This is a genomic window from Sphingobacterium alkalisoli, from assembly GCF_005049105.1.
GTDB lineage: Bacteria > Bacteroidota > Bacteroidia > Sphingobacteriales > Sphingobacteriaceae > Sphingobacterium > Sphingobacterium alkalisoli.
Genome location: NZ_SUKA01000004.1, coordinates 57,672 through 115,342, shown reverse-complemented (window position 1 = coordinate 115,342; position 57,671 = coordinate 57,672). Strand labels below are relative to the sequence as shown.

At 39.9% G+C, this 57,671-nt stretch carries 49 protein-coding genes (2 of these 49 cut by a window edge); 20 read left to right on the top strand and 29 right to left on the bottom strand.

Going from position 1 to position 57,671, the window contains the following annotated elements:
- The 3 genes in view from FAZ19_RS13715 to miaA are tightly spaced (at most 52 nt apart) and all read left to right on the top strand, a layout consistent with a single transcriptional unit that may run on beyond the window.
- Positions 1-1,243: the 3' portion of a CCA tRNA nucleotidyltransferase gene (locus FAZ19_RS13715; RefSeq protein WP_136821323.1), read on the top strand. 188 nt of this gene lie to the left of the window's left edge; the window shows 1,243 of its 1,431 coding nt (coding positions 189-1,431); its start codon lies beyond the left edge, outside the window; it ends in the stop codon at positions 1,241-1,243.
- Between the two features lie 52 nt (positions 1,244-1,295).
- Positions 1,296-1,880, top strand: a complete 585-nt coding sequence (locus FAZ19_RS13710; RefSeq protein WP_136821322.1) for an IS1096 element passenger TnpR family protein — start codon at positions 1,296-1,298, stop codon at positions 1,878-1,880.
- Positions 1,819-2,820 carry a tRNA (adenosine(37)-N6)-dimethylallyltransferase MiaA gene (gene miaA, locus FAZ19_RS13705; RefSeq protein ID WP_136821321.1) on the top strand — a complete coding sequence of 334 codons (1,002 nt, stop codon included), beginning with the start codon at positions 1,819-1,821 and terminating at the stop codon, positions 2,818-2,820. The genes FAZ19_RS13710 and miaA overlap by 62 nt, the downstream gene beginning before the upstream one ends.
- A 36-nt stretch (positions 2,821-2,856) precedes the next feature.
- Here the strand turns inward: miaA and FAZ19_RS13700 are convergent, their stop codons facing one another.
- Positions 2,857-3,924, bottom strand: a complete 1,068-nt coding sequence (locus tag FAZ19_RS13700; RefSeq protein WP_136821320.1) for a branched-chain amino acid aminotransferase — start codon at positions 3,922-3,924, stop codon at positions 2,857-2,859.
- A 313-nt stretch (positions 3,925-4,237) separates the two neighbouring features.
- Here FAZ19_RS13700 and FAZ19_RS13695 point away from each other — a divergent pair, with 313 nt between their 5' ends.
- Positions 4,238-5,986: an OmpA family protein gene (locus FAZ19_RS13695; RefSeq protein WP_136821319.1), complete on the top strand. Its 1,749-nt coding sequence runs from the start codon at positions 4,238-4,240 to the stop codon at positions 5,984-5,986.
- A gap of 156 nt (positions 5,987-6,142) precedes the next feature.
- Here FAZ19_RS13695 and FAZ19_RS13690 read toward each other — a convergent pair whose 3' ends face one another.
- The gene (locus FAZ19_RS13690; protein WP_136821318.1) at positions 6,143-8,746 is read right to left on the bottom strand and encodes a CHAT domain-containing protein; all 2,604 of its coding nucleotides are present in this window, start codon (positions 8,744-8,746) and stop codon (positions 6,143-6,145) included.
- The gene (locus FAZ19_RS13685) at positions 8,747-10,750 is read right to left on the bottom strand and encodes a PKD domain-containing protein (protein ID WP_136821317.1); all 2,004 of its coding nucleotides are present in this window, start codon (positions 10,748-10,750) and stop codon (positions 8,747-8,749) included.
- Positions 10,751-10,832: 82 nt separating this feature from the next.
- On the opposite strand from FAZ19_RS13685, the gene FAZ19_RS13680 reads away from it, so the two are divergent.
- Together FAZ19_RS13680 and FAZ19_RS13675 are read left to right on the top strand one after the other, a co-directional pair.
- On the top strand, positions 10,833-11,405 hold the full coding sequence (locus FAZ19_RS13680) for an RNA polymerase sigma factor (RefSeq protein WP_136821316.1): 573 nt from the start codon (positions 10,833-10,835) through the stop codon (positions 11,403-11,405).
- A 26-nt stretch (positions 11,406-11,431) separates the two neighbouring features.
- Positions 11,432-12,151, top strand: a complete 720-nt coding sequence (locus FAZ19_RS13675; protein ID WP_136821315.1) for a hypothetical protein — start codon at positions 11,432-11,434, stop codon at positions 12,149-12,151.
- A 7-nt stretch (positions 12,152-12,158) separates the two neighbouring features.
- Here the strand turns inward: FAZ19_RS13675 and FAZ19_RS13670 are convergent, their stop codons facing one another.
- From FAZ19_RS13670 to recJ, 3 genes are all read right to left on the bottom strand, one after another.
- Complete coding sequence (locus FAZ19_RS13670; RefSeq protein WP_136821314.1) at positions 12,159-13,676, bottom strand: GH3 auxin-responsive promoter family protein; 1,518 nt, start codon at positions 13,674-13,676, stop codon at positions 12,159-12,161.
- A 23-nt stretch (positions 13,677-13,699) separates the two neighbouring features.
- Positions 13,700-14,434 (bottom strand): LPS export ABC transporter ATP-binding protein, encoded by a 735-nt coding sequence (gene lptB, locus FAZ19_RS13665; RefSeq protein ID WP_136821313.1) that lies wholly within the window; start codon positions 14,432-14,434, stop codon positions 13,700-13,702.
- A gap of 68 nt (positions 14,435-14,502) precedes the next feature.
- Positions 14,503-16,203, bottom strand: coding sequence for a single-stranded-DNA-specific exonuclease RecJ (gene recJ, locus FAZ19_RS13660; protein WP_136821312.1), 1,701 nt, complete (start codon positions 16,201-16,203; stop codon positions 14,503-14,505).
- Positions 16,204-16,318: 115 nt separating this feature from the next.
- On the opposite strand from recJ, the gene FAZ19_RS13655 reads away from it, so the two are divergent.
- The 3 genes from FAZ19_RS13655 to FAZ19_RS13645 all read left to right on the top strand — a co-directional run bounded on the left by FAZ19_RS13655 (position 16,319) and on the right by FAZ19_RS13645 (position 19,041).
- The gene (locus FAZ19_RS13655) at positions 16,319-17,101 is read left to right on the top strand and encodes an MBL fold metallo-hydrolase (protein WP_136821311.1); all 783 of its coding nucleotides are present in this window, start codon (positions 16,319-16,321) and stop codon (positions 17,099-17,101) included.
- 154 nt (positions 17,102-17,255) lie between these two features.
- Positions 17,256-17,735 carry a cation:proton antiporter regulatory subunit gene (locus FAZ19_RS13650; protein ID WP_136821310.1) on the top strand — a complete coding sequence of 160 codons (480 nt, stop codon included), beginning with the start codon at positions 17,256-17,258 and terminating at the stop codon, positions 17,733-17,735.
- A gap of 1 nt (position 17,736) precedes the next feature.
- Positions 17,737-19,041: a cation:proton antiporter gene (locus FAZ19_RS13645; protein WP_136821309.1), complete on the top strand. Its 1,305-nt coding sequence runs from the start codon at positions 17,737-17,739 to the stop codon at positions 19,039-19,041.
- Here the strand turns inward: FAZ19_RS13645 and FAZ19_RS13640 are convergent.
- Positions 19,038-19,367, bottom strand: a complete 330-nt coding sequence (locus FAZ19_RS13640) for a metal-sulfur cluster assembly factor (RefSeq protein ID WP_136821308.1) — start codon at positions 19,365-19,367, stop codon at positions 19,038-19,040. The genes FAZ19_RS13645 and FAZ19_RS13640 overlap by 4 nt on opposite strands.
- Positions 19,364-20,530 carry a glycosyltransferase family 4 protein gene (locus FAZ19_RS13635; RefSeq protein WP_136821307.1) on the bottom strand — a complete coding sequence of 389 codons (1,167 nt, stop codon included), beginning with the start codon at positions 20,528-20,530 and terminating at the stop codon, positions 19,364-19,366. Before FAZ19_RS13635 ends, FAZ19_RS13640 begins: the two co-directional genes overlap by 4 nt.
- Positions 20,531-20,621: 91 nt before the next feature.
- Here FAZ19_RS13635 and FAZ19_RS13630 point away from each other — a divergent pair, with 91 nt between their 5' ends.
- The gene (locus FAZ19_RS13630; protein WP_136821306.1) at positions 20,622-21,602 is read left to right on the top strand and encodes a polyprenyl synthetase family protein; all 981 of its coding nucleotides are present in this window, start codon (positions 20,622-20,624) and stop codon (positions 21,600-21,602) included.
- Between the two features lie 78 nt (positions 21,603-21,680).
- Complete coding sequence (locus FAZ19_RS13625) at positions 21,681-22,457, top strand: amidohydrolase (RefSeq protein ID WP_136821305.1); 777 nt, start codon at positions 21,681-21,683, stop codon at positions 22,455-22,457.
- A 16-nt stretch (positions 22,458-22,473) separates the two neighbouring features.
- On the opposite strand, the gene FAZ19_RS13620 is transcribed toward FAZ19_RS13625, so the two are convergent.
- Entirely contained in the window at positions 22,474-22,746 is a 273-nt protein-coding gene (locus FAZ19_RS13620; RefSeq protein ID WP_136821304.1) for a hypothetical protein, read from the bottom strand.
- A gap of 187 nt (positions 22,747-22,933) precedes the next feature.
- On the opposite strand from FAZ19_RS13620, the gene FAZ19_RS13615 reads away from it, so the two are divergent.
- Complete coding sequence (locus tag FAZ19_RS13615; protein WP_136821303.1) at positions 22,934-23,374, top strand: MarR family winged helix-turn-helix transcriptional regulator; 441 nt, start codon at positions 22,934-22,936, stop codon at positions 23,372-23,374.
- Positions 23,375-23,422: 48 nt separating this feature from the next.
- Here FAZ19_RS13615 and FAZ19_RS13610 read toward each other — a convergent pair whose 3' ends face one another.
- From FAZ19_RS13610 to FAZ19_RS13590, 5 genes are all read right to left on the bottom strand, one after another.
- Positions 23,423-24,979: an FMN-binding glutamate synthase family protein gene (locus FAZ19_RS13610; protein WP_136821302.1), complete on the bottom strand. Its 1,557-nt coding sequence runs from the start codon at positions 24,977-24,979 to the stop codon at positions 23,423-23,425.
- Between the two features lie 136 nt (positions 24,980-25,115).
- Positions 25,116-25,877 carry a Rossmann-like and DUF2520 domain-containing protein gene (locus tag FAZ19_RS13605; RefSeq protein ID WP_136821301.1) on the bottom strand — a complete coding sequence of 254 codons (762 nt, stop codon included), beginning with the start codon at positions 25,875-25,877 and terminating at the stop codon, positions 25,116-25,118.
- Entirely contained in the window at positions 25,877-28,381 is a 2,505-nt protein-coding gene (ccsA, locus tag FAZ19_RS13600; protein ID WP_136821300.1) for a cytochrome c biogenesis protein CcsA, read from the bottom strand. Before ccsA ends, FAZ19_RS13605 begins: the two co-directional genes overlap by 1 nt.
- A 126-nt stretch (positions 28,382-28,507) precedes the next feature.
- On the bottom strand, positions 28,508-28,915 hold the full coding sequence (locus FAZ19_RS13595; protein WP_136821299.1) for a cytochrome c maturation protein CcmE domain-containing protein: 408 nt from the start codon (positions 28,913-28,915) through the stop codon (positions 28,508-28,510).
- Positions 28,916-29,637: 722 nt separating this feature from the next.
- Positions 29,638-30,870: a dicarboxylate/amino acid:cation symporter gene (locus tag FAZ19_RS13590; RefSeq protein ID WP_229707605.1), complete on the bottom strand. Its 1,233-nt coding sequence runs from the start codon at positions 30,868-30,870 to the stop codon at positions 29,638-29,640.
- 61 nt (positions 30,871-30,931) lie between these two features.
- Here FAZ19_RS13590 and mnmD point away from each other — a divergent pair, with 61 nt between their 5' ends.
- On the top strand, positions 30,932-31,600 hold the full coding sequence (mnmD, locus tag FAZ19_RS13585) for a tRNA (5-methylaminomethyl-2-thiouridine)(34)-methyltransferase MnmD (RefSeq protein WP_136821298.1): 669 nt from the start codon (positions 30,932-30,934) through the stop codon (positions 31,598-31,600).
- Between the two features lie 101 nt (positions 31,601-31,701).
- Here the strand turns inward: mnmD and FAZ19_RS13580 are convergent, their stop codons facing one another.
- From FAZ19_RS13580 to FAZ19_RS13560, 5 genes are all read right to left on the bottom strand, one after another.
- Positions 31,702-32,202: an FKBP-type peptidyl-prolyl cis-trans isomerase gene (locus tag FAZ19_RS13580; protein ID WP_136821297.1), complete on the bottom strand. Its 501-nt coding sequence runs from the start codon at positions 32,200-32,202 to the stop codon at positions 31,702-31,704.
- Positions 32,203-32,207: 5 nt separating this feature from the next.
- On the bottom strand, positions 32,208-34,232 hold the full coding sequence (locus FAZ19_RS13575; protein ID WP_136821296.1) for a thioredoxin domain-containing protein: 2,025 nt from the start codon (positions 34,230-34,232) through the stop codon (positions 32,208-32,210).
- Positions 34,233-34,371: 139 nt separating this feature from the next.
- Complete coding sequence (locus FAZ19_RS13570; protein ID WP_136821295.1) at positions 34,372-34,869, bottom strand: SixA phosphatase family protein; 498 nt, start codon at positions 34,867-34,869, stop codon at positions 34,372-34,374.
- Positions 34,870-34,899: 30 nt separating this feature from the next.
- The gene (locus FAZ19_RS13565; protein WP_136821294.1) at positions 34,900-35,352 is read right to left on the bottom strand and encodes a GNAT family N-acetyltransferase; all 453 of its coding nucleotides are present in this window, start codon (positions 35,350-35,352) and stop codon (positions 34,900-34,902) included.
- Positions 35,353-35,429: 77 nt separating this feature from the next.
- Positions 35,430-36,533, bottom strand: coding sequence for a hypothetical protein (locus FAZ19_RS13560; RefSeq protein ID WP_136821293.1), 1,104 nt, complete (start codon positions 36,531-36,533; stop codon positions 35,430-35,432).
- A 124-nt stretch (positions 36,534-36,657) separates the two neighbouring features.
- On the opposite strand from FAZ19_RS13560, the gene FAZ19_RS13555 reads away from it, so the two are divergent.
- The 3 genes from FAZ19_RS13555 to FAZ19_RS13545 all read left to right on the top strand — a co-directional run bounded on the left by FAZ19_RS13555 (position 36,658) and on the right by FAZ19_RS13545 (position 40,574).
- The gene (locus FAZ19_RS13555; protein WP_136821292.1) at positions 36,658-39,048 is read left to right on the top strand and encodes a TonB-dependent receptor; all 2,391 of its coding nucleotides are present in this window, start codon (positions 36,658-36,660) and stop codon (positions 39,046-39,048) included.
- Between the two features lie 141 nt (positions 39,049-39,189).
- Entirely contained in the window at positions 39,190-39,600 is a 411-nt protein-coding gene (locus FAZ19_RS13550) for an Rrf2 family transcriptional regulator (RefSeq protein WP_136821291.1), read from the top strand.
- Between the two features lie 128 nt (positions 39,601-39,728).
- Positions 39,729-40,574, top strand: coding sequence for an SDR family oxidoreductase (locus FAZ19_RS13545; protein WP_136821290.1), 846 nt, complete (start codon positions 39,729-39,731; stop codon positions 40,572-40,574).
- Positions 40,575-41,895: 1,321 nt separating this feature from the next.
- Here the strand turns inward: FAZ19_RS13545 and FAZ19_RS13540 are convergent.
- The 3 genes from FAZ19_RS13540 to FAZ19_RS13530 are packed head-to-tail and all read right to left on the bottom strand — an operon-like array spanning position 41,896 to position 44,717.
- Positions 41,896-42,855, bottom strand: a complete 960-nt coding sequence (locus FAZ19_RS13540) for a DUF6492 family protein (protein ID WP_136821289.1) — start codon at positions 42,853-42,855, stop codon at positions 41,896-41,898.
- Positions 42,856-42,876: 21 nt separating this feature from the next.
- A complete protein-coding gene (locus FAZ19_RS13535; RefSeq protein WP_136821288.1) occupies positions 42,877-43,737 on the bottom strand; it encodes an alpha-1,2-fucosyltransferase in 861 nt (286 codons plus the stop codon).
- Positions 43,734-44,717 carry a glycosyltransferase family 2 protein gene (locus FAZ19_RS13530; RefSeq protein ID WP_136821287.1) on the bottom strand — a complete coding sequence of 328 codons (984 nt, stop codon included), beginning with the start codon at positions 44,715-44,717 and terminating at the stop codon, positions 43,734-43,736. The genes FAZ19_RS13535 and FAZ19_RS13530 overlap by 4 nt, the downstream gene beginning before the upstream one ends.
- Positions 44,718-44,927: 210 nt before the next feature.
- On the opposite strand from FAZ19_RS13530, the gene FAZ19_RS13525 reads away from it, so the two are divergent.
- Together FAZ19_RS13525 and FAZ19_RS13520 are read left to right on the top strand one after the other, a co-directional pair.
- Positions 44,928-45,962 (top strand): glycosyltransferase family 2 protein, encoded by a 1,035-nt coding sequence (locus FAZ19_RS13525; RefSeq protein WP_136821286.1) that lies wholly within the window; start codon positions 44,928-44,930, stop codon positions 45,960-45,962.
- A gap of 4 nt (positions 45,963-45,966) precedes the next feature.
- Positions 45,967-47,211: a glycosyltransferase gene (locus FAZ19_RS13520; protein WP_136821285.1), complete on the top strand. Its 1,245-nt coding sequence runs from the start codon at positions 45,967-45,969 to the stop codon at positions 47,209-47,211.
- A gap of 9 nt (positions 47,212-47,220) precedes the next feature.
- Here the strand turns inward: FAZ19_RS13520 and FAZ19_RS13515 are convergent, their stop codons facing one another.
- Together FAZ19_RS13515 and FAZ19_RS13510 are read right to left on the bottom strand one after the other, a co-directional pair.
- Positions 47,221-48,021 carry a glycosyltransferase family 2 protein gene (locus tag FAZ19_RS13515; protein WP_136821284.1) on the bottom strand — a complete coding sequence of 267 codons (801 nt, stop codon included), beginning with the start codon at positions 48,019-48,021 and terminating at the stop codon, positions 47,221-47,223.
- Positions 48,018-48,839 carry a glycosyltransferase family 2 protein gene (locus tag FAZ19_RS13510; protein WP_136821283.1) on the bottom strand — a complete coding sequence of 274 codons (822 nt, stop codon included), beginning with the start codon at positions 48,837-48,839 and terminating at the stop codon, positions 48,018-48,020. The genes FAZ19_RS13515 and FAZ19_RS13510 overlap by 4 nt, the downstream gene beginning before the upstream one ends.
- A gap of 428 nt (positions 48,840-49,267) precedes the next feature.
- Between FAZ19_RS13510 and FAZ19_RS13505 the strand changes: the two genes are divergently transcribed.
- Complete coding sequence (locus tag FAZ19_RS13505) at positions 49,268-50,386, top strand: glycosyltransferase (protein WP_229707606.1); 1,119 nt, start codon at positions 49,268-49,270, stop codon at positions 50,384-50,386.
- A 16-nt stretch (positions 50,387-50,402) separates the two neighbouring features.
- Here the strand turns inward: FAZ19_RS13505 and FAZ19_RS13500 are convergent, their stop codons facing one another.
- Complete coding sequence (locus tag FAZ19_RS13500; RefSeq protein WP_136821281.1) at positions 50,403-52,418, bottom strand: glycosyltransferase; 2,016 nt, start codon at positions 52,416-52,418, stop codon at positions 50,403-50,405.
- 231 nt (positions 52,419-52,649) lie between these two features.
- Between FAZ19_RS13500 and FAZ19_RS13495 the strand changes: the two genes are divergently transcribed.
- Entirely contained in the window at positions 52,650-53,678 is a 1,029-nt protein-coding gene (locus tag FAZ19_RS13495) for a CgeB family protein (RefSeq protein WP_136821280.1), read from the top strand.
- Positions 53,679-53,762: 84 nt separating this feature from the next.
- On the opposite strand, the gene FAZ19_RS13490 is transcribed toward FAZ19_RS13495, so the two are convergent.
- The 4 genes in view from FAZ19_RS13490 to FAZ19_RS13475 are tightly spaced (at most 37 nt apart) and all read right to left on the bottom strand, a layout consistent with a single transcriptional unit that may run on beyond the window.
- Complete coding sequence (locus FAZ19_RS13490; RefSeq protein WP_136821279.1) at positions 53,763-54,575, bottom strand: glycosyltransferase family 2 protein; 813 nt, start codon at positions 54,573-54,575, stop codon at positions 53,763-53,765.
- Complete coding sequence (locus FAZ19_RS13485; RefSeq protein ID WP_136821278.1) at positions 54,576-55,583, bottom strand: glycosyltransferase family 9 protein; 1,008 nt, start codon at positions 55,581-55,583, stop codon at positions 54,576-54,578. It abuts the gene before it with no gap.
- Between the two features lie 6 nt (positions 55,584-55,589).
- A complete protein-coding gene (locus tag FAZ19_RS13480; protein ID WP_136821277.1) occupies positions 55,590-56,195 on the bottom strand; it encodes a DUF4254 domain-containing protein in 606 nt (201 codons plus the stop codon).
- Positions 56,196-56,232: 37 nt separating this feature from the next.
- On the bottom strand, positions 56,233-57,671 hold the 3' portion of the coding sequence (locus FAZ19_RS13475) for an NADH-quinone oxidoreductase subunit N (protein WP_136821276.1). It continues 52 nt past the right edge of the window; only the last 1,439 of its 1,491 coding nucleotides appear in the window; its start codon lies beyond the right edge, outside the window — the gene reads right to left on this strand; it ends in the stop codon at positions 56,233-56,235.

Genomic DNA, 57,671 nt, shown 5'->3' with positions numbered 1-57,671 from the left:
ACGCACTAAAGTAGCTGTATATAAATCTTTTGGGACGGCCATGTTGGTTTATGATGGTTTGGATGTCGAATTTGTAGGGGCAAGAAAAGAATCCTATCGACGCGAATCACGTAAGCCTATTGTGGAAGACGGTACCTTGCCCGATGATCAGAATAGACGTGATTTCACCATTAACGCTATGGCCTATTCGCTCAATGCAGAGAACTATGGAGAACTGTTGGATCCGTTTAATGGTGTGGAAGATATTAAAAACCGCATTGTTCGGACCCCTGTAGCGCCCGCGGAAACATTTTCAGATGATCCATTGCGTATGATGCGGGCTATCCGCTTTGCGACGCAATTGAACTTTAAAATTGACATCCATGCGGTTCAATCCATTTCGGATACAAAAGATAGGATTAAAATCATTTCTAAGGAACGTATTACCGATGAATTAAACAAGATCATCTTGTCGGATAAGCCATCAGTGGGTTTTAAATACCTTTTTGATACAGGATTATTGGAGTTGATATTTCCAGCCATGTACAATCTACATGGTGTCGATGTAATTGATGGGAAAGGGCACAAGGATAATTTTTACCATACGTTGGAAGTGTTGGACAACGTTGCCGAGATGTCTACCGATCTATGGTTGAGATGGGCGGCTATTATGCATGATATTGCGAAGCCAGCCACCAAACGATTTGATAAGCGAATCGGATGGACATTCCACGGGCACGAAGACAAAGGAGCTAGGATGGTACCCAAACTTTTTGCCGAACTGAAATTGCCCCTTAACGACAAAATGAAATTCGTGCAAAAATTGGTACAGCTGCATCTTCGCCCAATTGTATTGGCACAAGAGATTGTAACCGATTCGGCTGTTAGACGTTTACTTTTTGAAGCTGGCGATGATATAGAGGCATTAATGTTGCTATGTCATGCAGATGTGACGACCAAAAATGAATTTAAGAAGAAAAAGTATAGAGATAATTTTGAGCTTGTAAAGCAGAAGCTCAAAGATGTAGAAGAGCGTGATCAGATTCGCAACTGGCAGCCCCCTGTTACTGGAGAAGATATCATGGAAGTTTTTGGATTGGGTCCAGGCAAGTTGGTCGGAATTATTAAGAACGCAATTCGCGAGGCAATTTTGGAAGGAGAGATTCCAAATAGCCGTGAGGCTGCGTATTATTTTATGGTGAAACGGGGGAAAGAAATAAATTTAGAACCAAAACGTACTTTGTCTTTAGAGACTTTAAAATAATTTTTATTTTTATACAGCGATTGGGCGTGAGCTTAAAAACGAAACTTATAATATGGCAATTTATAGATTTAGAGTAACTTTTGAAGATTATGAAGATATATATCGTGATATTGATATGCCTTCAAGAAGCACCTTCTTAGAATTACACCAGGAAATTCACAAAAGCACAGGTTATCCTGAAGACGCGTCTTCTTCATTCTACGTAAGCAATGACCAGTGGAAGAAGGGGACAGAAGTGGCGTTACAACCTTCTGCCCGAAAAATAGGCGAGGGCATATTACTTATGGAAAATATCCGTTTGAGTAAATTTATAGATGATCCCCATCAAAAATTCTACTACATCTATAATTTTGACCGTCCATATGATTTTCATGTCGAACTTATTAAGATTTTGAAAGAAGAGGATGGTAAGGTGTATCCAGCGTTATTTAAAGTTGTAGGTCAGGCTCCTAGACATCTGGCGGCGGCAAGTTTTCCAGCGGCGGATGTGGTTGATGATGACGAGGAGGATGATTTCGTCGATGCGGTTACCGAAGAGTATGGTGTGGATGAAGAGGATGATTTTGATACGGTGGATGAAGAAGAGGAAGGTGGAGAAGAGGAATCACAAAAATTCGGAGGAGAAGAAGGTTATTAGTACGCCCAATCCAGCAGCTAACAAGACGCTAGTGGTGGTGGTTGGCCCTACTGCGGTAGGTAAAACAGCTACAGCTATTTCTTTGGCGCAACATTTCAGTACGGAAATTATTTCTGCGGATTCGCGTCAGTTTTATCGCGAGATGAATATCGGTACGGCGAAACCCAGTGCAGAAGAATTAGCAGCAGCTCCGCATCATTTTATAGATTCCCACTCCATAGAGGAAGCGTATTCTGCGGGAGATTTCGAACGCGATGTATTAGATCTGTTAAAGCAGTTATTCCAAAAGCATGATACAGTTATCATGGTAGGAGGTTCGGGCTTATTTGTGCGGGCCGTTTGTGAAGGCCTGGATAATTTTCCCAAAGCTCCTCAAGGGGTGCGCGATCGATTAAATCAGGATCTAACACAGCAGGGTATTGAACCGTTGCAACAGCGCTTACTTCAAGTCGATCCTGCATATTATGCAAGTATCGATAGCTCCAATCCGCAACGGGTTGTCCGTGCTTTGGAAGTGTACGAAGCGACCGGTAATCCCATATCTTACTACCAAAAAAATAATACGGTTAAGCGACCCTTCAACATCATAACGATTGGGCTTAACACAGGTAGGGAGAAATTATACGAACGCATTAATATTCGTGTGGACCATATGATGGCAATGGGTTTGTTAGAAGAAGTAAAATCACTAAGGACCCACCGGGATAAACCTGCTTTACTGACTGTGGGCTATGCCGAATTGTTCGACTATTTGGATGGGAATATTTCTGTTCTGGAAGCGGTAGATAAAATTAAACAAAATTCTCGTCGCTATGCCAAGCGGCAGATTACCTGGTTTAAGAAATATGGTGATACCAAATGGTTTGAGCCAGATGAAATAGAGGAGATCGTTGCCTATCTTAATCTTTCTGTTTACAACAAAAAATCCCAAACAGAATAACTGCTTGGGATTTACTATAGTAGTCAATTTGAACAACTAGACAATATAATTCCAACCGAAAGGATCTTCGATTTCGCCGTAGCGTAGCGCATTTAAATAGCTCAGTACCTTGTTAGCAAACTCGCGACCTTCTACCGGAGGTAGATGATAGTCATTTCCTTCAAATCCGATACTTGAAATATGGGTGATGGTAGCTGCGGTCCCGGCAGCAAATGCTTCGGATACCGTTCCGTTTTCGATACCTTCAATTAATTCTTGCACCGACACCTTGCGCTGTTCCGCCTTATAGCCCCATTTTTCCGCTAATTCCATAATCGTGCGACGGGTCACACCATGTAGTATTGTATCACCATGCGGGGTGATAATGGAATCCCCGATGCGGAAAATCAGGTTCGCTGTGCCCGCCTCCTCAATGTACCTATGCTCTTTTGCGTCGGTCCACATAATTTGGTCGTATCCAGCATCGTTGGCCAGTTGGGTAGGGTACAAGGATAGGGCGTAATTACCAGCATTTTTAGAAAACCCTACGCCGCCTTCTGCTGCACGTGTATAATGGGTTTCTACCTTTAAACTGATTGGTTTGCTATAATAGGCTCCTACCGGGCACGTAATGATAATGAATTTATATGAAATAGAAGGATGGACACCCAGTGCCGCTTCCGTAGCAAACATAAACGGACGGATATACAACGAAGTTCCTTCTTTAGAAGGGACCCAATTTCTGTCTACATCTAATAATTTTTTTAATCCACCCAAGAAAATTTCTTCAGGCACTTCAGGCATTTGTAGGCGTGAAGCTGATTTGTTGAAGCGTTCCCAGTTTTTTTCGGGACGGAAAATACTCACGGTACCATCAGCAAATTTGTATCCTTTAACCCCTTCAAAGATGGCCTGCCCGTAGTGCAGTGCCGACATGGATGGGCTAACAGTCAAATCACCATAAGGTAGAATGCTGACGTCAGTCCATTCACCATCATTGTATTCAGCGACCAGCATGTGGTCTGACATGATTTGTCCGAATGTTAAATTGTTAAAGTCTACCTGCGAGAGTCGTGATTGTTGCGTTGGCTCTACGCGAATTGAAAGTTGTTCTGTCGCGCTCATTTCTATTCTAGTTATAAAGTACGCAATTTATGAAAAAGATTATGAGTTGACACATTCTAATTGCTGATTTTTTTTTGAAAGTGTCTGTATTCCATATTCAGTGGATATCAACAAGCTTCATAGTCGTTGGTAATATACCTAAACAAGAAGTTTTTTTTATTTCTAGGGGTAACAATTCCGAACTGTCCTTGATATATCAATAAGTCTGATAGGATGAAAAACTACAGCCTCCTTATCTAGATCGGGCAGGCATCTGTTTAGAGAAGTTGACATATGCAGATGGACGGTAATTAAAAACTTAAAACTAAAAGGTATGAAGAAAATTTTACTTGCTTTAATGTTAATTGGAATTACAATTTTAGCACAGGCACAGGTAAATTCCTCTAAGGGAGATTTGCAAATCGGTGTACAAGGGGGTGTGAGTATTCCCATTGGAACGTACAAATCAGTAGGTGAAACCAAAATAGGCTACTTTTCTGGTTTTTTTCTCGATAAATATTTTAAGAGCAACACGTTCGGTTTAGGTGTGGATGCACGCTATCTATCACATGGTGCTGCTAAGCAAGATACCCTCTTTTTCACAAATGGTTATCTGAGTACAAACTACCAAAAAAGTAAATTTGTGAATTATTTCATCGGAATAGGACCTACCTATAAATATGAGAAAAACCACTTCCAACTTGAAATTTATGTAAAAGGAGGCGTCATGCAGCAGCAGTTTCCAGAATATGCCAGATCACTCTACTACGAGGATAATATGCTATTCCCCTTTACAATGGATGTGAAAAATACAGCTAATGATTCGACCAATAAAGCAATAACTTGGGCTGGCGTTGGGGGGATGCGGTTTAATTATAAATTGAACCCACATCTTGCACTCTTTGCGAACGTGGATTATTTACAGTCTTTCGGTTCTAACTTCAGTGGTAAAAATAGCCAGTTCACCGTAGAAGAACATGTAGAGCACAATCCGATCGCCTCAGATACGGAGGTGAAAAGTTTCCTAGATCATTACGAAGAGCGGAAAATGATGACTTCCACGCTTCATCAAAGTGTGAATATTGGTATTGGTGTGAAATATATCTTTGGGATAAAAGCTACACCAAAAGCTAATGTAGAACCCGCTGCGCATTACGACGATATGGTAAAGAGAGCGGACAAAGGACTACAGATAGTCGTGAAAGATAAGCAGACGAATTTAGCATTAAGCGGTGTGACGGTCTCCGTGAGAGGGCTCAATGTGGAAGAAACTTCAGTAAGTGATGCGAATGGCCAAGCAGCGCGAATTTCGGAAGTAATTCCCGGAAAATATGAGGTAGTAGGGGAGAAAAACGGAATAAAGACACCGTTGCTCATCTTGACAGAGGAAGATTTTAAATCACCCTCCAGTATACTATTTAAAGAAATCTATCATGATGATCCACGCTTCACATTAATCGGCGAAACCTTTGACTGTACGCTCGAAAAAAATACGGCAGGAGTCAATACCGTATTAACCAATAACAACTCAAAATCTAATGTATCCCAGATATCGGATGGGGAGGGTAAATTTATTTACCAGTTAGAACAAAATGGAGAGTTCTCTGTTGTAGCTAATCAGGCAGGTAAATACTCACAGACGGAAATAGTGAGTACCAAGGGGCTGGATCGTAGTCAAACACTGTATGTGACATTGAAGTTGGGTGTCTGCGATCTGATAGCAGGGGAAGAGTGGGTGTTGAAGAATATTCATTATGATTTTGATAAGAGTACTATTCGGTTGGATGCAGCAATTATACTCGATAACGTCGTTTCCATACTTCAACAAAATCCCACACTGCAGATTGAATTATCATCACATACCGACAGTAGAGGTAACGATGACTACAATCAGAAGCTATCGCAAAGAAGAGCTGACGCGGCTGTACACTATTTAATTAGTCGTGGTATCGCGAAAGACAGATTGATCGCAAAAGGGTACGGAGAGGGTAAGTTGATGAATCATTGCGAGAATAATATCAATTGCTCTGAAGCAATGCATGAACAGAACAGGAGAACTGAAATTAAAATATTAGCGCTGTAGTCGCGAATTTCAACTGTGGACGTATACATTAAAAAGCTAACTAACATACACTGTTATGAATAATCAGAAAAATAAAGGGAGATCGCCCAAAAGACCACAAGGACTCTTCAGGTTTATTATCGGATATTTTGTTTTTCTTTATAAAATATCCCGTCCCTAACGCTTCGATCGTGTATATAAAAAGAGCGCTGGGATAAGTAGCAAGACTACTAACAAACTACAGTAAAAGAATAGGTTTGAAGATTTCTTCAGACCTATTTCGTTGTTTACCCCCGCATAGTTGATGTTTGCCCAATACCATGGATTTCCTTCTCTGTCAGAGGCTGTCGCTAAGAAGGTTCTCTTTGCTTTTCCTAATGCCTCCATAGGATAACCTGTTGCAGATAACTGTTCATAGAAAGAAGCCGTAAGGGATAGCATCATTTCATCATTTGCAAACCAATAGGTGGAAATAACAGAAGGAACTCCTCTACTCAAAAATACCCGATGTATACTTTCTGTCCCTTCAGAGGGTAACGGTTTTCCCGTCCCGGTATTACAGGCGGAGAGAAAGACAAGAGGTGTATTCATTTCATAGTAAGCTAGTTGATTGGTCGATATCCTGTTTTTAAGGTAGATGCAGGGTTCTTTGTCTTCTTCCAATATAGCATGTGCAGCAATATGAATGATATGCTGAGAAGAAAACTTCTCGGATAGCACCGAATCATGTTGCTCTTCAGGATCTATTATTTGAGATAGAAATTTATTGGCTATATTCTTTACCTCTTCTTTTACAAAATGAAGGTTCGGTAGCGGAGGTTGGTATTCCGACCGGTGTAAAATGGAAACAGAAGTAGCGGATACCTTATTATTTGACAGAATATCGAATAGTAAGAAGGAATTGAGGTAAGAAAAGTTGTGTTTCTCGACGAGGAAGCCCGAATTCCACAAAGCATCAAAGGGCAGTCCGTGAAATAAACCATCTAAGGACAGAAAAATGTTGGGTTTTGTTCGTGCAATAGCAGGGAGTAGGATTTCCGTTATTTTATTGGCCTCTTTTTTGTAACTGGCCGGAGACAGATTGTAGCTGTTTGGTGTATCTCCAAAATATGTTTTCTTAAATTTTTCAATTTGGGTAAGGAGATCTTTATCGCTCACTTTTTTATAGACAATTTGCTGGTTAACGACACCGAGAACCGTTAGGGTGCTGTCTTGGTGAATAAAATAACTATAGCAATCGTAATTTTCGTTTTTAAGTGTTTTAATAAATTCTTTTTGTGTTATGGGGGAGCTGATTTTTTCGAAGTATTTTTCGGACAACTGAAATTCAAGCAGCGATTTTTTGATGTTTTGCTGTAGCTGAACCCGACGTTCATAATTATCTACCTCACCTAACTCTTGGTACGATGTTCGAATAGACTGAATAGCATTTCTCAAATCTCCATCCTGTGAAGACCATTTTTCCGACCGATTAATTTCAGTGATCAACATTCTGGCTTTGCCTAATTCTATACACCACAACATGGTTTCAAGTGTCATGTTATCATTTGGCTCTATTTCTAATTTTTGCTCACAAAGCGTTATCGCGCTCTCAATGAGATTTTTATGCCAGATGTTATTTTTTAGTTGATTTTCTTTGCTGACAATAAGCTGTTGTGTACGATAGTCATTTTCGATCGCCCATTGATAATAAGCGATAGCTGAATCTAGCCTATGGAGCAACGCATAACAATCCCCGATTTTAGCTAAGGCTTGGGTATAGGTGTAATCTAACTGATACTTATCGGTAGCAGAAAAATAAATTAATACTTGCTTGTACTTACTGAGGGCTTTCTCGGGCTCGCTATTGGAGTAGTAAACAGTTGCGAGCTCAAGTTGCAGCTTGGCTTTCTCTCGTAATTTGTGGACGGGAAAGGTTTCTTCCAGTATTTTTAGGGACGTTTCTAGAGGTCGCTTACTCGATGATAAACGGCCTGCCATACTGAGAGCGTTGGTATACCATAAAATGGTATCTCCTGTCAATGTTATTTTCTCAAATTCTTCTAGGGCTTTTCGATTATATATTTTACAGCTATCGATCTTATCCTCGCTCCAATAGATCGAAGTCAATGTATTGTAAAGTAGAGGTTTTAACGGCGGGTTGGTTCGGAGTATGGCTAAAATAACTGATTTTGCTTTCGATGGATGGTTGTCATAAATGTACGCATTGGCTAGATTGTTAGTGAAAGAACTTAAGTTTTGCGAAGTTTTCACTGTCCTGATCGACTGCTCTAGGAGAGAAATAGCCTTTTTGTTGTCATCAATACGTATATAGAGGTTTGCTAGGGGCATAACGATATCATTGTCTATATCGGTATCTGGCAATGTATAGATCTTCGTCGCTTGAAATGCTTTTTCATAATACTTAATACTCTGCATGATATCCGCATGTTCACGCAGCAGATACCCCATACTGGAAAGTATATATACGTACAATTCCTGTTGGTAGGTAGTCTCGGGGGTGTTTGGAATGATGTTGTAAAACGAATCCGGATTAGCGATAAGTTTTTCGGGTTGTCCTTCGACGATATCTGCTATTTGTTCGTATAGTTTATCCGTAGGTACTATATTGCCAGTATCAGCAGTTGTTTTGTGATACGCAACATTCTCCAGACTATCCGCGTTAGGAGCGATATCGCTAGAGGTCTGACGAGGTGAACAGGCTACGGCCGACAATAGCACCGTTACGATTACCGAGAGCATCAACAGCCATGCGTGTTTTACAACAATTCCTGCAACCATCTAAAATCTCCAAATACCATAAATACCGGCATTTGCCTTTTGATGGGTATCGTATGCTATCCGAATTCCCAGCGCCGGCCCCAGATACACACGTCCAACGTTTATGTCCCAAAATGGATTGATCTTAATCGGGCTCATTTTATCCTTTTCGACGTCACTTGGTAGTACAACCTGACTAATTTCCCCGTTAGCGGTTACCGTATTATAGCTGACCGATTCTTCATTCTTTAGGTTGAGGTCGGTGCGAAGGCTAACACCTGCCCCTGTAGACAAGAAGCTGTTGATATTGATTCGGATTTGCACGGGTACCTGTATTGTCATAAAACTCTTGTTGCTATTTCGTTCATAGGACGTATATTTGGCCTCCGTATTTCTTCCATTTTCATCGAGGTACTGCACTACGCCTTCTTCAACTATTGATTGTGCAGCTTCTTCTTTATAATAAGAGGTGTAAACCTCTGCCTGCCAGTACGGCTTTCTGTATGGAGCTATGGGAGCTATACCTAAACCGATCTGAATCCCAGGTTTAAATTTGTATTGAATATCGTTTTTCGTAGGTGTGCCGAAAGTTCTACTCGCGCCAACGGTTACTAAAGGGGAATATATCCTTCTGAATCGAGAAGTCGCATTATTCGTTTTTATCGGTGGATTTTTATCAAAGTAGATATTTGTATAGGATTTGAAGGCTTTATTTTTTAGTTTTTTATCTGTTTGCACGGTAAACAGGATGAAACCTTTTGTGCTATCTTGGTCAGTAATATCTGCCGCGCCTGTTCCGGGTAGCGAAATATCTTTAAAATGAAAGGTCAGTGTTCCGTCCTCTTTAATGTCGTATTGATAGCATCCGCGTGCATTTGTTGTTAAACAAGAATCACATTTTGGATAAAGGGACTGCAATTTAAAGGTTTTTAAATCCACCTCTGCGGGTAAAAACATTTCCAGACGTATGTTTTTCGCATCACCTTCACCATCGTTTTGAAACTGCACTTTATAGGTTAATTCCTTGTTCTTTTTTTGAAAGCGATAATTCATACGCGCGGGACGAATGGACATTTTGTTCGGATCATGTGATTTTACGACGGGTACATCCAGCTGATGCACGTTGGCAATCCCATCTTCCGGTATAAAAACACCGGTAATTGTCACGATGGCGTTGGTATCCACAAGCATATCCTCGGTAATATCCAGGTTTATGAGTGAGAATTGTGTTTCACTTTGGCTTCCGTCAATTTCATAGGTCGCTAGGCTATTATAGGCCATATGCAACTCCGAAAAATAGGCTATGGCTTCACTGGACGACGAAAACGTCTTCTGCTCTTTGATTCCGTAATCCGGACTCCCCGTTTTGGTAAATGTCGACTGCTTCACGTTCGCCCAAAGGCTGTTTATTTCCTTGTTGTGTAATATACTATCTACTCTTTCATTATAATACTTGCTCTGGCCCGCTAACATAAAGCCATCCAAACCCGCTGCTTTTTCGTTCGTGAGAAGGAGCACTTTGCCTTTTTTACCGTTTGTATTTACACCGACTACGAGCGCCATGTCCTCCCCGGGCTTCGCATCCGAATTCTTAAACAGTTGGAATATGCCATTTGACGTAAAGAAACTTTCTTCAAATGGGGACGATGAAGTATCGCGCGATGCAATAGCAGAACTAACAGTTACTTTTTTCTTCGGTCTCTTCGGTTTTCTCCCGTCATCGTAGTTGTTTACCGCATATACGGTAACTTCATAATCCCCGACTTTTTGATATTGGTGGATTGGCTCTGCTGCCGTGCTGAAATGTCCGTCTCCGAAATCCCAAAGATAAGTGTAGAACGGAGCTCTGCCTCCCGGTACCTGTACGAGCGGCCTTAGTGCCGATTTAAAAGCTATTTTGTTGCCTATTATATCGGTGTGAATAACGCTAACAAAGGTGTCTTGTTCTATTAGCGAAGAGTCAACCTGAGCCACAGATAGGTGTGGGATTAATAATAAATATAAGGCAGTAAACCAATAGTTCATAATCTGTAAGGTTAATTATCTATCTAAAATAATTAAAATAATCTAATTATGCGTATTTTTACTAAAGATAAGCCAATTAACAATGCATTTAGATCAACGATATCTTGCCTACTTAAAACATAATGATAGAACGGGCATCGATAAAATATATAAAAATTATGCAAAGAAAGTCGTCGCTATGATTAGCTACAATAGTGGCAGCGAGGACGATGGCTACGATATTTTTCAAGAGGCGTTGGTCGATATCTATTATATGGCCAAAGACAAAGATTTCCAGCTCACCACTTCTTTTGAAAATTTCTTGTTGATGGTTTGTAAGCGCAAATGGCTGAATGTCTTGAAAAAAAGTCAGCAGATGCAGGTAACAAAGTCAACGGAAGATTTATTTCATATTGAGGATGAATCAGCAAAGCAAATAGCAGAGTCGGTTCAACAGGTTGAAAGGGAAAATATGGTGATGCACTTGTTAGACACCCTTGGTGAGCGTTGTCAAGAGATTATTCGACGTTGTATGAAGGAAAAACATCAGGAGCAGATTGCTGAATCTCTAGGTATTACGTATGCCTATCTCCGAAAGAAGAAAAGTGAATGCATGGCAAGCTTGATAGCCAAGGTTAAGGCGCATCCCTATTTTAATGGGAAGGAAGATTTTTAAGTAATTGATTGAGTTTAATGAACTAGATGATGAAAACCCGAGAAGAGAATATTCAGGATTATATCGACGGACTTTTAAAAGGGGAAGAGTTGATCGCTTTTGAGACCCAACTTGCTATTGATGGGCAATTGAGAGAAGATCTCAGTCTGCAGCAGGAAATTCAATCGATTCTTGCCCAAAGAATAAACAATAGTGAGCATGAATTACGAGATAGTCTTCGTAAGGCTGAGCAGACCGTTAGAAGTCCGAAAGGAAAAAATAAGAGTAAACCTCTATATCGAGTTCTTATTCCTTTGTTAGCTGCCGCCTGCATCCTCATTGTTTTCAAACTGTTTTACAACCCCTCTGCTGGATTTTATCAACTACCCATAATGGAATCAGAAATCGTTAGAGGAGCAGCGGAGAATGGAAAATATGAGGATGCGGTGAACGCGTTTAATAGTCAGTCTTTTGGACAAGCGCGAGAAATTTTGGAACAACTTCTGCATAGTGATTCGTTAAATGTACAATATAAGTACTACCATGCACTCACCTATTATGGTGAAGAGAACTGGGCTGAATCGATTGCTAAATTAGAACCTATTGCGAAAGGCGAATCGGTATTCGCAAGAGAATCGTCTTATTATTTAGCGATAGCATACACGAAAGAAAATAAAAATGAGGAGGCCATCTCCTTACTTCAACAAATTGAGGAAGATGATGAATTGGGAAGAAAAGCTGGCAAATTGTTGAAGGAGCTGCAGTAGAAGAACATTAAACGGTTTTTATAATCTGGAGCAAAGGCTCTAGATATTCTCTACTGTTGGCTAGACGGGGAACTTTATTTTGTCCGCCTAATTTACCGCGGGATTTCATCCAGGTGTAGAAGGTATCAACGGGAGCATTATGTACCAGTGGCGGATTTAATGCCATGTTTTTATACCTCTTAGCGTCATAATCCGAATTTATCTCCCTTAGGGTATTGTCCAGAATTTTGCAAAATTGATTAAAATCATTCGGTTGTTTGTCAAACTCGACTACCCACTCATGTGCGCCGGCTTCGGCCTCCCTAAAATAAATAGGTCCAGCAGTATAATCTTTTACACAAGCCCCTGTTGCTGCACATGCGGCTTCCAGAGCCTTTTCGGCATTGTCAACTATTACCTCTTCTCCAAATGTGTTGATGTATTGTTTGGTACGACCTGATACTTGAATGCGATACGGAGATAAGGAAGTGAATTTAATGGTATCCCCAATTTTGTAGCGCCATAGTCCGGCATTTGTTGAAATAATGAGTGCGTATTGTTTCCCTAATTCGACTTCACTGAGTTGTAACGTTTGGGGATCTTCCTCTTCCAAATGCTCTACAGGAAGGAACTCATAGTAAATACCATAATCGAGCATCAACAGCAGATCTTCCGAATCAGATTGGTCCTGAATACCGAAATAACCCTCTGATGCATTGTAATTTTCGAGATAATACATGTCAGGAGAGGGGATGAGTGTTTTAAACTGTTCTCGATAAGGTTTGAAACTCACACCGCCATGTCCGTAGAACTCCAGGTTAGGCCATACTTCCAACAGGTTGCTTTTTCCGGTAATCTCCAGGATACGCTTCGCCATAACAATATTCCAAGTAGGAACACCGGCTAAACTCGTAACATCTTCTTGACTAGTAATCTGTGCAATTTGTTCGATTTTTTCTTCGAAATTGGGGTTTAACGTTACTTCCAATTGCGGTGTGCGTCTGAATTCTACCCAAGATGGTAGGTTACGGAGCAGGATAGAAGATAAGTCGCCAGAATAGGAGTCTGGACTAAAATTGCTAATTTGCGAGGATCCCCCGATAACGACCGTCTTTCCGGTAAAGAGTTTGTTTTCTGGTCTGTTGTGGCAATATATAGACAGCATATCTTTCCCCCCTTGGTAATGACATTCTTCCAGGGCTTCCATACTCACTGGAATAAATTTACTTCGATCTGATGTAGTGCCTGATGATTTAGCAAACCATTTAATATCCGAAGGCCAAAGAATATTTTGCTCACCTTTTATCATCCGATCAACATACACTTTGATGTCATCATAATCCTGAATGGGTACACGCTGTCTAAATTCTTCTGGCGTGAGAATACTTTTATAGTCGTATTTTTTACCCCATTCTGTCGCTTCGGCCGTTGATATCAAACTTTGAAACCACTCTTCCTGAACATCATGGGGGTGCTTCATAAAAAGCTCAATCTGATGAATGCGCTTTTTCAGAATCCAAGTGAATAGTGAATTGAGTATGGCCATAGCTAATATCTATTCAAAAATAATTATAGTTTTTTCCGACGTAGGACGAAGTTTTGACCGAGATAAAACTTACGTGCGAGTTCACTGTCCGCAATTTCTTCGGGCGTGCCCGTTAACATAATTTTTCCTTCGGCAAGCAAATAAGCTCTATCGGTGATAGATAAGGTCTCCTGTACATTGTGATCGGTAATCAACACACCAATGTTCTTTGCTTTTAATTTTGCAACGATGGACTGGATCTCCTCCACCGCTATCGGATCCACTCCGGCAAAAGGTTCATCCAATAATATAAAATGAGGATTGGCACCCAAAGCACGGGCAATCTCTGTACGCCGCCGCTCTCCTCCTGAAAGGAGGTCGCCACGATTTTTCCGTACCCGATGTAAGCTGAATTCCGTTAGCAATTCCTCTAGTTTAGCCAATCGCTCTTCTTTATCGGGATAATGTATTTCCAGAACGGCAAGAATATTATTCTCAACGGATAATTTTCGGAAAACCGAGGCTTCTTGTGCCAGATATCCTATTCCTTTTTGAGCGCGTTGGTACATGGCGTCCTTGGTAATCTCTTCATCGTCCAAAAAAACCTGGCCATTATTGGGTTTAATCAATCCTACGATCATGTAAAATGAAGTAGTCTTCCCTGCGCCATTTGGACCGAGTAGACCCACAATCTCACCTTGCTCCACTTGAAAGGATACATCATTCACAACGGTACGTTGCTTGTATTTTTTGATCAGGTGCTGTGCTTTAAGTATCATTTATAATTGTTCGCTTAAAATACAAACTTAGATAAATTTAGCCGATTTTTTTGTTGCCAAATTATATTTTAAAATCGAATAGATTTAATGTTTAGTTGCAAGCTCTTTTTGCCTCTCCAGTTATTTTCGTCTACAGCGTAGCAAATATCAAATGGTTTACCACTATTTATGTGTTCGATGTGATCGGCTAATCCAAACCCAATGCATTCAAAAATGGATGAGCCTTCCTGATAGACAGCCATCTTAATATGATTATTTCCGACAACATAAGCCGGACCAGCAGCTTGTATATTTGTAGATAGAAAAATGGGCGAATCATTTTGGGGGCCAAACGGTTCAAATTGCTTTAAAATGCGGTAGAATTTACCTTCAATTTCATTTAATGCAATTTCTGTTTCAATTAAAACCTCCTGCTGTAGCATTTCCGGTTTTATATTTTTTTGAACGATCTCTTCAAATTTTTCTTGAAAAGAGGGAATATTTTCCTCTCGCATCGTTAATCCTGCGGCATATTTATGTCCTCCAAATTGATCTAAGAGGTGACTGCATTCGCTCAATGCTTCGTATAAGTCAAAACCGACTACCGAGCGGGCCGATCCGGCTATATGTCCATTCGTCTGCGTTAAAACAACCGTTGGACGATAGTATTTTTCCGTCAGACGTGAAGCCACTATACCGATAACTCCTTTATGCCAATCGGATTTATATAATACGGTAGACATGCGGGATTGATTTACTTCACAATTATCAATAATAGCGAGAGCCTCCTCTGTGATTTTAAGATCAAAGTCTTTACGAATGTTGTTTTGATCATCTACTGCAACGGAGAAATTTACTGCCTCTTCTACGGATTTCGATATTAACAGATTTACGGCATCCCTAGCGTGATCAATACGTCCAGCGGCATTTATGCGCGGCCCGATCTGAAATACAATATCATTTACAGTAAATATTCCAGTACGGTTGGTAGACAGCTTTATTAATGCCTGAAGACCGACACAGGGGTTGGAATTTAGTTTTTTAAGTCCGAAATGGGTCAGTATTCTATTTTCTCCGGTTATTGGTACGATATCCGAAGCAATACTCACCGCTACTAAATCCAGATACTGATAGGCTTGTTCCATGTCCATCCCATTTTTTTTGATAAAGGCTTGGATAATTTTGAAACCAATGCCACATCCAGACAATTCTTTGTAGGGGTAGGGGCAATCTGATCGTTTTGGATCTAAAACCGCGACTGCGTTAGGAATAGTATCAGCGGGCAGGTGATGGTCGCCGATTATAAAGTCAACCCCTTTGCTATTTGCATAGTCGATTTTATCCAATGCTTTAATCCCACAATCCAGCGCTATTATCAACGAAAAATCATTTGCGGCGGCATAATCGATGCCTTGTACAGAAATACCATACCCTTCGCTGTACCGATCGGGGATGTAAAACTCGATACGACTATGGAATGTTCTGAAGAAGCTATATACTACAGATACGGCCGTCGTTCCATCTACGTCGTAATCCCCATAAATAAGAATTTTTTCATTATTGCCTATGGCTTTTTCGATTCGGGTGATGGCTAAGTCCATATCCTTCATTAAGAAGGGATCATGCAAGGTCTCTAGGGTAGGTCTAAAAAATGTGCGTGCTTGTTCGAAAGTCTCAATACTGCGGTTCAGTAATAACTTGGAGATAAGTGTGCTAACCCCCAATTCATCTCGTAATTTTTCAATTTTTCTGACATCATTATTAGATTTTAGTACCCACCTTTTTTGCATATCTTTGCACACTATTTACATGTAAATATACATTTTATAGCCTTAGCTACCTAATGTGGTTGCGGTGTATTTAACGTTGTTTGGTGTAACTATCATATTTACAATATAATAAAAGATGATACAGGCACATTCCTTATTAGAGGGCTCTTTTTCAGTAAATACCTCCAAAAAATTTGTTCCATTTGATCCTTCAAAAGACGATGTAAAAGATAGACCGGGCTCCCTATTTATCGATGTTCACCCTTTTTTAATTGAATCGAGTCAGGGTCTGCTGCTTTGCGACGCAGGATTGGGTCAACGTACGGGTGAAGACGAGTTGGTCATTCACCACAATATCCGAAAGTTGGGATTTGAACCGGCAGACATAAAATATGTTTTGCTGTCCCATCTGCATAAGGATCATACCGGGGGTATGGTGGATTTTAAAAATGGTGTAGGCCGAGTGGCATTTCCCGAGGCGGAATACATCATCCAACGAGGTGAATGGGAAAATGCCTACAGCTCAGAATCGGAGTCTTATCGTACGGAGGTTTTTGATGTATTACAGCGTAGCGGAAATCTTACTTTGGTAGAAGGAGATGGTGCGTTGAATAACGAGATTAGGTACCACGTGAATGGTGCACATACGGAGTTTCATCAGGCATTTCATATCGAAACGGGGGGTGAGCATTTCTTTTTCGGGGGAGATGTTCTCCCCGAGCCTGAAGAGATCTTCCGAAGTTTCATTGCAAAGTATGATTTAGATGGTCGGCTTGCTCGTGATCTGCGGAAGCAGTATTGGGAAGAAGGAAGTGTCGAAGGTTGGGTCTATTTATTTTATCATTCCAAAAGCATAGCTATTGGTAGACCTGAGCTAAAGGATGATGGTACGTATCGAATCATCGACGCTGCCAAATAAAACCTCGTTGATTTGTAACAGCGCCAAGAGTTGGCTGTTTTCTATGGTGTGCTTAGAAAAAGAGATGCCATTTGGCGCTTTTTCGTAACTTTACAGTAATGAGATTGGATGAATCTCATGGTAATAAAAAAATTATTTCATTAAATATTGAGTTATGTCTATCGTAAGGGAGTCTGACCTCATTGGCATCGGTAAAAAGTATCAAATAGAAACGGAAGCCGGAGACCAGATGGTTGTTGTAATTCATGATGACGGCCGTCGGGAGCTGTACCGTCATGATGACGAAGAAAGTGAAACGCATTGTGTTATGACCCTGTCGGACGAAGAATCGCGTCAGGTTGCTGGCATTTTAGGGGGGCTTTCATACAAGCCCAAGGCACTTGAAACTATTGAAGTCGCATTGGACGACTTGCGTATCGAATGGTATAAGGTAGAGAAGTCAAATGACGGTGTAAATAAAAGTATCGGTGAGTTGGGGGTTCGTCAGCATACCGGTGCCTCGATCATTGCGGCGATTCGCGAGGATGAGACCATTATCAATCCGGGGCCAGATTATGTTATCGTACCCGGTACCACCTTAGTCGTAGCCGGTAAACAAAAGAATATTAAACTGTTAAAAGAAATATTGCTATAGAATGACCCATATTATTATTTTAGAAATAGGTATTGCAGTATTACTTGTTGCGCTGGTTGGATTATTAGCCAATCGCCTTCGTTTTTCTGTCATTCCATTTTTTATAGTAATAGGTATGTTGCTGGGGAATGAGAAATGCCCAACGTTTATTACGTACGCGTTGAGTCAAATTAATAATCCTTCGCTAACTGCAGACTTTAACGCAATGTGGTCGTTCTTCACCTTTGCCGAGAGCAAACCTTTTATAGAATTTATGGGCCGCCTTGGGGTCTTGTTTTTGTTATTTTATCTCGGTTTAGAGTTCTCTGTTGGTCGCCTCGTGAAATCAGGGAAATCGATTGTCACCGGTGGCACGCTTTACGTACTCATTAATTTTTTCTCAGGTTTGTTTATTGGATGGTTGATGGATCTTCCGTTCAAGGAATTGATGGTATTGTGTGGCTTAATGACGAGCTCTTCTACAGCGATAGTTGCTAAGGTGTTGACTGACCTAAAGCGGACTGCTAACGCGGAAACAGAAGTTATTATGGGAATGATCATGTTTGATGATTTATTTATAGCCATGCACATATCGTTTCTTTCGGGATTGATTCTTACAGGTGGTACCTCTTTTATTGCTGTGGCAGGGACGTCATTTTTAGCATTAGGCTTTATTCTTACCTTCTTGATTTTCGGACGGAAGCTTATTCCATCCATAGACAAATTGCTGCAGGATAAATCCTCAGAATTGTTTATCCTGATCATTTTTAGTTTGCTATTTGTAATAGCGGGCTTTTCAGAGACCATCCATGTAGCTGAGGCGATTGGTGCTTTAATGGCGGGCCTAGTCTTTGCAGATTCCAAATACATCAAAAAAATTGAAGCGATGGTATTACCTTATAAAGATTTCTTTGGGGCGATGTTCTTCTTCAGCTTTGGCCTTTCCATTGATATCTACACCCTTGGTGGGGCAGTAGGTTGGGCAGCTTTAGCTGCAATAGTTACTGTAATAGGAAACGTCGCTTCGGGTTATTTTGCTGCACGTTTTTCGAAGTTGAAACCACGAACGTCTTTGGATATCGGATTCACTTTGTCTGCAAGAGGAGAGTTTTCGATTATCATGGCCAATATCGGAAAGGCTGGAGGGCTGCTTCCTGTAATACAGTCTTTTGTCGTGGTATATGTATTGACGCTTTCCATAATATCTCCGCTTCTAACGAAAGAGTCCCGCAACATTTGGAACGGGCTATTTGGTAAAAACACCACTCCTTCCAAACCTCAAAAAACGCTTAGTGATTTGGAAGCGAGTGTGATAGAGAAAAATTAAAGCAGACCGAGATCCAGTTTTGCTTCTTCCGTCATCATATCTTTTGTCCATGGTGGATCAAACGTCAGTTCTACCAAAGACTCATTTACACCTTCTATGGAAGCAACTTTACGTTGTACTTCGTCCATTATTTCGCCAGCGACCGGGCAGCCCGGGGCAGTTAAGGTCATCACTACTTTAGCAATACCACCTTCTTTCGTGATGATCTCGTATACCAAACCCAGATCTACGATGTTTGCTGGTTTTAATTCGGGATCGTATACGGTTTCCAATATTTCCTGGATCTGAGGTGCTAGACCTAATTTATCTAAAATTATAATGCTCATGATTGTTTCGCGTTTAAAATAACATCTTTATAGATAGCAATAAGCTTGCTCATATTTTGTGCCGGCGTATACTTGTCGATATACTCTTTTCGACAGTTGGCCCTTATTGAATCTTTTACGGAAATATTCAGATTTTGCCACTGATCCAAGCTAGCGATTATACTGTTTTGCTCAAATGGATTAAAATGTAATCCCGTATACAAAGGTATCACCATTTTTTCTAATATTCCAATATTGCTCGCCATTACGGGGATACCCAATGAAAAGGATTCTAGAATTGTTATAGGCATACCTTCGTAACAGATGGAAGGGACGAGTAATGCATTTGCTTCTGCAAGATGCTGTTTGATCACATCGGCTGACTGAAAGCCAAAAAAGGTAATGTTAGCAGCATTAGCTGTTAAATATTCTACTTCATTTTGTTGTGGTCCTGCTCCGAAAATCTTTAAAGAATAAGACGTAGCTTTAATCGCATTGATTAATGGTATGATTCCTTTTTCTTCTGCAAGTCGCCCAATAAATATAAAGCATTCTCCCTTTGTTTTAAATACCGGTTTAGGGTCTCCTACATAATTTCCTTTAACTACAAATTTATCGTCTGGAAGTTGCAGCGTCGAATTCAAAAAAATTGATTCGGCAAAATCTGACAGCACTATAAATTTATTTACCTTGTTAAAAGTCCCGAGCTTTTTATGGATCCAATAGGTAAATGCTACCCATAAGGATTTGAGAAAGGAATTGTCCAGCACACGTAATTTTACGGCAGTCCAGGGAAATTTTTCAGACAGGCTACGTGTAAACAAGCTATTTTTATAAAAGAGTGTGGCCGAGGGACAGATTAATCGGTAATTATGTAATGTCATGACCATCGGAATTCTACAACTTCTGATAGCGCGTAACATCATAGGGCCAGAAGCATAATGAACATTGTGTACATGAACGACATCTGGGTGAAAATCTCGTATCATACGTTTAACGCTATTAGATGCAGATAGGTTAAAAGGGTAACTTAGGAATTGTAATAAACCGCCAAAACCTGTCTTATTTTGAAAGGTTAGCTCCCTAACCTCATGATCCCTCCGAAGCGCATTAATTTCTTGGTGAAAAACCATGTCCTCACCGCCTTGATGTTGATAATAATTATGTACAACCAATATGCGCATCTGTAGTTTTTTTGTACAAACTTAGATAAATTTAGCCGACTTCTCCACTCAGAAATTAAATACTTATCTTCGCAAAACATTTGACAACACTATGTTTGGAAATACATTATATGCCGAAAAGATTCAGTATGCGCTTGAGCAGGCGAGCTTCCCGTCAACACCTGATAATTTATATGATCCTATTCGTTATATGCTATCTCTTTCTGGGAAGCGCATTCGTCCCTTACTTGTCTTATTAGGTGCAGATTTATTTAATATTAACAATATAAATGATGCGTTACCAGCGAGTTTAGCAATCGAGTATTTTCATAATTTCTCCTTGATCCACGACGATATCATGGACAACGCTCCTCTACGTAGAGGACAGGTAGTGGTTCATAAAAAGTGGAATGAAAACATAGCTATATTATCTGGAGATGCTTTATTGGTAAAAGCTTACGAACAGTTGGCTTCTGCGAAAGCCGAGTATATACCAGAATTGCTACGGATATTTAATAAATTGGCACTTGAAGTATGTGAAGGGCAGCAGTACGATATGGATTTTGAGAGGATAGATTCCGTAACGGAAGATCAGTATATCGAAATGATCCGTCTTAAAACATCAGTACTATTGGGTGGGGCGCTCGAAATGGGAGCAGTAATAGCAGATGCTATTCCTTCAGATCGTACACATATCTGTAATTTTGGTGTTAATCTGGGTATTGCTTTTCAGCTACAAGACGATATTTTGGATATATATGGCGATCCATCTACTTTCGGAAAACAAATCGGTGGTGATATCATTGCCAATAAAAAGACCATATTGTATATCCTCTTAAAACCCAAATTAGTTGAAATCGACGATATTCAGGAATTCGAGAAATTATTAACAGATAAAGATGTCGAATCCGATGAAAAAGTAAGACGGATGAAAAACTTATATCAAAAATATCATGTCGTGGAGGAGGCGAGTAGGTTGAAAGAAAAATATACGCATTTAGCTTATAAAAGTTTAGAAAAAATAGGCGTAAATGAAAGCCAAAAGAAAGAACTTTATAGCCTAGCCGATAATTTAATGCGGCGTACGCAATAATAACGTCGGAATGATGGATTTCATTTTTATTTTTTTAAATTGTAACAATAAATCTTCAAAAAAAATGTTTTTTTATTAATGGAACCTATCAAAATCACGATATTTCAAGCTTACCTATTTTGGGAAAATGTAGCGAAAAATCTCCAAAATCTCGCCTTAAGATTGTCTTCCCTTAAGGAGAAAACAGATCTTATCCTGTTGCCCGAAATGTTTAATACAGGGTTCACTACGAACGTCGAAAAATGCGCAGAAAAAATGGACGGGACTTCCATGCGTTGGCTGTATGAAATGTCTACAAAATTCGACTGTGTTGTTGCAGGTTCGCTAATTATTGAAGAAGAGGGGAGATATTACAATCGCTTTATTTGGATGTCGCCCGACGGTAGCTTCGTGCATTATGATAAGCGACATCTGTTTAGTATGGCGAAAGAAGATGAGGTTTTCACTGCTGGTAAGTCTCGCATTATTCTTAAACTGAAAGGTTGGAAAATATGTCCGATGATTTGTTATGACCTACGCTTTCCGGTTTGGTCACGTAATCAGGAAGACGGGTACGATATTTTGGTGTATATTGCTAGTTGGCCTGATAAACGTTCTGGACATTGGCGTACGTTAATTCCGGCCCGGGGATTAGAGAATCAAGCTTTTGTCATCGGTGTAAATCGTGTGGGATACGATGGGAACGAAGTCTATTATTCAGGGGGATCCATGTGCATCTCCCCCGTAGGAGATGTTGTGTATTATAAGCCTGAAGATGAAGATTTGTATACGTTCACCCTTCATCCAAAAGATTTGCTTGAAGCAAGGACGAACTTTCCATTTTTGAAAGATGGCGATGATTTTTCGATTTTATAATATACTATTTTAAATCTTATTTATGGGGGCGTTCCAATATAGCAGCGTAAATTACAGCTTTTCTCAGATCAAAGGGCTCTGATTCCTCTTCTACTAACGTCACAGGCTTCGAGATCGCTAAAGGCTGAGGCGTGCTTCTCTTTTTTGCTTTATATTCCTGAAAACGAACTACTTCCTCTGGAATTGATGCGGCAGGTACGGCGGGCACTGCCTGTACAGGGGCGGGGGAGTGCTGGGGAGGGACAGGTGGAACTGGTATCCTAATGTCGCGTTTTGCTGTTTTCTCCATCTCTTTTCTATAATTAGTATAAATATTATAGACAAGCCCCCCTATTAAAACCAAAGCAATCAATATATTTTCCATTGAACTAAAGTTAAGAAATTAATTAAAAATACAGGCATAGTTGAAAAAAAATTTGGATATAAGGCAAATATTAGTTTAATTGCATAAGCAACCTAAAACTTATTTATTAAAAATGACTAGTGATAACCTATTTGCAGAAGAATTTTTCTCGTTTTTGACCGGAAAAGCTTCTACTGCGATGTCTAGAAGGCTACAGCGAAATTTAAAAGAAAGCTGCGTAACGATTACCTCTGAGCAATGGAGTCTCCTGTACTATTTGTGGAACGAAGAGGGACTAACACAACAAGAATTGGCAAACCTGACTTTTCGTGATAAACCCAGTATCTCCCGATTAATCAACAATCTGGAGAAGTTGAAGCTGGTTATTCGTGTCAACGACAAAGGAGACCGTAGAACCAACCTTATTTATCTTACGAAAGAAGGACGGAAAATTAAAACCGATTGTATGGCTCAGGCCTCGCGTACCATCACCGAAGCGCTCGATAATGTGGACAGGGATAAGCTGAAAGATGCGCAACACATCCTCGAGACTGTCTATCAAAACTTAAGATAAAGACATGGTGTGTCTTCCGTTACATCTAGAGACACACCATGTCCTTATTTAATCCAAGAATTCTTCTTTAGCAAAGTTATTTTCCTTTTTATTAAGCCGACCGGTTTCTTTAAAATAGATCTCTTGAAAACTTAACGTTTGAATACTATCTGCTTTTCTGAAAAATTTATCGGCAGTGACATCATCCAATGTTCGAAATCCACATGCTTCCATAATTTCTACGGTCGCGCGTAGTGTATTTCGATGAAATTGGGCTACCCGTACGGATTTGTCTTCTACATCAAGGCCTTTGTAGAGGTGAGGTTGCTGTGTTGCCACTCCGACAGGGCACACATCTTCGTTGCATTTCAATGCTTGAATACATCCCAAGGCAAACATCATTCCCCGTGCGCTATAGCATGCGTCTGCTCCAAGTGCTATCACTTTTAATAAATCAAATCCCGTAACAATACGACTAGAAGCGATAACTTTCACATGTTTTTTAAGACCATATTTAATGAGCGTTGTGGTAACGAATGTCAGCGCATCGTATAAGGGCATGCCCAAATTGTCTGTAAATTCCAAGGGAGCCGCTCCGGTACCCCCCTCTGATCCATCGATAGAAATAAAATCCGGGAATATTTGGGTCGTTTGCATTGCTCTACATATTTCCATAAATTCCTGCTTGTCACCAATACAGATCTTAAAGCCTATGGGCTTGCCATTCGAGAGGGTACGTAGTTGCTGAATGAACTCCATCATTTCTATTGGATTACGGAATGCACTGTGTGCAGGTGGCGACATGACATCAGTGCCCGGTACGACGTGGCGTATAGCTGCTACCTCTGGTGTGTTTTTCGCTGCCGGTAAAATACCGCCATGCCCTGGTTTAGCGCCTTGGGAGATCTTTAGCTCAATCATCTTCACATACGCTCTATTAGATTTTTCTGCAAATAAATCGGCATCAAAGTACCCCATTTCATTCCGGCAACCAAAATAACCGGTTCCGATTTGCCAGATTAAATCACCGCCACTAATATGATAGGTGCTTATCCCACCTTCGCCAGTATTGTGCGCGAAATTTTGTAATGCAGCCCCTTTGTTTAATGCAGTGATGGCTGTTTTGCTTAATGCACCGTAGCTCATGGCTGAAATATTAAACACGCTCAGGCTGTAAGGTTGGCTACAGGAAGCGTTGCCCACCGTAGTACGTAAATCGTGGTTCTCAATATGACATGGAAACATAGAGTGCGCCACCCATTCGTTGCCTACCGCCTGTGGGTCTGTTTGCATACCAAAGGCGACAGTCTCGCGTTCATTTTTTGATCGCTGATATACAATTGATCGCTGTCTGCGGTTAAACGGTCTGCCATCGGTATCCGATTCCCAAAAGTACTGCCTTAATTCTGGACGAATGGATTCAAAAAAATACCTGAAATAACCCACCAAAGGAAAGTTCCGAAGGATGGCATGGTTTGTTTGAAAGCTATTGTAAAAGGCGATGATCATCAACGGAAATGGAATGATAAGTAACCAAAACCACTGAGGAGTAAAGATAATTCCAAAAGAAAGGATTATAAGATTGATGAGGACAATCGTGATAAGAATTAATTTTCTAACTGCCATAGTTTGTTATCAAGTTATATGTGATTCAAACGTCTACTTCACATGTTTGTTTTATTCTTCGGCAAAATTAGTAAGTAATTTGTGCATTAATAGGTTCGTATTAATTTTTATCTTTTTTGCATAGAAAGCTCGCTTTCTATCTTGTTTTTATAATTAAAGCAGTCAAATTTTGATAGATTTGAGCGAGGTGTTCGTCGTGACTTAAGAATTCTAAATGACTGTCTAGCGTTTGCTTATCACCTCTTATCGCCGGACCAGTTTGCACTGCACTAGGTTCTTGATACCGGACTTTATTGGCTGTTTCGAGTATGATCGGTCGTATCAGTTCAAAATCTAAATTTTCCCGTTCCAATAAATCAAATGCTACTTGATACAAAGCGTTGGAGAAGTTGTTGACAAATACAGCTGCAACGTGCAAGGCCATTCGCTGTTGGCTATTGCAAAGAAATGATTTGGGGGAAATCGCTTGCGCTATTTCTAATAATTTTTGTTCGACTTCCGGCGTATTGGCTTCAACAGCAAAAGGAATCGTGGATAGATCTGTTTCTATATCTTTGGAAAGACTTTGCGGGGGGTAAATAACGCCATGTTTTTTGAAACGATGTAACATCTCTAAGGGCGTAGCGCCCGACGTATGAACAACAGTGCCCTCTAGTCGGCTAGGAAGTTTATTGACGACAGGCTCAATAGCTTGATCACTCACTGCTATGATATAGAGATCAGCCTCTTCACTTATTTGCGAAAGATCATCTACACTTTGGGCTGAAACAACTTCAGCCAATGCATTTGCATTGGCTGAAGTTTTGCTGTACACCTCGGAAATCTGGTTGCCCAGTTGTTGGAATGCTTTAGCATAGTGTGTCGCTATGTTTCCTGATCCTATTATAACGATGTTCATTAGGATGTAATTTTATGTTCTTGTTTTGCGTCTCGTATACGTTTGTATATCGCCATGATAAAACCGATGGTCATGATGATGGTTCCGCACCAGAAGAAGTTAATGTAAGGAAACTTTATCGCTTTAAATACGATCCATTTCTTTTCAGGTAATGGTTTTTGGTAGACCATGATTTCCAATTTGTCCTGATCTGGGCGGATATTGGTAAAACGAAACCGAAGTCCTTGCTCTTCTACGTCTTTATTAAAGTCATATGCATTACCTTCTTTCAATAAAAATACTGGTTCTACGTCGTACTCTTTCTGATCTCCAGAAATTACTTTGATCTTTAAGCCAACTAATACATCCTTCGGATCCAGGGGTATATTTTGTAGTTTCGCATCTTTGTTTATCCCATCGATGATAAATATACCGTTGCGGTAGCGCAAAGTATCTCCGATGCTTACCTGATAGGTTGCTGGCTCGTCATAATCTTCGAACCCCGTTTTCTCGCCGTTTTGCATATTTGTAGCAGTTACTTGGGAATCTGCGGATGCAGCGGTGATCAGGGTGTAAATATCATAGGTGACGTAGTGCTTGGTTGCTGGTGTGCCTATTAAACCTCCCATATCCGGGTTGTTTTGGGCAAAAGGACTTAGCCTAAAAGACTCCAGTACTTTACCGCTTTCTTCGTCTATTTTTTCATATTTGATATGATAATAGACATTTGGAGCGGCAGTGCTATCGCCCAAATAGGTGATTTTATAATCTCCCATTTGTACAGGCTCGCCTTCGGTTAAAAATAAATTTTCACCCGGATCGGTAAATTTATCACCATCCTTGCCAAAATTTTGTACCCCGATGTAACGGCTTTCGTTCACGGAAATCACTTCATTCGTGGCGGCGGCAACTAACGCGCCTAAAACCAGTAAGGCAAATCCAATGTGTGAAACTGCTGAGCCTGCTAATCTCCATTTTCCTTTTAGTGCATCACCCAATACACGGATATTTGCCAGAATACAGAAAATAGCTGTGAAGGTGATTAAAACATACATCACATTGGTATATACCTTGGTAAAATACACAGCTGCAGCTGCCAACATTAGGGCTACGATAAATGAAGCAATGAGGGCTGGCCAAAATTTCTTGGGATCAGTCCGCTTATATTTTAAAAATTGCGCAAAAGCTGTAAGCAATAAAACAACGACTGCAAAAGCACCTTGCCATTTGTTGTAATGTACGATAGGGTCAATCGGGGGGGCTACTTTGGTCCCAAATAAGGCATTAAATACAGGTATCGATGTCGTCGCAATCATTTGTACGCAGGCGACTGTTAGAACGAGCGCTCCAATAAACAACCAGAATTCTCTCGAATAGATGTCTTCCTCTTTTTGTGTACGAGGTAATTCCTTTCTCCTCCATATTAATAGGCTTACAGTGATAACCAAGAATGCTAAATTGAATATAATAAGCTGTCCTGACATACCCAGACTGGTAAAGGAATGCACAGATGTTTCGCCTAATATACCACTGCGGGTCAGGTACGATGCATAGATAACCAAGACAAAGCTCACTAAAGCAAGTAAGGTTGCCGTAAAGTAGCCATGTCCAGAGTGTTTGTACGCCAACATCACATGTACCGCAGCAATTAAGGTAAGCCAAGGGATAATCGATACATTTTCTACCGGATCCCAAGCCCAAAAACCGCCAAAGTTTAGGGCCTCGTATGCCCAGAAAGATCCCATGATAATACCTACTCCCAGGATCATGACCGCAAATAAAGCCCAAGGCATGCTTGCATTAATCCAGTCCGTATACCGCCGTTGCCATAGCCCCGCAGCTGCGTAGGCAAAGGGTACGATCATGGAGGCGAATCCAAGAAATAGCGTGGGTGGATGAATAACCATCCAATAATTTTGGAGCAAGGCATTTAGGCCGTCGCCATCCGCTATCATTGATAAGTAATTTGGATTGCTGAAGATAGGTGCTTGCATAGCTTCCCGCAAAAGGATGAATGGGGAACTACCTATGCGTGTTCCAAATACCTCGACACCGATTAGCATGCAGGCGAGGAAGGTTTGACAAAGCATGACAAAGGTCATTACTGGAGCCTCCCAGCTTCGTGATCTGAAGACCAGAATGCTACCCAATACGGCCTGCCAGAACATCCACAGCCAAAAACTACCTTCCTGTCCTTCCCAAAAGCAGGATATGATAAAATGGGTCGGCAGAGATCGGGAGGAATGATCCCATGCGTAATGGTATTCGAATAGGTGATTATAGATAATGTAAAATAAAGTCGAACCGATAGCGATAATAGACAAAGCGTTTAACCAAAAACCAATTCGGCCGAGGGTTTTCCACGATTTACCCGCTGCGAGTTCCTTAGCGTTGGGCTCCTTATTATATTGTGCAGCAAAAAAATAGCTGATCAAAGAAAATAGGGATGCACCGAAAGAAAGGATAACAAAAAATTGTCCTATTTTTCCAGGAAGTAGGTTTTCACCAACGTAATTAACGTCCATTATTTAAATCATCTTCGATGAGCTCACCTGAACTCTGGGAGGCGGGCAAGCTCGGTTAAAAAGTCAAAAGTTAAAACGAGTCCACCGACAAGCGGGGTTATTATAAAACGCCAAGGGGTACGGTTTTTACTCTGCCAAGTAAGCCGTTGTTTCAATGACTTCTACTTCGTCTTGATTATATTTGGAAGGGCATTTCATTAATATTTTGCTTGCGTGAAATACATTCCCCTCCATCTTTCCTGTGAGTACGATTTGTTCCGAACGTTCGATGTCTTGTGGCTTTGAGCCGTTAAAGACGACGCGACATTCAGTACTGTCCTTGTCATACATGTAGAAAGAAAAAAGGTTTGCGTCTTTTACAGGATCATATAGCAAATCTTTTTCTTTATTTAACACACCAACAACGTACAATTCCGTATTTTTTTCTTTTGCCTCCGTAAAGGTAGAATATGTACTGGAGTCGGTATAAATCACCAAAATCATCGCAATAGCCACCGCTATGATCACAATCAAAATGATTGAACTTTTCTTCATAATGTATATCCACTAAACCAACCACAAAATTACAAAAAGGGAATCGAAAGAAGGAATTAAACAAATTACGCTATCTATTTAGAAATATTCTAAACTATATAGGGTTTTGACTAACATTTTGTGTTTTAGGGTTTTGCCGAAGCTTTGTCTATGTTAATCAATTGGGTTTGATTGTGCATCATTAATATTACAGAGTAAAGGAGGGGGGGAGTTTGTTTTTTTAAGAAGGATTATCTTAGACAGTTTTCTTGTCCCCCGCATTGCCTTTCCGTCGTTGCCACGACAGGGCCTTCATTTTTTTGCTTGACCAAAAAAACGAAGCAAAAAAAGTCAAGACTTGGTCAATGTTACGCTAAAAGCTTTTGGATTTACTAAACAGATCTGAGCCGTTACACTTCGTAGATCTGTTCTTAACGCAAATCCAAAAGCTTTATGAACGCTACATCGACCGAGGTCGTCCTTTTAAGTTCAGCAGAAGTATAAGATCAATATTAGTAAACGCACTATCCTTACACGCACGGTAAATGTCGCCTTAGCCATTTGCCAAGAGTAGGAGGAGGCACTAGCCATAGTGGCAAATGGGTACAGCGACGAGTTTTGTCTACTTTTGCGGTCAAAAGTAGGATGCCCATCGCCGGCATAGAGGCGAAAATAAATTTGATTAAATAAAACCTTCCATTATCATAATCAAATTTAACTCTTTGATGGTGAAGCACCGAGTATCACTCTTCTTTAACCTCTTCAAACCGCTCACCTGAAAATCGGGTTACAAGCATCGCGGCGACGGTATCTCCAGTGGCATTGAGGACGGTAGCAAGCGGATCTACGAGTGCCCCAATAATCATAATAGCCGGAACAGCTTCATTTGGAATGCCATAAACAGAGATCATTAACATTTCACCGATGAAGCCACCGTTTGGAATTCCTCCCGCCACCATACTTACTATAATGGTAATTCCTACGGCAGTAATAAGTGTTGTAGGGTCGAAAAAGTTCCATTCTAGGATAGAAAAGGCAACATATATTTTCAATATAGAGGAAATAGAAGATCCATTTTTATAGAGGGTGTTTCCTAATGGGATCACAACATTTGCTACGCTGGTAGGTATACCCAATTTTTTCGCTGCGTCGAGATTTGCGGGGAGGGTAGCTAAACTGCTGCACGTACTCAATGCGGTCAGCGATGGGGTAATATTATACTTCCAATACGCGGCAATACCCTTTTTTGGTAGTGCTAGGAAAGCATATATGGAATAGAATGTAAAGAAAAATATGATTCCGAAAATATAATAGAATGCCAAAGGTTTTGCGTAAAAGCCGAATAATTCGGGACCTAGTGTATGTACTTGGTACGCAAAATATGCACCCAAGCCAATAGGACCAAATTTCATAATCAATGTTAAAAGTGATTTCATGACTTCGTTGCCAGCATTCAGAAATTTCACGAACAGCGCAGCGTCTTCGCCTGTCTTTCGAGCGGCTGTGCCGACTAAAAAAGAGAATATTACGAAAGCCAGTATATTCTGGCGCGACAGTAGATTCATGAATTCTCCAACAGTCAAGAAACGCACTATTTTGTCGCCCCAGGTATCCTCTGCATTGGTCGCCAAGCTTTCGATTGCGGCAGATGCATCTTTAGCTGCTGTAACAGGGAAAATCCACAGTCCTATTATCGTGGCGATGGCCGCGATAACGATGGTTAAGACAAACACAGCAGACATTGTTCCTAAAATCCGCCCTAACTTATTGTTGCTTTCGATATTCGCAACGGAGGATGAAATAGCAAAAAATAACAGCGGAATAACGGCTACAAAAAGCAGGTTTAAAAATATATCCCCTAATGGTTTAATATACGGAATAACTTGTGGTAACAGTAGGCCGATCATACTACCGACTATTATTCCGATTAACAGTTGGATGATGTTGCTGTAGTTTTTGAGTATTTCCTGCATCATAATTTATGTCTATCGCTAAAATAACCATTTTTATATTAGATTTGGAGAAAATATTTGTTTTATGGATTTTGTGACGACTGCTGATGGTTCGAAGACGTTGTATCATGCTGAGGTAGGGGAGCATTACCATTCCAAACATGGTGCACATCAGGAAAGTATCCATGTGTTTCTGAAATCGGGCCTACAGTTTTTTTTGGAGAAGGAAAATAGAAATGGAGCATCTATTCTAGAAATCGGATTTGGAACAGGGCTCAATTTTTTACTTACGGCGGACTACTGTGGCGAGAATTCGCTGAAATTAGATTACTGTGGTATAGAGGCTTTTCCTTTACCGTTGGAAGTGATATCGCACACCGAATACAATCAATATGTTTCCGCAGATTTGTGGGACGTTTTTCGATCAGAATATAAAAATGCCCTGATGGAGACAGTGAAACTATCAGACTACATCGACTTCAGAGTTGCACATGCCGATGTCTTGGATTTTGAGGATGATGGTATGTTTGATGTCATTTATTTCGATGCATTTGCGGCAATACATCAGCCCGAAATGTGGTCGGACGAGACCTTGGCACATGTATGTAAGTTCCTGAAACCCGGTGGTGTTTTTGTGACGTATGCCATAACGGGGAATTTAAAACGAAGTATGAAAGCCTTAGGTTTTGCGATCGAAAAAGCACCCGGTGCTCCAGGGAAGCGAGAGATGCTGAGGGCGGTAAAGTTGGGTTAGCGATCGGGTATTGGTGAATTAAAGCTCTTAAAGATCAAAGAGTAAGGAACAAAGATAAGGTAGGATGAAAATCAATCCTTGTTCCTTACTCTTTTCGCTAATTAATGGTCTGCTTCGCCATCGGCTCCATGTGCATGACCATGGGATAGTTCCTCCTCAGTTGCTGGACGAACCGCTAGAACTTCGATATCGAAATTTAAGTTTTTCCCCGCCATCGGATGATTTAAATCAGCTATTACAGCTTCAGGAGTTACTTCAACTACTACTGCACGGAATTGGTTTCCCTGATTATCTTGAAGCGGTAATACTTCTCCAACTGGAGGAAGTCCGGTTTCATTGAACATATCCGCAGGCAATTGTGCTACGGCCTTATCATCTTTTTCACCATATGCATCTACTGCAGCCAATTCGAATGAGGATTTATCTCCTTCATTCAATCCAGCTATTTTCTCTTCAAACATAGGTAACATCATACCTACACCATATAAAAATGTTAACGGGTTTTCAGTGGTTGTTTGCTCTACAAAAGTTTTTTCTCCATTATCCTCTACGGTGTGAAGAATGTAATTCAACGTTACTACGTTGTTGTTTTCTACTGCCATTCGACTTAATTTATGGGATTAATATCCCTGTTACTATTTATTAATTCTATTATTGGGGCAATCGACGATTGAGGAAGACTGCATGTTTTATTCCGACAAAGGTAGGCTTTTGAGTCCACACCTTGTCTACTTTTTAACAACGGAAGTGTACTTTTTGTTCCCCCTAATGTTATTTTATTTGGAATATACGATTTATCGAGCTCTTTTCGCCACTCCAGTGCGTCCGCTCCGGTCAGTGCTATTTCATTCGTTCCGAAATGGTGTTCCACTAATTGGATTGCCCAATTCGAATAAGCTGATCCGTAGCTTTTGATGTGTGGAAAGACATTTGCAAACACCTGATCGGCAATGGCGGTATAATTTTCATCGTCGAATAACAAGCCTAATTTATACAACTGCCGTACCAAAGTAGACGTGGAAGCCGGAATCACATTGTCCATGATTTCGCTCTTACGGGCAATAAGTTGTTCGGCATCTGATCCAGTATAGTAAAACGTCTTATTCTCCTTGTCGTAAAAAAAGGAAATCGCCAGATCGGCCAGTGCCTTACTCTCCATCAGCCACTTTTCATCGAAGGTGGCTTCATATAATGCAATATAGGCTTCAATCGTAAATGCATAATCATCCAGAAAACCGGTTATTTTGCGGTTGTGATCTGCAGGCTGATGTAGCAATACATCGTTCTCCATACAGTTGTCTGCGATAAAGTGTCCAATACCTAAAGCGAGGTTGAGATAACGGTCTTCGTCAAACACACGGTAGGCATCCACAAGGCCTTTTAAAAGCAATGCATTCCAGGTAGTCAACTGCTTATTGTCCAACCCCGGTCTTATTCGCTTTGAACGGTACGAGAGAAGCTTGCTTTTTATCTCTTTGAGATATAGGTCCCATTCTTCAGCTCTAAATCCAGCCTCGGTAATGAAGGTTTGGTCCCCAATATTTACAAATGGGATATTTGTATTTTCTTCTGCCCAATTCCCTGTTTTTACAATATTAAAATATGAACGGAAAAGATCGGCGTCATCGCCTAAAATGTCAAATTCGGTATAATCGAATGTATAGAATTTGCCTTCGACGCCTTCGCTGTCGGCATCCAGTGCACTGTAGAAGCCACCATTTGAAGCAAGCATTTCCCGTTCGGCCCAGGTAACCGTTTCTTCCACGATGCGTTTATACAATGTTGTCGGTTTTTGTTGATAAGCTTCGCTGTAGAGGCTTATCAGTTGTCCGTTGTCGTAAAGCATTTTTTCGAAATGAGGCACATGCCACTGTCCGTCGACCGAATAACGGGCAAAGCCTCCGCCGATCTGGTCATAGATGCCGCCATTTGCTAATTTTTCTAATGTAAAATGTACATGTTCTAGTATAACGTCGTCTTCAGCCAGTACGGCATACCGAAGTAGAAATAGCCAATTGTTGGGTAATGGGAATTTAGGCGCTCTTTGATAACCGCCATCTTTGAAGTCGAATTGCTCTTTCCAGGGAAGTATAACCGATTTTAGATCCAATAAGGAATATTGTTCAGGAATAGGTAAAATAGGTAGTTTTTCGGCTTTATGTATCCCCGACGTCAGCCGTTGTGCATAATCCAACGCAACCTCAGGCGTTTCTTCCCACATCTGAGCAATCTGGAGGAGCACATTCTGCCAATCTTGGGGTCTGAAATAAGTACCACCATATATCGGTCTTCCGTCGGGTAGACATATACAATTTAATGGCCAACCACCTGAATTGGTCATGAGCTGAACGGCAATCATATAAATCTGATCAATATCGGGGCGCTCTTCACGATCAATTTTTATTGGCACGTAGAATTTATTCATGGTTTGGGCTATGGCGTCGTTTTCGAAGCTTTCCCGCTCCATTACATGGCACCAGTGGCAGGCGGAATAGCCTATGCTCACTAAGATAAGCTTGTTTTCATTTTTTGCTTTTGCTAATGCTTCGGGACCCCATGGCATCCAATCTACGGGATTGTGCGCATGTTGCTTAAGATAAGGTGAGGTTTCGTGCTGTAGTTTATTTGCCATAAAGAATTAAAGGTACGAAAATGGGGACCATTATGTGTAACATCGGTCGCGAATTTTCCGGTTCGTCCATTTGGATATGATCCAATGGGTTATATAACAACTAACAGCGTATTGCGATTATAGTTTTCAGCATTTTTTGTTATTGTCCGTCTAAAACGGTTTTCAAATTTCCTGTACTTCCAGCTAAGGATGCAAAGTCCACTTCGTTTTCGAGTCCAATAATAGCGACATTAGCCGTTAAGAGATCAACCTGACTATCGCACAGGTAGTTCGTCAGATCTGACAAACCGGGGTTGTGGCCAAAGACCCAAATTGATTCGTATGAACCGGTAAGGTTATTTATCACCCGAAGGATGTCCAGGTAGTGCGCTTCATAAATATTTATTTCCATTTGGATCTTTTCTGCCGGATATCCCAGAATGGAACAGAAGATTTCGGCTGTTTGTATGGCGCGATTCGCTGGTGATGATATTACTAATGTTTTTTCGTTGACAGTTACTAGCGGGGCTAGTTCCGTCGCGATTCGGTGCGCCCGTTCTTTTCCTTTGTTGATCAAATCACGATTAAAATCTCTTTTAGAAAGGGAATGATCTTCCGCCTTGGCATGGCGTACAATATAGATTGATTTTGTTTCCATTATTAAATTTAGCAAAATTTAATAAGGTTTTCAGTTTTTTTTGTATATCATGTGATAAAGGTCAAAACCATCTGCCCAATAATCTTTATGAACTTCGTTTACGATAAACTCGTTTTTCTCGTAAAATTTGAATGCGAATTGAGATGTTCTTACTAAAATACGCTCTATGCTGCTGATTGATTTTAATAGGACAATGCGGTGTTGAAGCAATTTGCGTCCTATACCGAAGCCCTGAAAATCTGGGTGAATAATATCCCAACTAATTTTACCGATTTTATGGTTATTCTCAAAATTAATACCTCCTGCGCCAACTATTATTCCGTCTAGTTCGACGACAAAATACTGCTCGATCTCCGTATCCAGGTATTTGTTGAAGTCGGCATATTCGCTTTCTGCAAAGTGTTTTGGTGTATTTAGCATTAGAAGTTCTAAAAGCCGACTTTTATCGCTTGCGAGGTATTGTCTTATCTTGATATTGTCCATAAGTTAAACCAATATACAAAACAAAAACACACCTCGCAAAAGATAAGAAGTATGCAACAGAGTTCTTCTTGTTCAACTTAACCCGTTGACATAGATAATGTGAGGTCGGTTATAAAGGTAAGGCCGGTCGTGGTAATGGCTTTTACCGTTATTTTATAACTGCCTGCCTGAAGCGAATCGTCTTTTTTCACTTTCACGCTACCGGTTTCCATATTTATTTCGAAGATACCATCTTTATTTTCAAATGTTTGCCCGTCTTTTTCAATCGAAATGATAGCAAAGGTGGATTTATATTTCTCCGGATATAAAGTTGGTGCGGCAGACAAATAACCATTAGACAGCCCAATATGAAGAAAATCATGGCGAATGGTCAAGTTATATTCGGGGTAATAGATGCCGTAAAAGAATTTGATCTGTGGAATAAATATGACCCTAAATGTAGTCGAAGCAATCGTAAAACCATCTTTCTGTAGCGCAGGTGAAAGATCATACTCCATTTCGGCTTTCTGGGCGGGATCGCCCGCTGTGCTAGCGAACTGGATTTGATTGCCTTCCAGTTGAACTATTCCCTCTTCACCGGCTGGGTTTGGTAAATACCAGGTAGTTCCTGCAGAAGCTATCGCTGGAGCCTCCAATTCAAAGTCCGCCCCTTTATCACTATACAGTACATAAGCATAGGAAAGCTCTCCTGTATGTTCGTGCCCTTTTATCCCCACCTTGCCGGGGCTCACTCTGACTGATATGGTCTGCTCACCTATGGTAGAACCGTTCGAAGCAGATGCAATAACCGTAAGTTGATAGTTTTCCGGGATGCGTACGCCACTGATCGAAGACACAGATCCGTTGGGGTATAATAGCGCGCTGTTGATGTATACTTTCCCTTCTTGATCGTCGATACGGATAGCGCCGTTCAACTTATCATGTAGTCTACTCGACGCGTTGATCTGTATATTTTCGGTTTTACTAAATTCGACCTTTAGGGAAAGATTTCCCTGCTCGGTAAAGGTAGAAGGTAAGGTAAGCGTTTTCTCCTCGCCATAGCTTAGACTAATTTCTGCCGGTAATTCCAGTGCCTTTTCTACAGGAGGCGCTTGTTCATCCTTACTGCACGACGATGTAATGAGGAGTAATGTCGAGATACCGATAAAAAGCATCTTTCTGTTGTAGTGTTTGAGTTTCATATATGTTGTTTTTTTTGCGAAGGTAGTGAGATGTTTTAAATAAAGCAACATAGTTGCATTATTGTTTTGTTTTTATATTTTTGCAGCAATTAATAGCAAATACATATTTTAAGTCAATCATACGATGGAACAAAGCTTTTTACTTAACGTGCTTCTCTTGGGGACATTCTGCTCTATTTCCAATGTGACTGAAGCCCAGGAAAAGACCGGCCGGGATAGCGTCGACAACATCAAACTGCCCACTGCGGTTGTTGTTGGATACAAACCATCTAAGGGAAATGTTACCTCTATCGACCGCGTAACTTTAGATCGGGTGCAGTCGCGTACATTGGGCGAAGCACTTAGCTATACGCCCGGAGTACAAAACGCTTATTTCGGTCCTAACTCCGGTACGCCGATGATCCGGAGCCTAAGTGGCAATCGGGTCAAAGTCTTATCTAATGGCTTATCCTTTCATGATTTATCGGGTATAACACCCAACGTAAATATTAATGTTGATATGGATAACCTTTTAGGCATAGATGTCTACAAAGGAGGTGCTAGCGTATTATATGGAGGTAAGGCTATTGGAGGTGCAGTAAATATGCGCGATAATACCATTCCCGAATTTATGTTTCCGAATACATGGTATGGTCGGGCTACCGTAGAAGCCGGAACAAACAGTGGTAATAGACAGGCGGTAGATGTGAATGGTAATTTGGGCAAGCGATGGGCGTGGCATATCGGCGGAATGAACCAGCAGAACAACGATCTGCGTATACCGGGGAATACCAAAGCACCAATTGCTTACGACCCAGCCATTGATCATCTTACCCAGGCAATGGCCCAGGTTCATGTAGATTCAGAAACAATACGCAACCTAAGCTTATATCCCTATCTAAGCCAGTTCGTTTTGGATTATATGAGTGATCCCCGCTGGGATCTTTCCGAGGCAGATCTTTACACCTTTCAGGATCACTCCGTGATCGGTGGTGTACGGATACCCAACCCAATAAATGATAAGTATGTAGCTGGACAAGATCCCAGCACCCCGCTCTCGACTACCATTGTAAAAGGTATTTCCGATTATGCGCCGGTAAAAAAAGGCATCATGCCCAACAGCCATTCGGAAAGCCGGGCAGTGAATGTGGGAAGCAGCTATATTCGCAGTAACTATCGGATCGGGGTAGGTTACCGGGCGTCAGAAGGTTATTATGGAATACCCGGATTTGCCCTGGCGACGATACCAAAGCATACACATGAGCCTGTAGCGCAAGCACCTGAATATGCACCGATTAATACGAGAGCCCTGTCACATAGTTTGCTCTTCGAATCGGTTTATCGACCAGCATCGTCGATGATCACGGGTGTGAAGTTAAACTATGTGTTCCAGTATGCCGATGACCGTGAGCTGGTTGGCATCTACCGGGTAAACAAATTCAATACCAACAGGCATACGTTCCGTACCGAAGTGGAACAACAGGTCTTGAAGTTTTGGAAGGGTATGAGCGGCCTTGATTTTTCTCATTTGAAAATAGATGGCGATGGTGTACAACGGTATATTCCCAATAACCAAAGCCGTGAAGTGGGCGCTTTCACCCTGCAAAAACTGGACTTCAATCCTCTCGTGGTCAATGTCGGTTATCGGCACGACTGGGTGGGCCGGCGGGCGATACGCGACGCCACGTATAAAACCAGTCGTGGAATGGCGGGTGGAAAACTCTCTGCTAGAGATTTTCATTTAAATCACTTTACGGGCGACCTGAGGTGGAACGTATGGAAGATAGCCTATCTAGAGGGGTCGGTTAGTCATGCAGAGCGTGCGCCAGATGTCAACGAGCTGTATGCCGGAAATAATCACTTTGCTATCTTAGTTGAAGAAAACGGCGATGATCGGCTACCCAAAGAAATTGCACGTTCATATGAACTGGGCGGTGGATTGCAATACAAAGGACTGCATTTTAACGCGACTTACTACCAGACAACTTTTGAGAATTACTTGTACCTAGCGCATACCGGTATCTCGCGATCCGGGGGCTTTTTGGTTAAGGAATGGAGAGCATCAGACACCGAAATTAATGGCATGGAAACGCAGCTTGGATACAAACATAGCTGGAAGAAAGGCCGGAGCTGGGAAATATCCACTTATTTTGATTTGGTTAAGAACAGGAATACGGCCGATGATAGTATGCGGCAGTGGGCGGAAGGCGACTACATGCCTAATTTGCCTACCAGTCGATATGGTCTTTCGATGGGCGCTCTGCTAAATCGCTTTGCAGTTTTTTGTTCATTTGATCGTTATCTCGAACAACGTTATCTCGGAAAGAACATCAACCCCGAACCTCCTATGCCGGCCTACTCCTTACTCGCTGCTCGTATAAGCTACCCGATGCAGATAGTTGGATATACCATCGAATGGTATGCATATGGAAACAACTTACTTGATGTGGAAGCCCGTCCGCAGAATTCGTTCTTAAAGTATCTGGCGCCGCTTCCTAGCCGGAATATTTCCTTAGGGATCAAAGTTGTTATATAGCGTTGGATGTTAAATGCTTGATAAAGTGTGCTGCTGTTTATGAGAAAAAGACTGACGTGATTGTAACGTAAAAGTCAAATTCTATTTAATTGTAATAGTTTTTGTTACAGTTAAGAAAAATGCCCTTATCTTTGTCTCATCATGAACAACACACGATTTGCAACTGCAGTACATATCTTGACGATTTTGGCGGATAGTCCAGAAGAGTGGGTCAATTCGGATTGGATTGCAGGCAGTATCAACATCAATCCTGCCATGGTGCGGAAGGAGTTGAGTGTATTGCAAGAAAGGGGAATGGTAGTGGGGCGTAAAGGCAAAGAAGGGGGATCTAGGTTAAATAAATCAAGTAAAGAAATTTCGCTAGCTGATGTATATTGCGCTGTTAAAAATTCGGAAGTCCTGGGGAAGAAAAATCTCAATCCAAGTCCTAAGTGTCCTGTTGGTAAAGATATTAATAAGGAATTGGCGATACTCTTTTCAGCAACAGACCAGTTGGTTATGGATTCACTGAGCGGAAAAACCTTGGAAGATTTCGCGCGAAAATTCCGTTGATTTTTTTTAGTCTAAAATGTAACAAAGTTTATTACAAATAAAAATGAAACCGAGACGTAAATAACATTGACGCAGAGGACAATCGTTATTCACATCGAGGTCTCATCAACCATAAAAAAAATAATTAGATGAAAATTGGAATTACAGGAGCTACTGGACAACTAGGTCGTTTGGTAGTCGAAAAATTGAAAGAAAGAACAAGTGCAGACTCTTTAGTCGCATTAGTGCGTAATCCGGAGAAGGCTTCAGATTTAGGTATTGAAGGTCGGGCATTTGACTACAACGAGTCAGCGGAATTAGCAGCTTCGTTAAATGGTATCGATCATTTGCTACTTATCTCAAGCAATGAGATTGGTCAGCGCAGCATACAGCATCAAAATGTAATCCATGCAGCGAAAGAAGCTGGAGTTAAATGGATTGTATATACCAGTTTACTTCATGCGGACACGTCGTCTTTAGTTCTGGCTGAGGAACATCTAGCAACAGAGGAAGCCTTAGCTGCATCCGGGATAGCGTACACCATTTTACGTAATGGCTGGTATACGGAGAATTATACCGCATCTATTCCAGGTGCCTTAGCAGGTGGCGCACTAATCGGCAGTGCCGCAGAAGGTAAAATAGCGTCTGCGACACGGACGGATTATGCCGAAGCTGCAGCGGTCGTGTTAATTGATCAATCGCATAGCGGCAAGGTGTATGAGCTAGCTGGAGATACGGCATATACATTGGCAGATTTAGCAGCTGAGATTTCTCTTCAAACAGGAAAGGAGATTCCTTATCGTAATTTATCGGAAGCGGATTATGCTGAGGCTTTAAAAGGCTTTGGTCTCCCAGGAGGTGTAGCAGCGATGTATGCTTCCTTCGATGTAGGGGCAGCGAATAATGATTTGTATGATGATTCGAGACAGCTCTCAGCCCTAATCGGACATCCAACCACATCGCTAACAGAAGCGGTAAAAGAAGCGTTAGCGTAAGCGTTAATGATGCTGGGCGTTTTTGAACCGAATGGCGAATCGATCTTTATAATCGATTCGCCATAGTTTTTTCATTTTTATATTTTAGAATTAGCACAAACAAGACAAGGCTTCGGTATGCTACCATAGTGATAGGAAAGAGGTATATGCTACTATTCGCAACCTCGGTTGTCTTATTGCAGGATGCCCTACTAGAATTCAGGCAAGCTGTCACTGAGGCAAGTTACCCGGACAAAAGGGCGATATTGATTCGCGCGTAAAAGCAGACTGCATTACAGGATATTGTTCGTTTATTATCTTTCTACGTAAGCAAGATAGCTAAAGAAGATGAAGGTATCATCCTTGCTGCCGGTTTTATACCGTCAAAAGAGCCTCAACGCATTGGGGCTACACCAAAGCCGAAAAATTTAAGGGCCATCCCGGAGATCGGCTCGAACCATGTAGAGCTGCGTATAAAACCTTGGAAACCGGCCCGGGTATACCAGTTTGAGTATCGCAAAGAGGAAGAACAAGCGAAATGGCAAGTCTATCTTAGTATGAAATCCAGCTGTACCATTGAAAAGTTTACAGCATATGAGTTCAGAGTGGCACATGTATCGGCTGACCCCAACAGGATTTATAGTAATGTGATTAGTTGTTATTTAGTCTAGGAGAGAAGAGGTATATACAATAGGGTGTAGTTACATTTTATATAAGAATACAGCATCTGTGCTCCCCGATATGGATTTAATCCTTCCGGCTTTCTCGTTATCAAATCTATCAAAAAAAGTTATTCGAAGCGTGCCTACCGCTTTTAGTTTACCTACGAGTGTTTTATCATCAAAGACGTCGTAATAACTGATATTGATGTCGCCGACCGACTTTATTTTTCCCTTGAGTTCGCTGCGATCGAAGGTGTCATAATAGGTGATAACCGTGCTGTTGATTGATTTTAGACGGCCACGGAGTTCAGCACGATCAAAATTGTCGTAGTAATCGAAAGTAATGTCGCCTATTTGTTTTATCTTTCCTTGTTTAGTGACATTATCAAAGCGGTCGTAGTAGTCGGCATCTGTATACTGCCCATGGTTAATCGGGTGTCTATCAGTTGACCGATGTTATTAACACAGAATATGATATTATTCACTCTGATCCCCATTGTAAGGTCTTTGTTAGACATGAAATGAGTTGAGCTTACTTGAGCGGAGGATTGCGTCGCAGATAATATAGAGAACAATACGATAATGAATAGCTTGAAATGAGTTGGATTCATGAGAACTTTTTGTTGTTAGACGATAATGGAATCGCGAAGGTTTATTTTAATGAATGAAAAAGGAGCTTTTTACGCCAACTGTTTTGTTACCTTTTGTAGAATTTTGTTGGTTAAGAAAGGTGGGAAATTGTTTCGATGTAAGAAGTTAAATAGCCATGCTATCTTTTCATTTTTTCTAATCGTTTTTTTATCCACCTGATCCCACACCTCAAAAGTTACGTAATGGAATCCCATTTCTTTCAGTACATATAAAGATTCTTCGTTAGGTTGATTTCCAAATAGCTGACTTCCGTGTCGATAGGATTTGATTTTTTCCATGGTATTTTTCCGTACGGTTACTTGATCGGGAAAATGGACTAATGCGAAATTGCCATAGGTTTCATATTCAGAAAACCCGGAGAAGGGGAGCTGCTTTTCATCAATGCTCTCTAAGACAAGCAATGGCCATGGTTGTACTAACGATTTCTTTTGAAAAGATTCGATCAACAAACGCATTGTTTTTTTAGATACCATAAGGTGCTCGCTGATAAAAGAATTAGTTGCTATCCGCGGAATACCAAGTAAACGGTATAAGGTGTCGAAGTAAGGCTGGTGATGCTCTTCCCCCGGGTGGATCCAAACCGAATGCTGATCTTTAAAGAAATTGATAGGCGCTAGGGGAACCGTATCTGCATCCCATATCAGATAATACGCAGTATTTACTAATTTGTGCGCTTCCATCTTGAGGAACTGTTGAAAATACCACCCCGATCTTTTATCGTCTCCTAATCTCTGCAGCATATATTGTGAAATGGAATGGAAGTTAAAACTATCAAACAGCGTGTTTTCGTCAACTAAAGCTAAGATAGGAATTTCTGCTTTTAGGGCTGTGAACTGCTGGAAATACCTCGGGTTGATGATTACGATAATGCGCTGTATGTCGAATAGTCTATATAAATATCTAATTGTCGTTTTTGCGATCTCTAGATGTTGTGGACCTATACAAACCACGATTTCATAAGATGTCGGAAGAGGAGTTCGGGTATTCATTGTACACATTGTTCCTGAACCTTAAAAAGTAATAAATGAGGGTAAAATCATTCCGGAAGTGTCTAAATTTGGAACATTTATCCATTTGTTAGGACTTACGGTTATTTTCGAAGGGTTTTGATTTAACCAAGCAGCCCACCAGCTAAATGAACTATTTGCTATAATATTGTGAGTGCAAAAACTCATCAGTTGCATATCCCTGAAGCTATCTTTTCCTATATTCCAATCGATAAATTGAGCATTCAGATCCCGAAAGTTTTGTTTGCACCAGGTTATATCGTTGGAGAAAAAAATAAATAGAGGCTCTTCCAATTTGTTTTTCATGTAGGTGATACTTTTCTGATAATATTCATTCGTACATATACCTCCTAAGGTAACATGATCATTGTAATCTCCCCGCCGTACGTGCACAGACACTGTATTGGAATGATTTTGAATAATGGATTTAATGGTACTATTTTTTTCGTCTTCCATTATAGGAAATAGGAAACTTGCCCGTATTTGATCTTCTACAAGATTTATATATGCGACATTTTGCCAATACCCGTTATAATATTGAGATTGCTTGTTCTTCAATAGATGTTCATGAAATTGAAACTCTGGGCTATCTTCCCAATACGCTGTTCGGGTGCCCGCAATCCGCCTTAACTTACGCCAGATCCATTTTCGGTTGGTAGGGAGCAATAAATTTAGTTCGAAATTAGTTGCTCGGTTCAGCTTTATAGGAAATATATCTTCTAATTCAAATCCATTATGTATTTCGTGTAGATTATATTCTCCTAAATCAGCTTTGACGTGCTTAAATTTTTTAGCAAGCGTCAGGTAGAATGCGTATTGAAACATTTGATTTCCCAGACCACCTACAAATTTGACAATTTTCATTTCTTTATTCTGAATAAATATTTCAATGATAGCTTAAATGTTTTTCTTATTTGCTTGAACGTAACATACTCCCATTTAAAAATAGGTTTTTTGAAGAGTAAAAAGAAGGCTTTAGATTCACTTTTTAATCGAACGACATCATACCATTGTTGAAATATTAACCTGCCAAACAAATCAGAATTGTATAAATTCAGTTTTAGGTTTTGTTCAATGAGTAAGCAATAGAAATCTGCAAAATATGCAACAGAATAATCTAACTTTCGAATGTCACTAATCAGGATATGGAGATATTCTATTTTGTCTGGTATGTGCAGCGCTTTTAACTGTTTTGCTTTTATCGGAAAAAGCTCACGGTGTTCATCAGAATGTCCAGTTTTGGATATATTGGTAGGATGTTTTCTGTATGCTACGAGGTATTCAGGTAAGTTATCGACCTTATATTGATGTGATATGCGTACGAAAAGGTCATAATCTTCTCCTAGTCCTTCGCTTTGATAACCTCCCATTTCTTTAAAAACAGCCGTCCGCATCATGACACTGGAATGCACGAATTTGTTTTTAAAAAATAATAACGCATGTACATTTTCGGATTGGTGAGGGATTTCCAATATTTCACCGGTTTCGTTTCCAAAGCTATCTATAATAACGGCTTTTCCGCCGAGTAAGGCAAGATCAGGCGTTTTCTCAAGATGACTGACCTGTTTTTCTAACCGGTCAGGAAAGGCGATGTCATCGCTGTCTAAAATTGCTAGATAGACTCCATTGGCTTCTTTTAAAGCTATATTTCTAGAGACAGATAGTCCCTGATTTGTGGGGTTTTGTATGCATTTTATTCGTTTGTCGTCGAAACTATCGATAATTTTCTGTGTATTATCCGTAGAGCCGTCGTTGACGATTATAAACTCGAAGTGAGAATAAGATTGTTTTAAAATGCTGTTTATTGCTTCACCGATATACGATGAGGAGTTATATGCTGTCATAAAGACAGTGACTAGTAAATTGTAGTTTCTATCTGTCAAAATCTGTTTGTCTTACTCATCAAAATGGGGCTAAATATAGTAACTTTTTGATAAGGTGTAACTATAGCTCTTACACAATTATCAATAAGCTTTTTACGCAGATAAGATGTACTATTCTCGACGCGGAACCAGTATAACCATTGGAAATAATTACGTAATTTCGCGCTGAGAATGGAGAATTTAGTAAAGCGAACGGTTGAGGTTTCTGTCGTCATGCCTGTCTATAATACAGCGGATTTTTTGCAAGAGGCAATTGAAAGCGTTTTGAACCAAAGCCTTCAAGATCTTGAACTTATCTTGGTAAATGACGGTAGTACTGATGAATCGGATTTAATCTGTAAAGCATTTACTCTAAAGGATCAACGAATAAAATATCTTGATCAAGAAAATTCTGGAGTTTCTATAGCTAGAAACAAGGGGCTAGAAATGGCACGTGGAGAATATGTTTTTTTTATGGATTCAGATGATACCATAGATAAAGGTTTTATAAAAAGTTCATATGATACTGCAAAAAGGAATAATAGCGATCTCGTCGTAATAGGTGACTATTTTTGTAAGCGGTTTCAAAAGGTAAGGGTGCTTTCCACTTGGGCGCAGATGTTACGTATGGATTTTCTGCGTAAATATCCGGAAGTGAGGTTCCCCGAAAATATCCAGCCGGGAGAAGACGGGGTATTTTCTCATCAACTTTTGTTATTGACAGATCATGTATCGCTTAATCCACAGGGGATATATAATTATAGACAACATCCGAATCAAAATCATAGTAAAATCAAAAAACAAAGTTGGAAAGTATTACGTCAGATTCCACTGTGGTTTGATATTCTAGTAAGATTTTATACTAAATATGATCCGCAAAAGTCGCATTCCTTACATTTAGCTCGTTTCGTAGAGCACGAACCATTTGAATTTAGGTATTTGGCGCTCGAATTGGATGATTCCCAGAAACAATATCTACACGGTTTGATTACAGATTTTATGTTTAAGCATGTCCTTCCTTATCTTCCAGAAAAAGATAAAGTAAAATTAAGTGTACCTTTTTTAGATTTTGTTTATTCATCCACCCATAATGAATTTGATAAGCGGTATTACAAATACGTTAAAAGTAGGCGGGTAATTAAGAAATTTTATTTGTTTTTAGTGCGATTTGTTCCACTGAGTGGTTTTAGAAGAAGTTTACGGAAGAAGGTTAATGCGAAATTTTAAGCGAATGAAAATACTATTGGTTCAACACGAGAGTTTCATTAATGGATCAGGAGGGACAGAGCGGATTTGCTGCTTTTTAGCTAATGGTTTCGTAACTTTTGGCTGGCAGGTAGAGATTGCTACTAACGAGAATATTGAAGGAGATCCCATATTTCCCTTGGATGAAAGAGTTGTCGTCACTAATATTTATGATAAAACAGCCATACAGAAAAAAATAAAGCCTTTAATTAATTACAGAGGAAAAAATCCATTGCTATGGATAAAGTATAAACTTCGTAAAAAATACGCAAAACTGTTCAATAAAGTGAGGTATGTACGGTATGGAGGCAAAGACGGCTTGCATGAATTTAATTTAAGCCATCGAAGTGAAGTCTGGAAATCTTATCTTGATCACACTCGACCTGATTTAATAGTAACAATGACCATCAGTTCTGTACTAGAATTGACTTACAAGAACAATATTAATATTCCTATTATTAACTCGACGAATGGACGACCTGACCACGATTATACCGATGTATTATGGTATAGAAGCGAGCTGGAAATGTCGTTGCTGAAGGATGCTTTTAAAAATTTAGCGGGTATTCAGGTACTATTTGATAGTTATCAAGATTTTTTACCACCCACGTTTAATGGCATAAGCCGAACTATTCCTAATCCTATATTGGATATGGGGGATACTAATGTGGTGGACCATTTAGAAGAGAAAGATAGATATAAAATTTTGCATCTGGGACGCTTGGTCGGCAGTCATAAACAGCAACATATAGCTATTGAAGCTTTCGGGGAAATAGCTCATAAGTATCCTGATTGGGATTTAGAATTTTGGGGCGAAGGAGAAGATTACGCTGTATTGTTCCAGAAAATAAAGGATGCAAATCTTGAAAATCGAATATTTTTAAAGGGATTTACAGATCAACCGTCGCAAGTCTTGCAACAAGGCGATATTTTTATTTTTCCTAGCAGACATGAAGGTTTTCCTTTAGCACTAGCAGAGGCGATGTATGTGGGGCTTCCTAGCGTGGGACTTACCGACTGTTGTGGTGTAAATGAAATGATTGAACACGGCAAAAATGGTTTTTTAGCCGCTGATCTAGCCGAAATGCGCAGTCATCTGGAGATGATGGTACAGGATAGCGGGCTGAGGCAACGAATGGGAATGAACGCTCATTTTGCAATTAGGAAACATACCCCTGAGCATATTTTATCCCAATGGAATGAACTGATTCAGACAGTTACACGTTCTTAAATAACGATTCTAACTTTTGATGCCCTGTGTTATCCATGTTGTTTGGTTTTCGACAGCATGCCGAAAAACTATTTCATTCTCCTGAAGATTGGATTTGCTGTTCTCTTTATGAAAAATATGATAAGCTATCGCTCCGAATTTTAGAAATCTTTTTTTGATACCGTTGTTGATTAAACGGATGGCGAGCTCGGCGTCTTCACTGCCCCAGCCCTGAATGGATTCGTTGTATCCGTTTATCTCAATAAGATCGTTTTTCCAAAAAGACATGTTGCATCCCCTTAGTGCCCGAGGTTGATTTTTTTTATAGCGATCTGCCATTAACTCCGAAAGGAATGGAATTCTCAAACTGTTCAAAATAGATCCCAACGGGAAGTTGAGCTTATTGAGATTTTCAACAATAGGTTGACTCAGAAGTTGTGCACTATATGCTTCCGAGAGAAGTACACGGCTACCACATAAGAACGCTTTTTTTTGAGATAACGCCAAATGATCGACTACAAAGTTCCGATCTATAATAATGTCTCCATCTATTTGTATGATATAATCGTATCTGGCTTGAGAAATAGCTTTATTACGTATAGCGCTTAATCGAAATCCATTATCCGGATGCCATACGTGGACAATAGGTATTAGAGATTCCTGTTTTAATCTTTCAATAATTTCTTGGGTAGCGTCTTCTGAACCATCATCCGCTATAAGGATTTCATTTGGAAGCTGCGTCTGTTTTAAAATACTCTGTATGCATTTCTCCAAAGCTTCCGGCCAATTATATGTCGATACGATTAGACTAATGGTGGGGATTTTTTTCATTTTTGATTGCCATCTTTTAAATATTTGTCCATGCCGAATGATGTCCAGGATATACGTGTCCGTCGCGTATCCTCCAATAATTGTTTATTCTTATCTTCCAGATCGCCCTTTTTTTGCTCGATGTGGTAAATATGATATACGATTGCCGCAAATTTAATGACAGACTTTTTTACGCCATTGTTTATCAATCGTAGTGTCAGATCGCTATCCTCATGGCCCCAGCCTTCAAAATTTTCATTGTATCCATTTATTGCTATAATATCTGCTAACCAAAAGGACATATTTGCTCCTCGTGCGTAATACTCCGGATAACGGTTTTTGTATTTAGTCAAAAGATAATTAGATAAAAATATGGATCGAAAGCCATTTTCCCGCCGTTTTATATCGGTTTGTAAAATATTAACCTCTACACTTTTTCGATCTAATAGTGTTTTTGAGTAAGTCGGTCCTAATAGTACCCTTGAACCTTGTAGCAACCGTCCTTTTTTTGCGGCCAAGACATGATCCTCAATAAACCTTTTATGTAAGATTACGTCTCCATCAATCTGGATAATGTAATCTGTCGACGCGTGGGAGAAAGCCTTGTTGCGAATGGTAGCAAGTCTAAATCCGTTATCTTCATGCCATACATGAATAATGGGAACCGGAAACTTGTTTTTAAATGAGTCGATTATTTTTTTTGTCGGATTGCTAGAGCCATCATCGGCAATTATTACCTCGGATGGCATAATTGTTTGTTGTTGTATGCTCAATAATGTTAACTCTAAAGCTTCTGGCCAATTGTATGTAGATATGATAAGCGAGCATTTTTTTAGCATTGTAACGTTTTGTTAATTCTGGTTGTGTTTTTGTTATTGATCTGTAACCGGAATGATGCAAAAATACAGAATAGTCAGTACATTTAGAATGGAATAGAAAATTGAGGATTTTTTAATCGTCAATGGACTTGTGCTGGGAAAATTTAAATATATTGAAGTATAGAAATCTTGATCGTACCAGATGAATGTTTTTATTAATTTAGTCAGCTAACTTTTAAAGAGATATCTTTTTATTTAAGATTACTTGAAGCGTTTAAAAGTGTTTTTTCGTTATATAACAGCATTGGTGAAGTTTGTTAGCATTTAATACTTGTAATAAAATGTGACTTTTCCCATGTTATTAATTAAAGGTGTTTTTTAGGTCCACAGTCATAGGATCCTTTTACAAGAAAATGGTTATAAAAAAGAAGAAGCGTATTTTATATATTATGCCAAATAACCCTTTAATAGGGAAAGCGGGTAACGTGACCAGATGCAATCAAATGCTGGATTATTTTGAAAGAAATCATGAAACTTTAGAAGTAGATTTTGCATCAGTATTACACTGGGACGAATGGACAGAGAAGGAAATAAAGCAGTTTAAAGTTCGCTTTCCTCACATATCCTTACATCTAATAGAGCGAAAGGTCCCTTCAAAAAAAATCTTTAAATATATAATCGAGTATAAAATCCCCAAGCTTTTTGCCATAAAAAATCCAATTGATTTAACGACTTTTCACTATCGAAAACAGGTTCGCCGAATTATCGAAAAGAGTAAGTATGATATTGTTGTAGTAAGCTATGCGACATGGGGTAATCTAGTAGATCGAAGTATGGGTGCGTATCTAATTTTAGATACCCATGATTTTATGACTTTACAGTTTAAAGACCAATCTTCCAAAAATTTAATTGGAAAACAACTGGAAAAGGAGATTAAGGTGCTCAATAAGTTCGATGAAATTTGGACATATTCTGTTGAAGAGCAATATATTTTTGAACAATTTACTGATGCGAATAAAGTCACCCTTATTCCGGTTTCGTTTCCAAAGCGAATGATTAGGAATAGGGATGTTCGATTTGATGTCGTGTATGTAGCAAGTGATAACCCGCACAATCAAAGGAGTATAGAATGGTATTTGTCAGAGGTGCTACCCCAGTTGAATGGTGTAAAAACTTATATTGCCGGTCCTATATGCACTAAAATAGGAGATTATGAAGGAGTGGTGAAGTTGGGTATAGTCGAGGATGTTGATCAACTATATCGTTACAGTAAGCTAACTATCTGCCCTATGCTTTCTGGTACGGGCATCAAGATTAAGGTACTAGAGTCTCTATCCTACGGATTGCCCGTAGTTACGACGCGGAGGGGCGTGGACGGTCTCGTTAATAAAAGTGAAAATGGGTGCATAGTTGCCGATTCAGCAGCGGAGTTTGCATATCAAATTCGACGTTTGTTGTCCGATGAAGACTATTATCAAATGCACGAACGGTACGGATTAAATTTTCATAGGCTGCATTATTCTACGGAAGCCGAAAAAAATGTATTGGATAATGTATTTCTAGATTAGAAGTAAAAAGCGGGAATTAATCATTCTTTTCTATTTCTTGAATTCTTTTTAACAGTGTTTCTTTAGAAAAAGGTCTCAGACTATTTTTAGAATTAGATCCAAGAGAGATCCATAGTTGTTTGTCGGTATATAGTCGTATTATCTTATCAGCAAATTGTTGCGCCGTTTCGGCTAGAAGCGCATTTTCTCCATCTACTAGACTCATCCCTTCTGCGCCAATTGTACTTGTTACCACGGGTAGATAGTATTCGAATGCTTGACCTATTTTTCCCTTGACACCTGCGCCCGATCGCAAAGGAGCAACCATAATTTTATGTTTTAAGAAATGTACGCTGACATCAGGAACGTGACCGTAGAACTTTATATTAGGATGTTTTATTTCTTTCATTACCTTATTGAGATTCCCTACAATATGTAGCTTGATGTTTGGTAGAGTTTCCCACACAGCGGGCATGATCTCATTTATCAGAAATTGGACTGCATCGATGTTAGGGTGGTGGAGTGATCCAATAAAGAATAAACCATCTCGCTTTTCGAAATTTGTAATTTCACTTAGTTTTACCTTAGGATAATGAATATTGGAAATTACGATCATTTTTTTTGGCGAACAAAATTGATCCATATATTCAGCCTCTTGTTGGGAAATTGGGATGGTAATATCAGCTTTTTGCGAAGCCCTCTTTTCCAAAACTAAATTCCTAGCATACTCATTTTTGAAAAATTTGCTATTAGGGTCGTGTTCCAAAGCTCGTTTGAATCTAAGGTGATGGATGTCAACCATATCAAATACTAGTTTAGCTTCCGGCCAATATTTTTTTGCCACGTTATAATATTTTATAAACATGGAAGCCGTTGAAAGCCAGCAAATAGAAGCACCGGCAGGAATTCCATTTGAAAAGTTATTTAATTCATTAAACAGCTTGTATTCATAGAATACACAGACTCCAAGTTTTTGAAAAAAAGCATTATAAGGGTTATCTATCCTGTTTTTAGGTGTAATTAATGTAATATGATACCCTAGATTTTTAAAAGCTGTAATTATTTCTGTTAGCCTTAAATCTCCGGAATATCGGTCGTATTCAGGGATTCGGTCGTGAAAAAACACAATCGTCTTATTGTTGTATAATTCAGAGAATCGTTCCCGCCTTTCTTTCGCTTGTATTACTGATAAGTGACGGTTCCATCTTTCGTTTAAGCTACGGTGATGCGTATAATTGGACAGAGTACTGTCTGCCGGTATTATATTATTTCGTTCGTTAAAGCTAATAACCCTTGAGAATGGACTGATAAATATATCTTTCCCTTGACCATGTTTTAGTCTGAGGCAAAAAGGAGCTTCTTTAAAAAAAGAGGATGGAGGTGTTTCATCAATGAAGTTAAGCTCTCCGTTTGGTGACACACGTTTGAATATTATACTGTCAAAAGAGCAAAAATCTACTTGATATACATAATTTACCTGCGGATAGTATGGATGGATGTCGACGATCTGCGAACTTTGGAAATCTTTCAAAAATAATGATCCTGCCTCTTGTAAGGAGCCATCTGAATTCAATAATAAAGAACCAACGGCTCCCACATTATTGCTTTTTCCAAATACTTCGACTAATTCATCTAAAAAACCTTCCAAAACCATTGCATTACTGTCTAGGAGGTAGATATACTCTCCTCGGGCATTTTCGATTCCTAAATTTACACTTTTAGAAAATCCTAAAGTGGTTTTGTTGTGGATCAGATGAATGTTTTTAATATCTGAGAAATCGAAGGTTTCAGAACTATTGTCATCAATAACTATGACTTCGAAACTTTGTTTTGGCAGATTTTTCGTTATGGATGATAAGCAGTTTCTGATGAATGTTTTATTGTTGTGAAATACGATTACTATTGACGCAAAAGGTTTTGAAAAAACAGGAAAGATAACAGGAATACGGTCGACAAGCGTCGGTTTATCTATCGATATGCGATGACTTTTTTTTGTCTGTTCTATTCGTCTAAGCTTTTGTACAAAATACCGGATCGGCCCCCTGATTCCCATTTTTTTATTTCTATCTATAAAAGGATATACTTCGGATCAAAAATAGTAAATAAAAATTGTGTTGAATAATTCACAATACAGTATATCTTTGTGACTTGCCAAATTTTATAGCCCCTTTTTATTTCGAAATGCTTTTATTTGTTCCAGTATATCTATTTTCAGACAAATGAGTAACTATTCAATTATTTATTGCGTTTTTTTATAAATATCAGATATTTTTGTTATTAATTTATGGAGCTTATAGGAGAGGATAAAACCATACTTTTGGCAATGCCGGATTGGTTTTTATATAGGGAACTAAAAAAAGAACTAGAAAATTTTGGTTTCACGGTAATTGGGGTTCCGTTTTCAAATAGTTTTAAGTATGCGCGAATCTGGGACAGATTGTATAATTTGTTTAGGAAAGTCGTTTTAAACGATAAATCGTATAAGAATCAACTAAAGTACCAAGCCAATGGGAAACATATCGCTAAAATTGTGGGCTCTCTGAAGAATAAGGTAGATTTTGCGCTTATGATAAGAGCGGATTTTTATCCAGCTGAGGTTGTAAATCTCATAAAAGAAAAATCGAAAATATTGGTTGGCTATCAATGGGATGGGGTACACCGGTTTCCTGCAATTCAAAAATTAATTCCGTTATTTGATCGCTTTTTCGTTTTTGATCCAGATGACCTGAATTTAGTTCCTAATATTCTACCGTGTACTAATTTTTACTTGAATTCTGAATCTGTTCAAGAATGTACCTTGGATTTGTATTACGTAGGTTCATTTGTTAAAGAGCGAATAGATTTAATATCCAAGTTCTCTGAATTTCTTCAACAAAATAATTTTAACTATTTGATTCATATAGTAACAGATAAAGAACGATACATTCAAAGATATAAAAATTCAGCCTTCACCATTTCCAATGAATATGTTTCATATGAACAAAACATTTATAATGTGAAAAAATCCAGGATATTAGTTGATTTTTTACAAAATGTCCATCAGGGCTTGTCTTTTCGTGTGTTTGAGGCCTTGGGAAGTCGAAAGAAGTTAATTACGGACAATGTTGAAGTAGATAAATATGATTTTTACCACCCCAATAATATTTTTATTGTCAAGGATGAAAGTTTTGAAGGCCTTTCTGAATTTGTAAAGAAGCCTTATGTCGATTTAGATCCCGTTATTGTCAATAAATATAGTTTTAAAAATTGGATAAGCTACGTATTGGATATTAAGCCTTACGTGCCTATATTTTTACCCGTATCTCGACAATAGATTTCTAATTGCTACGTCACGATGTTAAATAGTGAATGTTGTGGAAGTATACTTTCAAGAGAATGTTTACTATGAGTTCTTCGGCTACTTTAAGTACTTGTTGATGCCATTAGAAATTCTAAATTCAGTAGCTCGTATGGTTTTTTGAAATATCAGATTATTTTTTTCCTTGTTATTTCTAGTAGCAATTGGATGCCATATATGGTACGCAATAGCACCGAATTTTAGGAATAATTTTTCTTGGCCCAGTTTAAATAATCTTGCAATTAATTCTTCGTCTTCAGACCCCCATCCCGAAATATCTTCATTATATCCGTTTACTGCTAAAAATGCATCCCTCCAAAATGACATATTGCAACCTTTAGCATAATATTTATGTTTCCCAGATGTTTTATAGTATGGTGACAATATTCTCGTTAGAGAAGGAATACGAATTGCATTTAATGTGTTTTTCGTGTTTTTCTTTAAATCTGATTCATGTAATACTTCCTCAGCCCCCAAGATTTCTAATGAATACGCTTCAGATAATAGCGCACGACTTCCTATAATAAAGCAATTGCTCTTTTTTAATCCTAAATGGTCTTGAATAAAATGTTTATCCATTATGATATCTCCGTCAATTTGGATAATATAGTCACATTCACTTTGAGCAATTGCTTTATTACGTATTTTGCTCAATTGAAACCCCTCGTCTTCCTGCCAAATATGTTTGATTGGTATAGATGTTCTTAATCTGAACTCATCTATCGTGTTTCTTGTGTCTTCTTTAGAACCATCATCAGCTATCAATATTTCATCAGGTAAAACGGTTTGTACTAATACACTATCAAAACATAACCTTAACGCTTTATGCCAATTATATGTAGATATTAATAGCGTAGTCTTTTTTTGGTCCATTTATAAGTTTATTTTTTCCATTACCATCTGTACACTTACCAAATCAATGGCTTCCACACCATCACAATCACAGGGTTTGTTGCCGTATACGGAGCTGGGCCTTGCTGGATGTTCTACGTGTATACAGTCCTCCAACCGTTGACCGTAGCCTAAAAATCCTGCATAAGGATGTGTCGCTCCCCAGATAGACACACATCTCGAGCCAACTAATGAGGCCATATGCATACCCGAGCTATCCATACTTACCATCAGATCTAAATTAGCAATAATATCCAGTTCCTGTGCAAGTGAATATTGACCAACCGTGTTTATCACATGATCATATTGATTCGACCATTTCGCACAGATCTCTTTTTCTCTTTCACCGCCACCGAATAGAAAGATGCAACAATCCTTTTCCGAAAGTTGTCCGATCAGATCTTCCATTTTGGCTAATGGAAACACTTTGTATGGATGTTGCGCAAATGGAGCTATTCCGATGGTCTTGACTCTTGATGCAAAAATAGCAGTATATTCTTCGGGAGCTTCACGATTTACGCGGGGTAATTCATGATCTAATTTAAAGCTGTAACCCAATCGCCTGAAGACATCTGCATAACGCTCTGTTGTCGGTTTTAAGGGTTTTAAAACTTTGTTTTCGCTCCGCGTTAATGCCTTTTTCTCCGATCTCCCTTTGTCTAATATGCGGACGGAATAATCTGAGGTAAGGAATAAAAAATCCAGAAAACGGCTGCGCAGATTATTGTGCAGATCCGCCACATAAAATGATTTATAACCCTTTAGCTCTCGAAATAATCGGTATAAACCTAAAACGCCTTTATGTTTTCCTTTGGGATCGATAGGATGAAAGCGAACGCGGGGAATATCCGCGAAGAAAGGAGCAAAAAGCTTTCGAGACACCATGATTATCTCTACATCGTCGTGCTGTGTGATGAATTCCTTTAAGACGGAAGCGACCATAGCCACGTCGCCCATAGCTGAAAAGCGGGTTACGATGATGCGCTTCATGGATGCTTATTTTTGTCCGCCGTAAAGTACAGGATTCAGATTAGGATCATTATACATCTTCATCTGCTTGTATACCTTCATGTACTTTCTACCTGTTGCTATGTCCTTTAGCAACTCGTCGATGCTTTGCGAAAGGTCTTGACGCTGCTCCAATAAAGTCGCCAATTTGGCTTGACAAGCTTGAATATGCGTTGCCGAAACATCCGGACGGATGGTTTCTTGTTGCATATGATAGACTTTTAAGGCTAATATAGATAGACGATCTATTGCCCACGCCGGACTCTCCGAATTGATCCGGGCATCTGTCAATGGCACTACATCTGCAAATTTTTGCAGGTAATAGCTGTCGATATACTCAACAGTATCTGTGCGTACCTGATTTTGTTTATCAATACGTCTTTTCCAATATAATCCTTCTTTGGGATCGATGTCGGGATTGCGCACCACATCTTCCATATGCCATTGCGCCGTATCAATCCAACATTTAAGATACAGAAGATGTTCTAATGTAGCCGGATCGTACGGATTCTCCATCGTTGCATCGATCGTATCATGAACGTGATAATCATCGATCGCACGCTGAAATATGGTATTTGCAGTTGCACTAATCATGATGCAAACATAGATAAAGTTGGTTTTATATACAAGTTTACTTAAACAACCCCAGCAACAAGTCAGGAAAAATCCCTATGCCAAACACCAGACTGGTCAATATAATGCCTATTACGACAATGAGAGTGACAGATGCATGGTTGTTTTGCTCAGATTGGCCGCCTCGTAAAAAGGCGTAGAGTGGTATCTTAAAATAGTAAAACAGCGAAATCACAGAAGTCAAAGCTCCTGTGATGAGTAACGCCAAATACGGCAAATCACCACTAGATTGGTGCCTCTCAAAAACGGAGCTGAACACCAGTAACTTGCCGACAAAGCCCACTGTCGGCGGCAAGCCGATCAATGATATACCAATGAAGGTGAATCCGGTAAAAATAATAGGCATTTTTTTACCCAAACCGGCATAGGATTCCAGTTCAGTAGCTCCCGTCTTCTGTTCCAAGGCATCGATGAATGCAAAAGCCGCTAGATTCATGAGTACATAAGCGCATAGGTAAAAAAGCAGTATTGCAGGATCTCCACTTGGCGCTACGAGCACTGCCATTAGCAGAAAGCCTGTATGTCCAATGGAAGAGTAAGCCATCATGCGCTTCATATTGTGTTGACGCAAGGCAATAAGATTACCGGCCAACATGGTAATGATAGCGACTACAGTAATAAATAAAATGGTGAGCTCGCCGAAATAGAAAAGAGACGTTGTCCAAGCCTGTGTAACACGGGCCAATAGTACGATCGCACCAACTTTAGGGACGGTGGATAAAAATGCTGTGACTGGTGTCGGCGCACCTTCATACACATCGGGCGCCCAAGCATGAAAGGGTACAAAGCTCAGTTTAAACCCTATCCCAGTAAAGACAAATAGAAGTGCAATAGTTGTCATTACTTGAGGAGCAGCGGTCAGGCCTTGTATATGGGCTGAACTCGTAAAATCTAAATTTCCCGTGAAACCATATAACAAGGATAGACCGTAAAGCATAACAGCGGAACAGACAGCACCGAAGAGCACATATTTCATGGCGGCTTCCGATTGCTTCTTATTCTCCGAGAAGTACCCCACCAGTATATAAGAACTTATTGAAAGGGTTTCAATCGCAATAAAAACTAACAGCCAGTTGGTCGTAATGGTTAATAGATTAAGCCCTAGACCAGCCGTGAGCAAGACTGTATACACATCGCCGAGATTCTTTTGGGAGATCTTGCTCTTGAAATGCTGTTGAATAAAAATTGTCGACACAAGCAATGCGAATACGATTATACCTCGGGCAAAAACCGAAAAATCGTCGATGACCAGCATGCCGAAGAACCCCGATGTGGGCTGATGCAATTGTGGCAATAGACTGAAAAAGGAAATGATATACCCGATGATGGAAACAAAAAAGGAAGATTGTTTCCAGAATCTATCGGTGAATAACGTGGCAATTATTGAAAATAGAAAAACAATAATCAGCGCAAATTCAGGTTTGAATTGCGGAATAG

Coding starts and splice junctions, on each gene's coding strand:
- FAZ19_RS13710 (WP_136821322.1), top strand. CDS start 1,296: ATGGCAATTTATAGATTTAGAGTAACTTTTGAAGATTATGAAGATATA.
- miaA (WP_136821321.1), top strand. CDS start 1,819: ATGAAGAAGAGGAAGGTGGAGAAGAGGAATCACAAAAATTCGGAGGAG.
- FAZ19_RS13700 (WP_136821320.1), bottom strand. CDS start 3,924: ATGAGCGCGACAGAACAACTTTCAATTCGCGTAGAGCCAACGCAACAA.
- FAZ19_RS13695 (WP_136821319.1), top strand. CDS start 4,238: ATGAAGAAAATTTTACTTGCTTTAATGTTAATTGGAATTACAATTTTA.
- FAZ19_RS13690 (WP_136821318.1), bottom strand. CDS start 8,746: ATGGTTGCAGGAATTGTTGTAAAACACGCATGGCTGTTGATGCTCTCG.
- FAZ19_RS13685 (WP_136821317.1), bottom strand. CDS start 10,750: ATGAACTATTGGTTTACTGCCTTATATTTATTATTAATCCCACACCTA.
- FAZ19_RS13680 (WP_136821316.1), top strand. CDS start 10,833: ATGCATTTAGATCAACGATATCTTGCCTACTTAAAACATAATGATAGA.
- FAZ19_RS13675 (WP_136821315.1), top strand. CDS start 11,432: ATGATGAAAACCCGAGAAGAGAATATTCAGGATTATATCGACGGACTT.
- FAZ19_RS13670 (WP_136821314.1), bottom strand. CDS start 13,676: ATGGCCATACTCAATTCACTATTCACTTGGATTCTGAAAAAGCGCATT.
- lptB (WP_136821313.1), bottom strand. CDS start 14,434: ATGATACTTAAAGCACAGCACCTGATCAAAAAATACAAGCAACGTACC.
- recJ (WP_136821312.1), bottom strand. CDS start 16,203: ATGCAAAAAAGGTGGGTACTAAAATCTAATAATGATGTCAGAAAAATT.
- FAZ19_RS13655 (WP_136821311.1), top strand. CDS start 16,319: ATGATACAGGCACATTCCTTATTAGAGGGCTCTTTTTCAGTAAATACC.
- FAZ19_RS13650 (WP_136821310.1), top strand. CDS start 17,256: ATGTCTATCGTAAGGGAGTCTGACCTCATTGGCATCGGTAAAAAGTAT.
- FAZ19_RS13645 (WP_136821309.1), top strand. CDS start 17,737: ATGACCCATATTATTATTTTAGAAATAGGTATTGCAGTATTACTTGTT.
- FAZ19_RS13640 (WP_136821308.1), bottom strand. CDS start 19,367: ATGAGCATTATAATTTTAGATAAATTAGGTCTAGCACCTCAGATCCAG.
- FAZ19_RS13635 (WP_136821307.1), bottom strand. CDS start 20,530: ATGCGCATATTGGTTGTACATAATTATTATCAACATCAAGGCGGTGAG.
- FAZ19_RS13630 (WP_136821306.1), top strand. CDS start 20,622: ATGTTTGGAAATACATTATATGCCGAAAAGATTCAGTATGCGCTTGAG.
- FAZ19_RS13625 (WP_136821305.1), top strand. CDS start 21,681: ATGGAACCTATCAAAATCACGATATTTCAAGCTTACCTATTTTGGGAA.
- FAZ19_RS13620 (WP_136821304.1), bottom strand. CDS start 22,746: ATGGAGAAAACAGCAAAACGCGACATTAGGATACCAGTTCCACCTGTC.
- FAZ19_RS13615 (WP_136821303.1), top strand. CDS start 22,934: ATGACTAGTGATAACCTATTTGCAGAAGAATTTTTCTCGTTTTTGACC.
- FAZ19_RS13610 (WP_136821302.1), bottom strand. CDS start 24,979: ATGGCAGTTAGAAAATTAATTCTTATCACGATTGTCCTCATCAATCTT.
- FAZ19_RS13605 (WP_136821301.1), bottom strand. CDS start 25,877: ATGAACATCGTTATAATAGGATCAGGAAACATAGCGACACACTATGCT.
- ccsA (WP_136821300.1), bottom strand. CDS start 28,381: ATGGACGTTAATTACGTTGGTGAAAACCTACTTCCTGGAAAAATAGGA.
- FAZ19_RS13595 (WP_136821299.1), bottom strand. CDS start 28,915: ATGAAGAAAAGTTCAATCATTTTGATTGTGATCATAGCGGTGGCTATT.
- FAZ19_RS13590 (WP_229707605.1), bottom strand. CDS start 30,870: ATGATGCAGGAAATACTCAAAAACTACAGCAACATCATCCAACTGTTA.
- mnmD (WP_136821298.1), top strand. CDS start 30,932: ATGGATTTTGTGACGACTGCTGATGGTTCGAAGACGTTGTATCATGCT.
- FAZ19_RS13580 (WP_136821297.1), bottom strand. CDS start 32,202: ATGGCAGTAGAAAACAACAACGTAGTAACGTTGAATTACATTCTTCAC.
- FAZ19_RS13575 (WP_136821296.1), bottom strand. CDS start 34,232: ATGGCAAATAAACTACAGCACGAAACCTCACCTTATCTTAAGCAACAT.
- FAZ19_RS13570 (WP_136821295.1), bottom strand. CDS start 34,869: ATGGAAACAAAATCAATCTATATTGTACGCCATGCCAAGGCGGAAGAT.
- FAZ19_RS13565 (WP_136821294.1), bottom strand. CDS start 35,352: ATGGACAATATCAAGATAAGACAATACCTCGCAAGCGATAAAAGTCGG.
- FAZ19_RS13560 (WP_136821293.1), bottom strand. CDS start 36,533: ATGAAACTCAAACACTACAACAGAAAGATGCTTTTTATCGGTATCTCG.
- FAZ19_RS13555 (WP_136821292.1), top strand. CDS start 36,658: ATGGAACAAAGCTTTTTACTTAACGTGCTTCTCTTGGGGACATTCTGC.
- FAZ19_RS13550 (WP_136821291.1), top strand. CDS start 39,190: ATGAACAACACACGATTTGCAACTGCAGTACATATCTTGACGATTTTG.
- FAZ19_RS13545 (WP_136821290.1), top strand. CDS start 39,729: ATGAAAATTGGAATTACAGGAGCTACTGGACAACTAGGTCGTTTGGTA.
- FAZ19_RS13540 (WP_136821289.1), bottom strand. CDS start 42,855: ATGAATACCCGAACTCCTCTTCCGACATCTTATGAAATCGTGGTTTGT.
- FAZ19_RS13535 (WP_136821288.1), bottom strand. CDS start 43,737: ATGAAAATTGTCAAATTTGTAGGTGGTCTGGGAAATCAAATGTTTCAA.
- FAZ19_RS13530 (WP_136821287.1), bottom strand. CDS start 44,717: ATGACAGCATATAACTCCTCATCGTATATCGGTGAAGCAATAAACAGC.
- FAZ19_RS13525 (WP_136821286.1), top strand. CDS start 44,928: ATGGAGAATTTAGTAAAGCGAACGGTTGAGGTTTCTGTCGTCATGCCT.
- FAZ19_RS13520 (WP_136821285.1), top strand. CDS start 45,967: ATGAAAATACTATTGGTTCAACACGAGAGTTTCATTAATGGATCAGGA.
- FAZ19_RS13515 (WP_136821284.1), bottom strand. CDS start 48,021: ATGAAAAAAATCCCCACCATTAGTCTAATCGTATCGACATATAATTGG.
- FAZ19_RS13510 (WP_136821283.1), bottom strand. CDS start 48,839: ATGCTAAAAAAATGCTCGCTTATCATATCTACATACAATTGGCCAGAA.
- FAZ19_RS13505 (WP_229707606.1), top strand. CDS start 49,268: ATGCCAAATAACCCTTTAATAGGGAAAGCGGGTAACGTGACCAGATGC.
- FAZ19_RS13500 (WP_136821281.1), bottom strand. CDS start 52,418: ATGGGAATCAGGGGGCCGATCCGGTATTTTGTACAAAAGCTTAGACGA.
- FAZ19_RS13495 (WP_136821280.1), top strand. CDS start 52,650: ATGGAGCTTATAGGAGAGGATAAAACCATACTTTTGGCAATGCCGGAT.
- FAZ19_RS13490 (WP_136821279.1), bottom strand. CDS start 54,575: ATGGACCAAAAAAAGACTACGCTATTAATATCTACATATAATTGGCAT.
- FAZ19_RS13485 (WP_136821278.1), bottom strand. CDS start 55,583: ATGAAGCGCATCATCGTAACCCGCTTTTCAGCTATGGGCGACGTGGCT.
- FAZ19_RS13480 (WP_136821277.1), bottom strand. CDS start 56,195: ATGATTAGTGCAACTGCAAATACCATATTTCAGCGTGCGATCGATGAT.